This window comes from Micromonospora sp. NPDC002389, assembly GCF_040296095.1.
Lineage (GTDB): Bacteria > Actinomycetota > Actinomycetes > Mycobacteriales > Micromonosporaceae > Micromonospora.
This window is the reverse complement of the sequence record NZ_JBEOWP010000026.1, coordinates 1-48,873: the sequence shown is the minus strand read 5'-3', so window position 1 is coordinate 48,873 and position 48,873 is coordinate 1. Positions and strand designations below refer to the sequence as shown.

Annotated in this window: 44 protein-coding genes, 1 tRNA gene and 2 pseudogenes; 20 read left to right on the top strand and 27 right to left on the bottom strand. The window is 72.2% G+C overall.

Annotated elements, in window-relative coordinates:
* Positions 1 to 90 precede the first annotated feature (90 nt).
* The 4 genes from ABT008_RS29275 to ABT008_RS29260 all read right to left on the bottom strand — a co-directional run bounded on the left by ABT008_RS29275 (position 91) and on the right by ABT008_RS29260 (position 4,142).
* A complete protein-coding gene (locus ABT008_RS29275; protein ID WP_350700362.1) occupies positions 91 to 600 on the bottom strand; it encodes a hypothetical protein in 510 nt (169 codons plus the stop codon).
* 132 nt (positions 601 to 732) lie between these two features.
* Positions 733 to 2,010, bottom strand: coding sequence for an MFS transporter (locus ABT008_RS29270; RefSeq protein ID WP_350700360.1), 1,278 nt, complete (start codon positions 2,008 to 2,010; stop codon positions 733 to 735).
* A 76-nt stretch (positions 2,011 to 2,086) separates the two neighbouring features.
* On the bottom strand, positions 2,087 to 2,536 hold the full coding sequence (locus ABT008_RS29265) for a MarR family winged helix-turn-helix transcriptional regulator (protein WP_350700359.1): 450 nt from the start codon (positions 2,534 to 2,536) through the stop codon (positions 2,087 to 2,089).
* Between the two features lie 130 nt (positions 2,537 to 2,666).
* The gene (locus ABT008_RS29260) at positions 2,667 to 4,142 is read right to left on the bottom strand and encodes an NCS2 family permease (protein WP_350700357.1); all 1,476 of its coding nucleotides are present in this window, start codon (positions 4,140 to 4,142) and stop codon (positions 2,667 to 2,669) included.
* 86 nt (positions 4,143 to 4,228) lie between these two features.
* On the opposite strand from ABT008_RS29260, the gene ABT008_RS29255 reads away from it, so the two are divergent.
* A complete protein-coding gene (locus ABT008_RS29255) occupies positions 4,229 to 4,471 on the top strand; it encodes a DUF2530 domain-containing protein (protein WP_350700356.1) in 243 nt (80 codons plus the stop codon).
* Between the two features lie 32 nt (positions 4,472 to 4,503).
* Here ABT008_RS29255 and ABT008_RS29250 read toward each other — a convergent pair whose 3' ends face one another.
* Complete coding sequence (locus tag ABT008_RS29250; RefSeq protein ID WP_350700355.1) at positions 4,504 to 5,340, bottom strand: DUF3027 domain-containing protein; 837 nt, start codon at positions 5,338 to 5,340, stop codon at positions 4,504 to 4,506.
* Positions 5,341 to 5,427: 87 nt separating this feature from the next.
* On the opposite strand from ABT008_RS29250, the pseudogene ABT008_RS29245 reads away from it, so the two are divergent.
* Positions 5,428 to 6,832, top strand: a pseudogene (locus ABT008_RS29245) (MFS transporter); the annotation flags it as partial.
* Positions 6,833 to 7,085: 253 nt separating this feature from the next.
* Complete coding sequence (locus ABT008_RS29240; RefSeq protein ID WP_350700352.1) at positions 7,086 to 7,736, top strand: futalosine hydrolase; 651 nt, start codon at positions 7,086 to 7,088, stop codon at positions 7,734 to 7,736.
* Here ABT008_RS29240 and ABT008_RS29235 read toward each other — a convergent pair.
* Complete coding sequence (locus tag ABT008_RS29235; RefSeq protein WP_350700350.1) at positions 7,733 to 8,929, bottom strand: GNAT family N-acetyltransferase; 1,197 nt, start codon at positions 8,927 to 8,929, stop codon at positions 7,733 to 7,735. The genes ABT008_RS29240 and ABT008_RS29235 overlap by 4 nt on opposite strands.
* Positions 8,930 to 9,521: 592 nt before the next feature.
* On the opposite strand from ABT008_RS29235, the gene ABT008_RS29230 reads away from it, so the two are divergent.
* Positions 9,522 to 10,370, top strand: coding sequence for a 1,4-dihydroxy-6-naphtoate synthase (locus ABT008_RS29230; RefSeq protein WP_350700348.1), 849 nt, complete (start codon positions 9,522 to 9,524; stop codon positions 10,368 to 10,370).
* Here the strand turns inward: ABT008_RS29230 and ABT008_RS29225 are convergent.
* Positions 10,331 to 10,717: a cold-shock protein gene (locus ABT008_RS29225; protein WP_350700346.1), complete on the bottom strand. Its 387-nt coding sequence runs from the start codon at positions 10,715 to 10,717 to the stop codon at positions 10,331 to 10,333. The genes ABT008_RS29230 and ABT008_RS29225 overlap by 40 nt on opposite strands.
* A gap of 28 nt (positions 10,718 to 10,745) precedes the next feature.
* A complete protein-coding gene (locus tag ABT008_RS29220) occupies positions 10,746 to 11,369 on the bottom strand; it encodes an HAD family hydrolase (protein WP_350700344.1) in 624 nt (207 codons plus the stop codon).
* Positions 11,370 to 11,452: 83 nt separating this feature from the next.
* Between ABT008_RS29220 and ABT008_RS29215 the strand changes: the two genes are divergently transcribed.
* Complete coding sequence (locus ABT008_RS29215; RefSeq protein ID WP_350700342.1) at positions 11,453 to 13,924, top strand: helicase-associated domain-containing protein; 2,472 nt, start codon at positions 11,453 to 11,455, stop codon at positions 13,922 to 13,924.
* Between the two features lie 62 nt (positions 13,925 to 13,986).
* Here ABT008_RS29215 and ABT008_RS29210 read toward each other — a convergent pair whose 3' ends face one another.
* On the bottom strand, positions 13,987 to 14,226 hold the full coding sequence (locus ABT008_RS29210; RefSeq protein WP_350700340.1) for a hypothetical protein: 240 nt from the start codon (positions 14,224 to 14,226) through the stop codon (positions 13,987 to 13,989).
* A 446-nt stretch (positions 14,227 to 14,672) separates the two neighbouring features.
* On the opposite strand from ABT008_RS29210, the gene ABT008_RS29205 reads away from it, so the two are divergent.
* Positions 14,673 to 16,352, top strand: a complete 1,680-nt coding sequence (locus ABT008_RS29205; RefSeq protein WP_350700338.1) for a DNA repair helicase XPB — start codon at positions 14,673 to 14,675, stop codon at positions 16,350 to 16,352.
* A 97-nt stretch (positions 16,353 to 16,449) separates the two neighbouring features.
* Here the strand turns inward: ABT008_RS29205 and ABT008_RS29200 are convergent, their stop codons facing one another.
* The gene (locus ABT008_RS29200) at positions 16,450 to 16,797 is read right to left on the bottom strand and encodes a hypothetical protein (RefSeq protein ID WP_350700336.1); all 348 of its coding nucleotides are present in this window, start codon (positions 16,795 to 16,797) and stop codon (positions 16,450 to 16,452) included.
* Between the two features lie 745 nt (positions 16,798 to 17,542).
* Positions 17,543 to 18,295, bottom strand: a complete 753-nt coding sequence (locus ABT008_RS29195; RefSeq protein ID WP_350700334.1) for a TIGR03089 family protein — start codon at positions 18,293 to 18,295, stop codon at positions 17,543 to 17,545.
* A gap of 49 nt (positions 18,296 to 18,344) precedes the next feature.
* Between ABT008_RS29195 and ABT008_RS29190 the strand changes: the two genes are divergently transcribed.
* Positions 18,345 to 19,253: an aminoglycoside phosphotransferase family protein gene (locus ABT008_RS29190; RefSeq protein ID WP_350700332.1), complete on the top strand. Its 909-nt coding sequence runs from the start codon at positions 18,345 to 18,347 to the stop codon at positions 19,251 to 19,253.
* 52 nt (positions 19,254 to 19,305) lie between these two features.
* Here the strand turns inward: ABT008_RS29190 and ligD (ABT008_RS29185) are convergent, their stop codons facing one another.
* Positions 19,306 to 20,220, bottom strand: coding sequence for a non-homologous end-joining DNA ligase (gene ligD / locus ABT008_RS29185; protein WP_350700331.1), 915 nt, complete (start codon positions 20,218 to 20,220; stop codon positions 19,306 to 19,308).
* The gene (gene ligD / locus ABT008_RS29180; protein WP_350700330.1) at positions 20,210 to 21,151 is read right to left on the bottom strand and encodes a non-homologous end-joining DNA ligase; all 942 of its coding nucleotides are present in this window, start codon (positions 21,149 to 21,151) and stop codon (positions 20,210 to 20,212) included. Before ligD (ABT008_RS29180) ends, ligD (ABT008_RS29185) begins: the two co-directional genes overlap by 11 nt.
* A gap of 86 nt (positions 21,152 to 21,237) precedes the next feature.
* On the opposite strand from ligD (ABT008_RS29180), the gene ku reads away from it, so the two are divergent.
* The 6 genes from ku (at position 21,238) to ABT008_RS29150 (ending at position 26,688) form a co-directional block, all read left to right on the top strand.
* Entirely contained in the window at positions 21,238 to 22,323 is a 1,086-nt protein-coding gene (gene ku / locus ABT008_RS29175) for a non-homologous end joining protein Ku (RefSeq protein WP_350700328.1), read from the top strand.
* Between the two features lie 193 nt (positions 22,324 to 22,516).
* On the top strand, positions 22,517 to 23,164 hold the full coding sequence (locus ABT008_RS29170; protein WP_350700326.1) for an FKBP-type peptidyl-prolyl cis-trans isomerase: 648 nt from the start codon (positions 22,517 to 22,519) through the stop codon (positions 23,162 to 23,164).
* 3 nt (positions 23,165 to 23,167) lie between these two features.
* Positions 23,168 to 24,031, top strand: coding sequence for an SCO6745 family protein (locus tag ABT008_RS29165; RefSeq protein WP_502890518.1), 864 nt, complete (start codon positions 23,168 to 23,170; stop codon positions 24,029 to 24,031).
* A gap of 135 nt (positions 24,032 to 24,166) precedes the next feature.
* Positions 24,167 to 24,820, top strand: coding sequence for an HAD family hydrolase (locus tag ABT008_RS29160; RefSeq protein ID WP_350700324.1), 654 nt, complete (start codon positions 24,167 to 24,169; stop codon positions 24,818 to 24,820).
* Positions 24,821 to 24,945: 125 nt separating this feature from the next.
* Positions 24,946 to 25,956, top strand: coding sequence for an NADPH:quinone reductase (locus tag ABT008_RS29155; protein ID WP_350700322.1), 1,011 nt, complete (start codon positions 24,946 to 24,948; stop codon positions 25,954 to 25,956).
* A gap of 240 nt (positions 25,957 to 26,196) precedes the next feature.
* Positions 26,197 to 26,688 (top strand): NUDIX domain-containing protein, encoded by a 492-nt coding sequence (locus tag ABT008_RS29150; protein WP_350700320.1) that lies wholly within the window; start codon positions 26,197 to 26,199, stop codon positions 26,686 to 26,688.
* A gap of 98 nt (positions 26,689 to 26,786) precedes the next feature.
* On the opposite strand, the gene ABT008_RS29145 is transcribed toward ABT008_RS29150, so the two are convergent.
* Positions 26,787 to 28,463, bottom strand: coding sequence for an MDR family MFS transporter (locus tag ABT008_RS29145; protein WP_350700318.1), 1,677 nt, complete (start codon positions 28,461 to 28,463; stop codon positions 26,787 to 26,789).
* Between the two features lie 129 nt (positions 28,464 to 28,592).
* On the opposite strand from ABT008_RS29145, the pseudogene rfaE2 reads away from it, so the two are divergent.
* Together rfaE2 and ABT008_RS29135 are read left to right on the top strand one after the other, a co-directional pair.
* A pseudogene (gene rfaE2, locus ABT008_RS29140) lies at positions 28,593 to 30,338 on the top strand (D-glycero-beta-D-manno-heptose 1-phosphate adenylyltransferase); the annotation flags it as partial.
* A gap of 281 nt (positions 30,339 to 30,619) precedes the next feature.
* Positions 30,620 to 31,471 carry a glycosyltransferase family 2 protein gene (locus tag ABT008_RS29135; protein WP_350700316.1) on the top strand — a complete coding sequence of 284 codons (852 nt, stop codon included), beginning with the start codon at positions 30,620 to 30,622 and terminating at the stop codon, positions 31,469 to 31,471.
* A 58-nt stretch (positions 31,472 to 31,529) separates the two neighbouring features.
* On the opposite strand, the gene ABT008_RS29130 is transcribed toward ABT008_RS29135, so the two are convergent.
* From ABT008_RS29130 to ABT008_RS29120, 3 genes are read right to left on the bottom strand one after another with little or no spacing between them, the layout of a single operon-like run.
* Entirely contained in the window at positions 31,530 to 32,636 is a 1,107-nt protein-coding gene (locus ABT008_RS29130) for a glycosyltransferase family 9 protein (protein WP_350700314.1), read from the bottom strand.
* Between the two features lie 9 nt (positions 32,637 to 32,645).
* Positions 32,646 to 33,122: an Hsp20/alpha crystallin family protein gene (locus ABT008_RS29125; protein WP_350700370.1), complete on the bottom strand. Its 477-nt coding sequence runs from the start codon at positions 33,120 to 33,122 to the stop codon at positions 32,646 to 32,648.
* Between the two features lie 38 nt (positions 33,123 to 33,160).
* On the bottom strand, positions 33,161 to 33,667 hold the full coding sequence (locus ABT008_RS29120) for a DUF2231 domain-containing protein (RefSeq protein WP_350700369.1): 507 nt from the start codon (positions 33,665 to 33,667) through the stop codon (positions 33,161 to 33,163).
* 166 nt (positions 33,668 to 33,833) lie between these two features.
* Here ABT008_RS29120 and ABT008_RS29115 point away from each other — a divergent pair, with 166 nt between their 5' ends.
* Positions 33,834 to 34,451, top strand: coding sequence for a pyridoxamine 5'-phosphate oxidase family protein (locus tag ABT008_RS29115; protein ID WP_350700312.1), 618 nt, complete (start codon positions 33,834 to 33,836; stop codon positions 34,449 to 34,451).
* Here ABT008_RS29115 and ABT008_RS29110 read toward each other — a convergent pair.
* The gene (locus tag ABT008_RS29110) at positions 34,442 to 34,858 is read right to left on the bottom strand and encodes a VOC family protein (RefSeq protein ID WP_350700310.1); all 417 of its coding nucleotides are present in this window, start codon (positions 34,856 to 34,858) and stop codon (positions 34,442 to 34,444) included. The genes ABT008_RS29115 and ABT008_RS29110 overlap by 10 nt on opposite strands.
* Before the next feature lie 311 nt (positions 34,859 to 35,169).
* Here ABT008_RS29110 and ABT008_RS29105 point away from each other — a divergent pair, with 311 nt between their 5' ends.
* Positions 35,170 to 35,439 carry a hypothetical protein gene (locus ABT008_RS29105; RefSeq protein ID WP_350700308.1) on the top strand — a complete coding sequence of 90 codons (270 nt, stop codon included), beginning with the start codon at positions 35,170 to 35,172 and terminating at the stop codon, positions 35,437 to 35,439.
* A 108-nt stretch (positions 35,440 to 35,547) separates the two neighbouring features.
* Here ABT008_RS29105 and ABT008_RS29100 read toward each other — a convergent pair.
* A tRNA-Thr gene (locus ABT008_RS29100) sits at positions 35,548 to 35,621 on the bottom strand.
* Between the two features lie 125 nt (positions 35,622 to 35,746).
* Here ABT008_RS29100 and ABT008_RS29095 point away from each other — a divergent pair.
* Positions 35,747 to 37,585 (top strand): metallophosphoesterase, encoded by a 1,839-nt coding sequence (locus ABT008_RS29095; protein ID WP_502890517.1) that lies wholly within the window; start codon positions 35,747 to 35,749, stop codon positions 37,583 to 37,585.
* Positions 37,586 to 37,674: 89 nt separating this feature from the next.
* On the opposite strand, the gene ABT008_RS29090 is transcribed toward ABT008_RS29095, so the two are convergent.
* From ABT008_RS29090 to tmk, 7 genes are all read right to left on the bottom strand, one after another.
* Entirely contained in the window at positions 37,675 to 38,178 is a 504-nt protein-coding gene (locus ABT008_RS29090) for an AAA family ATPase (protein WP_350700306.1), read from the bottom strand.
* A 48-nt stretch (positions 38,179 to 38,226) separates the two neighbouring features.
* Positions 38,227 to 39,093, bottom strand: coding sequence for a PSP1 domain-containing protein (locus ABT008_RS29085; RefSeq protein ID WP_350700304.1), 867 nt, complete (start codon positions 39,091 to 39,093; stop codon positions 38,227 to 38,229).
* Positions 39,094 to 39,436: 343 nt separating this feature from the next.
* Positions 39,437 to 40,132, bottom strand: coding sequence for a hypothetical protein (locus ABT008_RS29080; RefSeq protein ID WP_350700303.1), 696 nt, complete (start codon positions 40,130 to 40,132; stop codon positions 39,437 to 39,439).
* Positions 40,132 to 40,437, bottom strand: coding sequence for a type VII secretion target (locus ABT008_RS29075; RefSeq protein WP_350700301.1), 306 nt, complete (start codon positions 40,435 to 40,437; stop codon positions 40,132 to 40,134). The genes ABT008_RS29080 and ABT008_RS29075 overlap by 1 nt, the downstream gene beginning before the upstream one ends.
* A gap of 1 nt (position 40,438) precedes the next feature.
* Positions 40,439 to 40,768, bottom strand: coding sequence for a YbaB/EbfC family nucleoid-associated protein (locus ABT008_RS29070; RefSeq protein ID WP_350700299.1), 330 nt, complete (start codon positions 40,766 to 40,768; stop codon positions 40,439 to 40,441).
* Positions 40,769 to 40,923: 155 nt separating this feature from the next.
* Complete coding sequence (locus tag ABT008_RS29065) at positions 40,924 to 42,186, bottom strand: DNA polymerase III subunit delta' (protein WP_350700297.1); 1,263 nt, start codon at positions 42,184 to 42,186, stop codon at positions 40,924 to 40,926.
* Positions 42,186 to 44,246: a dTMP kinase gene (gene tmk / locus ABT008_RS29060; protein WP_502890519.1), complete on the bottom strand. Its 2,061-nt coding sequence runs from the start codon at positions 44,244 to 44,246 to the stop codon at positions 42,186 to 42,188. The genes ABT008_RS29065 and tmk overlap by 1 nt, the downstream gene beginning before the upstream one ends.
* 400 nt (positions 44,247 to 44,646) lie before the next feature.
* Here tmk and ABT008_RS29055 point away from each other — a divergent pair, with 400 nt between their 5' ends.
* Positions 44,647 to 45,855 carry an amino acid deaminase/aldolase gene (locus ABT008_RS29055; protein WP_350700295.1) on the top strand — a complete coding sequence of 403 codons (1,209 nt, stop codon included), beginning with the start codon at positions 44,647 to 44,649 and terminating at the stop codon, positions 45,853 to 45,855.
* 121 nt (positions 45,856 to 45,976) lie between these two features.
* Here ABT008_RS29055 and ABT008_RS29050 read toward each other — a convergent pair whose 3' ends face one another.
* The gene (locus ABT008_RS29050) at positions 45,977 to 46,624 is read right to left on the bottom strand and encodes a TetR/AcrR family transcriptional regulator (RefSeq protein ID WP_350700363.1); all 648 of its coding nucleotides are present in this window, start codon (positions 46,622 to 46,624) and stop codon (positions 45,977 to 45,979) included.
* Between the two features lie 223 nt (positions 46,625 to 46,847).
* Here ABT008_RS29050 and ABT008_RS29045 point away from each other — a divergent pair, with 223 nt between their 5' ends.
* Positions 46,848 to 48,176: a D-arabinono-1,4-lactone oxidase gene (locus ABT008_RS29045; RefSeq protein ID WP_350700293.1), complete on the top strand. Its 1,329-nt coding sequence runs from the start codon at positions 46,848 to 46,850 to the stop codon at positions 48,174 to 48,176.
* The last annotated feature ends 697 nt before the right edge of the window (positions 48,177 to 48,873 follow it).

Here is a 48,873-nt window from a genome sequence, read left to right as displayed (position 1 = left end):
GGATACCGGTGTTGTATCCAGGCCCGACTCCAACGCCGCCGGTCGTCGTCTGGACCCGGCGCGGCCCGGTGAACGTTTCTGGACACCGCACTAGCGGTGCCGCTCGCGCTGCCCGGGGTGGGTCGCCGGCAGGCGCAGCCCGGCGGCGTCCAGTTCGCCCTCCACCCTGACCCGTTCGATCTGCCGGTCGACGCCGGTCAACTCGGCCAGGTGCTCGGTGACGCCCAGTGCCCGGCAGGCCAACCGCAGGCGGTCGTCGTACGCGTCGAGCACGCTGCTGTGCCACACCACCGCCGCCCCCACGCCACCGACCCGTTCCCGCCGCAGGCACCGCAGGTCGGCCGCGATCTCCTCCAGCGGCCGACGATCGTGCCGGTCGAGGGCGTCGAGATCGGCCCGGACGGCGATCCCGTCGCCCGCCACCGACCGGTGCAGCGCGGCGATCAGCCGCCGCTCCCGACGCCGCGCGCGCCACTGCGAGCACCCGTAGGTGACCCGGCCGACCACGTCGTCGGCACCGACTACCAGGACGATCAGCACCGGCAGGAGGACCACGCCGGCCAGCGACAGGGCGAGCAGCAGCGAGCGCAGGACCTCCACACACCGAAGCTATGCCGATGCGCAGCGTGACGTAACCGATTTTCCGGTATCCGCTCCGGGCACCACGACAGATCCGGGTGCCCCGACAGCTCCGGGCACCACGACCAGGTCGGGGCACCCGGCGCCGTGGTTTCAGACCTCGGTGACGTAGAAGCGCGGCATCGGCAGGATCCGGAACCGCAGCCGGGCACCGTCGCGGCGAAGCTGCCAGGCCAGCGCGAGCAGGGCGGTGGCCAGGGAGATCAGCCCGCCGGCCCAGATGCTGACCCCGGCTCCGAAGGTCTCCGCGATCCAGCCGATCAGCGGCGCACCGACCGGGTTGGTTCCCAGGAACACCAGCACCCACAGGGCCATCACGCGGCCCCGGAAGGCCGCGTCGGTGCCGAGTTGGACCCGCTGGTTGGCCGCCTGGGCGAAATAGACCATGAAGAAGCCGGTCGGCAGCAGCAGCACCACGACCATCCAGTACGTGGGCGCGAGGCCGACGAGCGTCCCGAAGGCGGCACAGGCGATGGCGGCACCCAGCACCAGCCAGACCGAGGGACGGCTGCGCCGCCCGGTGCCGGCCAGCGCACCCACCAGCGCACCCACCGCGAGCGTGGTGCTGAACAGGCCGAACGAGGCCGCCCCGGTCTCGAACACGGTCTTGGCCAACGCCGCGAGGGTGAGCTGGAAGTTGAACAGCGACATCCCGATCACGGACATCACGACCATCGGCAGCACCAGGTCGGCGCGACGGCTGACGTACCGCAACCCGTCCAGCACGGTCGCTGCGGCCCGCTCGTCGCGCGGCGGCAACGGCTCCCGGTGCAGCTCGGCGGTACGCATCTGGATCACCGTGACCAGCGGGCCGATCGAGCTGAGCGCAGTGAACAGGAAGACCGGACCGACGCCGAAGAGAGCGATGGCGACACCGGCGACGGCCGGGCCGACGATCCGGGCCGAGTTGAACACGGCCGCGTTGAGCGAGAGCGCGTTCGGCAGCAACGGGGTGCCGACCAGCTCGGAGACGAACGCCTGGCGTACCGGGGTCTCCACCGCGTTGGCCACGCCCAGCAGGGCGGCGAAGACGAAGACGTGCCAGAGCTGGACCAGACCGGTGAGCACCAGCAGCGCCATCGCCAGCGACAACACCGTCCAGAAGGCGTTGGCGATGAAGAGGAGCATCCGCTTGTCGTACCGGTCGGCCAACCGCCCGGAGATCAGCGTGAGCAGGAGTACCGGGGTGAACTGAAGGGCGACGACCACGCCGAGCGCGGTGGCCGAATCGCCGGAAAGCTCGAGAACCAGCCAGTCCTGGGCGATGAACATCATCCAGACACCGATCAGTTTGACCAGTTGCCCGGAGGCGAAGAGCCGGTAGTTGCGGACCTGTAGGGACTGGAACATCGTGCTGAGCCTCGCCTGCACTCTTGGTGCGCCTCCTCGCGTCGTACGCGTCATCAACGACGGACGTCACGGCACGGCGCACACCCGGTGTGCGGTGTCAGGCTCGGGAAACTCGCTGCAGAATCTCCGCTGCGTGGTGCAGGGTCTCCCGGTCGGCATCGCTCAGCTCGGCCAGCCGGTGGGCCAGCCATTCGTCCCGTACCCGCTCGAACTGGTCGAGCACGGCCCGGCCTCCCTCGGTCGTCGCGAGGATGACCTGCCGTCCGTCGGTCGGGTGGGGCGTGCGCTGCACGAGCCCGCGCTCCTCCAGCTTCGCGACGATCTTGGTCATCGTCGGTGGCTGCACCCGTTCGACGTCGGCGAGTTCCCGCGGCGTGAGCGCGCCCGCCAGCTTGAGGCTGGTGAGCGCGGACAACTGGGTGACCGTCAGGTCACCGACCGGCCGGGCCTGGCGGACCCGCCGGTTGAGCCGGGTGATCGCATCTCGCAGCTGATGGGCCAGCTGCGCCGGTGGCATGCTCTGAGCCGTCACCGTCCGCTCCGTCACGTTAGTTAGCCTAGCTAATTAGACCCGGAGTCGGCAGCGAATATGACCACGCTCACCCGGGTGATCACCGATCCCCGGGCCGGGCTGCGCCCGCGTTGTGCGCGGCACGCACGCCCGACCCGGGCCGGCGTCAGAACAGCGACTCGATCGGGCCGCGCAGGAAGTACACCACGAACAGCGCCGCCACCCCGTACAGCAAGGGGTGGATCTCGCGGGCCTTGCCCTTGGCCAGCTTCATCACCACGTACGCGATGAGGCCGGCACCGATGCCGTTGGAGATGGAGTACGTGAACGGCATCAGCACGATGGTGAGGAACGCCGGGATGGCGATCTCGTGGTCGGACCAGTCGATGGTGCGTACCGCGGTCATCATCAGGAAGCCGACCACCACCAGCGCGACCGACGCCGCCTCGAACGGCACCACCACGACCAGCGGCGCGAGGAACATCGCCAGCAGGAACAGCACACCGGTGACCAGGTTGGCCACGCCGGTGCGGGCGCCCTCCGCCACACCGGCGGCACTCTCGACGAACGACGTGTTGCTGGAGACGCTGGCCGCGCCACCGCTGGCCGCGGCGATCGAGTCGACCAGCAGGATCTCCTTGGTCCGGGGCGGGGTGCCCTGGTCGTCGAGCATGCCGCCCTCCTGACCGACGGCCACCATCGTGCCCATCGTGTCGAAGAAGTCGGTGATCAACAGCGTGAAGATGAACATCAGCACGACCAGCCAGCCGGCCCGTTCCCACGACCCGAGCACGTTGAACTTGCCGAGCAGCGACAGGTCCGGCATGTCGAACGGGTTGCTGGGCAGCGTCGGGACGTTCAGCGACCAGCCCTTCGGGTTCGGCACCCCGTTGACCATGGACGGTCCGATGTTGCCGAGCGCCTCGACCACCATCGCCAGCAGCGTCGAGGCGAAGATGCCGATCAGGATGGCTCCGCGTACCCGGCGCACCACCAGCACCAGGGTCAGCAGCAGACCCACCACGAACACCAGCATCGGCCAACTGACCAGCTTGCCGCCGATGCCCAGCCCGACCGGCACGGTGGTGTTCGCCTCGTCGGGGATGCGCCGGACGAAACCGGAGTCGACCAGCCCGATGATGGTCAGGAAGAGCCCGATGCCGACGCCGATCGCCGTCTTCATCTGGGTCGGCACCGAGCGGAACACCGCGGTACGCAGCCCGGTAAGCACCAACACCGCGATGATCACACCCTCGATCACCACCAGGCCCATCGCGTCGGCCCAGGTCATCTCCGGAGCGATCTCGTACGCCACCAGCGCGTTGACGCCGAGACCGGCCGCCACCGCCAGCGGGAAGCGGCCGACCACGCCCATCAGGATGGTCAGCAGACCGGCGAGCAGGGCGGTGGCCGCCGCGATCGCCGGGATCGGCAGCGTGTTGCCGTCGCCGTCGACGGCACTGCCGAGGATGAGCGGGTTGAGCACCACGATGTACGCCATCGTGAAGAAGGTCGCCAGGCCACCGCGTACCTCACGGCTCATCGTCGAGCCACGGGCCGAGATCTCGAAGTACCGGTCGAAGCCGTTGCGGGGACGACTGGGACCGGGTGGGGTGCCCTCGTCGGGCGGCGCTACTGCCATCAGGAACCTCACAGCGGATCATCGGGTTGTCGCGCGCATCGTCGCAGAACCCGAGGCGGCGGAAAAGCGTCACGTACCCTGACCGGGTGCCGAAGCAGCAGCCCCGCCCCGAGCCGCTCGACCCGCCGATGGTGCCGTTCGCGCTGGCCGGGATGGCGGCCTGGGCGGTCGCCGGGCTGGTGCTGCTGCTGTTCCGCGACCGGCTGATCGACAGCGGTCACGAGAACTGGCTATGGATCTGCCTGGCCGGTTTTCTGTGGGGCTTCCCCGGTCTCGCGGTGATGATGCGTCACGACGCCCACCGACGGCTACGACGCGCCGCCGGCTGAGCGACCCGCCGAGGCGGTCCGACTCCGGTCGGTCAGGAGTGGCCGTACGGCTCCGCCGGCTCGCCGGACTCCACGGACCCGGGCGCACGGCTGACCGACATCGGCTCCACCGCGCTGTCGTCATAGACGGTGGGCATCTCGTCCACCGCCGTCTCGGCGTCGACCAGGGTCTCCGAGTGGGCACCGCACCCGTGGTCGGCGCTGACCACCCGACCGTCGTCCGGGGCGTAGAAGTTGCCGCACACGCCGAAGCACAACCGCAGGTTGCCGGCGAGCGGCAGATAGAAGCCGCAGGTGCCGCAGCGGGCGGCGGCGGGCGCGGCGGTCGAGATGGGCGCCGTCGGACCGTGGTCGCCGTCGTACCAGCGCTGCGCCGCCTCGGCCCGGCCCTCCCGCGACAACACCCGGGGCCGACCGAGCCCCAACTCCCACGCGGTCTCCTCGACCGCCGGGTCGTCGGAGAGCAGGTAGCCGGGCTGGAGCCGCTCGTCGTCCGGCGGCGTCGGCAGCAGGTCACCGGGGCCGAGGTCGCCTGGCTTGAGCCGCTCCTGCCAGGGCAGCCAGCCGGGCGCGAGCAGCGCGTCCGGCCCGGGCAGCAGCACCGTCTCGCAGATCGTCACGGTCCGGCTGCGCGGCACCCGGGTGACGGTGACCGCCCACCGCCAACCGCGGTATCCGGCCTGACGGCACTCGAAGTAGTGGGTGACGAGGCGGTCGCCCTCAGCCACGGCTTGCAGGTGGTCGCCGACGTCGTCGGGATCCACCTCGGTGATGCCGGCGCGGGCCACCTCGACGGCGGCGGCGCAGACCTGGTCGAGACGAGCGGCGCGGGCAGAGGCGGGCCTGGTCACCCAACCATTGTCACCCATGCGCGGGGCCGGCTGCGAGGCACTCCCCAGAGGTGTTCTGCGGCGGTGACGCGCCAAGTGTCGGCTCGATGGTTCAGGATGGGTGCCATGCCGCTGTCCTCCCGCCCCGAGAGGTCCCTCCTCGGGCGGACCGTCGGCACCGGAATCCGGGCCGTCCGGCTGCTGCTGCGCGGCTCGCTGAGCAGCGGACGCTGGGTGACGCGCAGTGCCGCCCGGGCCCGGTCCCGGAGCGCCGGCGGCGAGACCGGCATGGTCCGCATGTTCGACCTGCACGCCGTCTCCTGCGCCGGTGACACGCTGATCGCCATCGGCCTGGCCGGGACGATCTTCTTCAACGTGCCGCTCGGCGAGGCGCGCAGCAAGGTCGCGCTCTATCTGCTGGTGACCATGGTGCCGTTCGCCATGCTCGCCCCGGTGGTCGGCCCGCTGCTCGACCACTTCCGGCACGGCCGGCGGTACGCGTTGGCCACGACCATGCTGGGTCGGGCCTTCCTGGCCTGGCTGATCTCCGACTACATCCACGGATTCGGGCTGTACCCGGCGGCCTTCGGCGTACTCGCGCTCTCCCGGGCGTACGGCGTGGCGCGGTCCGCCGCCGTGCCCAGACTCCTGCCCGAAGGGCTCGGGCTGTCCCAGGTCGGCGCACGCGCCAGCGTCTACGGCACGGTTGCCGGTGCCCTCGTCGCCCCGATCGGGCTGGCCGCGTTCTGGTTCGGGCCGCAGTGGCCGCTCCGGGTCGCCTCGGTCATCTTCCTGGTCGGCATGGTGGTGGCGCTCCGGCTACCGCCGAAGGCCGACTCCGAGCCACCGGAACGGGTCCCCCGCCCGCTGCGCGCGCTGCTGCGTCGTAGTGGTGACCGACCACTCGGCCGGGGCCGACCCGCCGGACGGCTGGTGATCTCCACCCTCGTCGGCGCGGCCACGTTACGCGCGACCTACGGCTTCCTGCTGCTCTTCCTCGCCTTCACCATCAAGGCGGGCGACCTGACCACCGTGGTGTTCGGCCGCGACCTGGGCGACGAGGGAGCGCTCGGCCTGGTCGGCGGAGCCCTGGCCGTCGGCACCTTCCTGGCCACCGCGATCGGTACCCGACTACGCATCCACCGGCCGGCCGCACTCCAGTCCAGCGGCATGATCATCGTGGCTGGGGTGGGCGTACTCGCCGTCCTGAACTTCTCCCTGCCGATGGTGGCCCTGCTCTGCGTGGTCGCGGCCATGATGAGCGGCATCGCCAAGCTGGCCGTGGACGCCTCGATCCAGGAACGCATCCCGGAACGACTGCGGGCGAGTTCCTTCGCGCACTCCGAGACGGCCCTGATGCTCGCCTTCGTGGCCGGCGGCGGGCTGGGCCTCGTACCCTTCGAGGGCCGCATCGGCATCGCGGTCGCCGCCGGTGCCGGCACGCTCGCCGCCATGCGCGGCATGGTGATGGCCCGCCGGCTGAGGGGCGAACGGCTGCGCGGCCGACCGCTGACCGACGACGAGTTGGCCACCGAGGAACGGGCCGCCGACGAACAGGCCGCCACTGAGCAGGCCGCCCGGGACAAGAAGGCGGCCGAGCAGGCCGAAGCCGCCGAGCAGGCGAAGGCCGCCGAGGCCGCCCCCACCTCACCGGCGCCCTACCAGGGCGGTACGGCCGACGAGCGCGACCTGGCACCGCCCGGCTTCCACATCTACCGCCCGTCGTCCGCGGTCACCGGCGGCAGTGACGACGAGACCCGACGCAGCTCACCGGGACCGATCCCGTGACCGGACTGCTCGTGGTCACCGCGGTGCCCGCCGAGGCGGAGGCGATCCAGGCCGGTCTCGCCGACCCCGCCATGGCGGTGGTGCCGGTCGGCGTGGGACCGGCCGTCGCCGGGGCCGCGACCGCCCGCCTGCTCGCCCTCGCCGAAGGCGCCGGCCGACCGTACCGAGGGGTGGTCAGCGCGGGCGTGGCCGGTGGCTTCCCGGGCCGCGTACCGGTCGGCGGCACCGTGCTCGGCACCCGGGCCGTCGCCGCCGACCTGGGCGCCGAGTCACCCGACGGCTTCATCCCCCTCGACGACCTCGGCATGCCGGCGGAACTGCTCGGCGGCGGCACCTCCGTCGCCGTCGACCCCGCCCTGTTGGCCGCCCTGCGCGCCGCGCTACCGGACGCCACCGTCGGGCCGGTGCTGACCGTCAGCACCGTGACCGGCACCGCCGCCAGCACCGAGGCACTGAGCAGACGTCACCCGGACGCCGTGGCCGAGGCCATGGAGGGGTACGGGGTGGCCGTCGCCGCCGTCCACGCCGGCGTGCCCTTCGCGGAGCTGCGTACCATCTCCAACCCGATCGGTCCCCGCGACCGCGGCGCCTGGCGGATGCGCGAGGCGCTCGTCGCTCTCACCGCCGCCGCCACCGCCCTGCGCTAGCCACCGCCCTGGGCCAGCCGCCCGCGCTCGCGCTGATCTCGCCGCTCCGGCCGCTCCCACGCTGATCTCGCCAGCCGTTCCCGCGCTGGTTGCTGCACACCGGGGTGGCGGACTGGCCTCGGTTCCAGCGGTCGCCGGTGTTCCAGACGGAGCGACACGGGTCTGCTCGACTCGACTCGGAAGCCGCAAGCCATCAGGAACCGCACTCCCCCCGACTCCGCAGTGGCGCACACCGCGCGCAGACCCACCCGACGCGTCTCCTCGACGAGCCGACCCACCAGTCGCCGTCCGATGCCCAGCCGCTGCAGCCCGGGAGCGACCAGCACACCGTCCAGCACCAACTCGCGCTGGTCACCCAGGTCCTCGGCGTGCAACAGGTCGAGACTGCGCTCATGGGCACGCAACTCGCCGACCGGATCCCCGTCCGACAGCTCAGCGACCAGGCGCCAGCACGTCTCCGGCACGCCGTCGGTGACGCGACGGATCCGCACCTCGGCAAGCAACCGCTCGCGCAGGCGCCGCTCGTCCCGGTACCGCCGATTCAGGTCGAAGGTCACCTCGGGCACTCGTAACGGCCACCGCTCGGGCGGCAACGAGTACCAGTTCGCCCACCAGGCCCCCGGCCAGTCCTTGAGCGTGCGAACCCGGCGCGCGTCGAGGTGGGCCGGATAGCGACGCCCCGCCGCGTCCCGCCAGGTGTCGCCGAATTCCGCATCGCTCGCCGCCGAACCCCGGTCGTCCCCGCTGGCGCGACCGTTCCCACCGGCGCCCGAAACAGCGCGTCCCCTGCCATCGGCGCAGGCATCCCCAGCGGCGCGGGATCCCCCGATGGCGCAGGCAGCCCCCGCGGCGCCGGCTCCCCCGATGGCGCAGGCAGCCCCCGCGGCGCCGGCTCCCCCATTGGCGCAAGCGGCTTCAGCCACGCGGGCTCGCCCGCTGGCGTGGGCGTCGCCTGCGAGGAAGCCCAGCGTGCCACCCGCCGCGCTGACGAGCCGCTGCACGGTCCGGAACCGCGGGTCGGTGCCCCGCCCCGACTCGATCCGCGCCACTGTCGACTGCGGTACACCGGACAGCGCAGCCAGTTCCCGCTGGCTCAGGTCGGCCCGTCGACGCAACACCCGCAGCATCGCTCCCACGTCGACCAGCCGCTCGCCAGCGGCACCAGCGCTGTCCCCCATGGCCTCGTCCCCCATGGCCTCGTCCCCCAGCGCTGTCCCCCATGGCGTCGTCCCCATGGCCTCGTCCCCCGTAGTGCTGTCCCCCATGGCGTCGTCCCCCGTGCCGTCGCTGCCCCCGCACCATCGATGCTGACCGAACCCGGCGGCCCTCTCAACCCGCCCGGCGAACCTGTGGACAACGCCTGTGGATAACTTTGTGAGCAGGATCCCCGTACCTGGTGGCACCGGGTGCCCTGACCTCGACAGGTCGGGCCGACCTCTACTCCTCCTGGCCGCCTGTCGAGCTGAACCGTCGGTGCTATCGCCCCGGCGAATCCGCACCGGTTCGGGCTCGGACGAGGTCCGATCCGCGGATACAGTCAGCTCGACAGGCGCCTCGGTGGACATGGTGTCGGCACCCGAGCGACGTCCGGCGGTTGACGTCCAAGCAACGCTGTGCCGCCAGGCGCGCAGGCCACAGAACTCCCTCAGCGGGGCCGAGGCCAGGACCGAGGTGGGGCCGAGGTGAAGTGGGGCCGGGGTGGGGTGGGGCGGGGCGGGTGTGGGCTGGGTGACGGTGGTGGCACCGGCGGGTGGCGGGGTGCGGAGGCGGGGTTACGGTGGGGTGGTGGCGCTCTCGCTGGCGATCTCGCCCTGCCCCAACGACACGTTCGTCTTCCACGCGCTGGTGCACGGGCAGGTGCCCGGGGCACCTCCGGTCGAGGTGACGTACGCCGACGTCGACGTCACCAACACGGCCGCCGAGCGCGGCGCGTTCGACCTGGTGAAGGTGAGCTACGCGGCGTTGCCCTGGCTGCTGGCGGACTACCACCTGCTGCCCTGTGGGGGTGCGCTGGGGCGCGGCTGCGGGCCGCTGGTGCTCACCCGGGCGGACCGGGACGGCGGGCCGGAGCGTACCGACCTCAGTGACGCGACGGTGGCGGTGCCGGGCGACCGGACCACCGCGTACCTGCTGTTCCGGCTCTGGGCCGCCGGACGGACGCCGCGCCGCATCGAGGTGGTGCCGTTCCACGAGATCATGCCGGGCGTGGCCGCCGGACGGTACGACGCCGGGCTGGTGATCCACGAGGCCCGGTTCACCTACCCGCGCCACGGGCTGAGCGCCCTGGTCGACCTCGGCGAGTGGTGGGAGTCCGACACCGGACTCCCGATCCCGCTCGGCGCGATCCTGGCCCGGCGCGGCGTGGTCGACCCGCAGCAGGCCGCCGGCTGGATCCGGGACTCCGTCCAGCGGGCCTGGGCCGACCCGGCGGCCAGTCGGGCGTACGTGGTGGCGCACGCGCAGGAGATGGAGCCCGACGTGGTGGACCGGCACATCGGTCTCTACGTCAACGAGTTCACCGCCGACCTGGGGGACGCGGGGTTCGCTGCCGTGGAGGCGCTGCTGGGCCGGGCCGCCGACGCCGGGCTCGTGCCTCAGACCTCCAGCTCGCGGGCGACCGCGTGGACCAACTGAGCGACCTTCTGGGCGGTCTTGCGATCCGGGAATCGGCCCCGGCGCAGGTCCGGCTGGACCTTCGCCTCCAGCACCTTGATCATGTCCTCGACCAGCCCGTGCAGCTCCTCGGCGGGTCGGCGCCGCAGCTCCGCCACGGAGGGCGGGGCATCGAGCAGCTTCACCCCCATGGCCTGCACACCCCGTCGGCTGTCCACCACGCTGAAGTCGATCCGCTGGCCGCCCTTGAGGTCGGTGACACCCGCCGGTAGCGCGGTCTTCGGCAGGAACACGTCGCCACCCTCGTCACTGGTGACGAACCCGTATCCCTTGGCCGCGTCGTACCACTTCACTCGACCCGTAGGCACCTGAGAACCCCTGCTTCGCTTGAGACGTCTACTGCCTCAAGGCTAGCCGGATCATGTCGTCGAGCGCCGCCGGGAATCCGGTGAGATCCGCCAGCACGGTCGCCGCCCCGGCGGCCCTCAGTTCGTCGGCCGAACACGGGCCCGTCGCCACCGCGATCCCGGGCACCTCGGCCGCCTCTGCCGCCACCATGTCGGCCACGTGATCGCCGACGTAGTGGGTCGCGCCGTGCTCCCGCAACGCCGTCGCCTTCCCCTCGGCGAACAGGTCACCGGCCACCTCGTCGACCGTCAGGCCCAGGTGTTCCAGGTGCAGTCGGGCCAGCCGGCCCAGCTTCGAGGTGACCACCAGCACGCGACCGCCCCGCTGCCGTACCGCGTCGAGGGCGGCGACGGCACCGGGCAGCGGCACGGTCGGCGTGATCGCGTACGCGGGATAGAGCTCGCGGAAGGCGTGCACCCCCTCGTCGACCCGCTCCGGCGGGAACCAGTGGGCGATCTCGGTCCGCAGCGGCGGGCCCAGCCGCGACACGGCGACCTCGGCGTCGACGGGTACGCCGGTCCGCTCGGTCAACGCCCGGTAGGTGGCGGCGATGCCGGGACGCGAGTCGACCAGGGTCATGTCGAGGTCGAAACCGACCGTCAGTTGGCGCATGCTGCGAAGCTACCCGGCCACTCAGACCAGCCGGGACGTCCGATGGGCGGGAGCGGCCCCGGCCGGGCTAGCGTGGAACGACGATGAGCACCTCACTCGCCGACCACCTGCGGGCGCTGCCCGACGAGTCGCTCGCCGCGCTGCTCCAGGCGCGGCCCGACCTCGTCGTGCCGGTGCCCGCCGACGTCGCCGCCCTCGCCATCCGGGCCCAGTCCCGGGTCTCGGTGTCACGCGCGCTGGACGGGCTGGACCAGTTCACCCTGCTGATCTTGGATGCCGCCCGGTTGACCCGTGACCCGGCCGACGGCACCACCTCGGTCGACGGGGTCCTCGCGATGGCCACCACCGGCCCGCACCCGCCCGCGCCGTCCGCCGTCCGCGCCGCCGTCGACCGGTTGCGCGCCCTCTTCCTGCTCTACGGCCCCGACCACGAGTTGCGCCTGGTCGGTGGCGTCGACGAGATCTCCCCGTACCCGGCGGGACTCGGCCGGCCCGCCACCGAGCTGGACCCGCGCACGGCCGCACTCTGCGCGGACCCGGCGAAACTGCGCCGCACGCTGCTCTCCGCGCCGCCCTCCGCGCGGGCGATCCTGGACCGGCTGGCGGCCGGGCCACCGGTCGGCAGCGTGCCGGCCGGCGCGTTGCGGGCCCCGGCGGTCGGCACCGACGACGACCTGCCGCCGGACGACACCAACGGCGGGGCGGCGACCGGCTCGCCGGTCCGCTGGCTGATCGACCACCGGCTGCTGGTGCGGGTCGCCGGTGGCAAGGGCGGCACCGCCGGCATGGTCGAGCTGCCCCGGGAGGTCGGGCTGCTGCTGCGCCGCGACACCGGGCCGCTCGGGCCGCTGCGCACCAGCCCACCGGCGGTCGCCAGCACCCCACGCGAGCCGAAGGCCGCCGACTCCGCCGGAGCCGGGCAGACCATGGAGGTGGTACGCCACACCGAGGCGCTGCTGGAACAGTTGGCCGCCGAACCCGCGCCGGTGCTCCGCTCGGGTGGCCTGGGCGTACGCGACCTGCGTCGGCTGGCCCGCGCCACCGGCCTGGACGAGCCGACGGCGGCGCTGCTGCTGGAGGTGGCGTACGCGGCCGGGCTGACCGGTGAGGTGGAGCTGCCCGGCACCGCCGGCCGGTACGGCGCCGACCAGCAGGTGATGCCCACCGCCGGGTACGAGATGTGGCGAGCCGGCTCACTGGCCCAGCGCTGGGAGCAGGTGGCCCGGGCCTGGCTGACCATGACCCGGCAGGTCGGGCTGGTCGGGCAGCGGGACGACCGGGACCGCCCGATCACGGTGCTCTCCGCCGAGGCGGAACGCGCCGGGGCACCCGCTGCGCGCAGGGCGATGCTCGGCGTACTCGCCGACCTGGAACGGGCCAGCGCGCCCACCGCCGACGAGGTGTTGACACTGCTCGACTGGCGGGCACCGCGCCGCAGTCGAGGGCGGGAGGCGGCGCACCGGGAGGTGCTGACCGAGGCGGCCACGCTGGGCGTGACGGGGCTGGGGGCACTCACCTCGTACGGGCGGCTGCTGCTGGCCGAGGCGACCGCGAGCGAGGACCGGGACGCGGACGACCCGCTCGGGCTCCGGGCCGACGCCGAGGACGGTACGGGTACCGCCGTGCGGGCACTTGACGCGCTGCTGCCTGCCCCGGTGGACCACTTCCTGGTGCAGGCCGACCTGACCGTGGTGGTGCCGGGGCCGCCCGAGCCGGCGCTCGCCGCCGAACTGGAGGTGGTCGCCGAACCGGAGTCCGCCGGTGGGGCGAGCGTGCACCGGATCACCACCGCCAGCGTCCGCCGCGGGCTCGACGCCGGGTACTCCGCCGACGACCTGCACGACCTGTTCCGGCGCCGGTCCCGCACCCCGGTGCCGCAGGGCCTGACGTACCTGGTGGACGACGTGGCCCGCAAGCACGGCGGGCTGCGGGTCGGTTCCGCCGGGGCGTACCTGCGCAGCGACGACGAGGCGCTGCTGGCCGAGGTGCTCGCGGACCGGCGGCTGGAGGCGCTGGCGCTACGCCGGCTCGCGCCCACCGTGCTGGTGACCCCCTACCAGGCGGGGCGGATGCTTGCCGTACTCCGGGAGGCGGGCTACGCCCCGGTGGCCGAGGACGCCACCGGCTCGGCGGTGCTGACCCGGCCGAAGGCCCGACGGGCACCCGCCCGGGTCTCGGTCGCCACCCGGGCCCTCGATCCGCTGGCCACCCCGCGTCTGCCCCTGCCACGTCTGCTGGGTGTGGTGGAGCAGATCCGTCGAGGTGACGCGGCGGCGCGGGCGGCCCGGCGGGCACCGGCGGCGGTGCGCGGTGGCACGCCGGACGGCCCCGCCCCGGCGACCGGCCACAGCGAGGCCCTGGCCGTGCTGCAACAGGCGGTACGCGACAAGGCGCTGGTCTGGGTGGGCTACGTCGACGCGCACGGGGCGACGGCGTCCCGGCTGGTCCGGCCCGTCTCGCTGGGCGCCGGCTACCTGCGCGCCGAGGACGAGCGCACCGAGATGCTGCACACCTTCGCCCTGCACCGGATCACCGCAGCGGTGCTGGAGAGGTGACCCGGCGCTGGCTGAGGTGACGTGGCGCTGCCGGGGTGACGCGCTGCTCGGGCGGTGGCCGGTCAGCGCAGGCTGCGCCGGACCGATCCGACGATCGCCACGACCAGCAGCAGCGCGAAGCCGGTGCCGAGCGCCTCGCCGACCGAGTCCACGAAGCCCTGCTGGAGGACGAGCCAGCCGAAGAGGAACCAGCCGAACAGCGCCACCCCGAGGACCGCGTACGCGATCACCGTGGCGGTGGAGACGGGTTCTGCGGACTGCGCCTGCTCGCGGTCGAGGATCATTTCCTGGTCAACGGTCATGCGCCCTCCCCCGTACGGTCCGGCTCTGCCGTCCAGGGTGACACCCCGGAGCGCAACCGACCAGCACCATCACGTGACGATCCGGCTGGTTCATACCCTGGAGCAGGCGACGGGAAAACGGTCGACGGGGTCGCCGGTGCGGCTCGGACACGCGCTCGCCCCCGCTGGCATCCGCGACGACGGGACCCGGCCCCCGCTCGGTGGCCCCTCTCGTCGCGGCGCGAACGCGCGCCGACGCCGACCGGCGTGACGGTCGCCGTGGGCACGCGCGGCCCTCGACGACTCGTCTCCCTCAGTGCAAGACGCACCGAGGTACCCGCTGGGTTGCAGCTGGTCGACGGTTTTCTTGCCACCCGGCCGCGCGTGCAACACTGGATGGTCGCCCGCCCGCAGGTCAGCCACCTGCCGGAGCGGGCCGATCAGCCGTACCGAGGAGGGGGTTCCGCGTGAGCGGTGGACCACTGATCGTGCAGTCCGACAAGACGCTGCTGCTGGAGATCGACCACCCCGACGCCCAGGCCTGCCGAATGGCCATCGCGCCGTTCGCGGAGTTGGAGCGTTCCCCCGAGCACGTGCACACCTACCGGTTGACCCCGCTCGGGCTCTGGAACGCCCGGGCCGCCGGCCACGACGCCGAGGGCGTGGTGGACGCCCTGATCAAGTACTCCCGCTACCCGGTGCCGCACGCCCTGCTGGTGGACGTGGCCGAGACCATGGACCGGTACGGCCGCCTCCAACTCGCCAACGACCCGGCGCACGGCCTGGTCCTGCGTGCCCTCGACCGGATGGTGCTGGTCGAGGTGGCCAAGAGCAAGAAGCTCGCCGGGATGCTCGGCAACAAGCTCGACGACGACACCATCGCGGTGCACCCGTCCGAGCGCGGCCGACTCAAGCAGGCCCTGCTCAAGCTCGGCTGGCCGGCGGAGGACCTGGCCGGGTACGTCGACGGCGAGGCCCACCCGATCGAGCTGTCCCAGAGCGGCGAGGACGGCGGCAAGCCGTGGACGCTGCGGTCGTACCAGCGGGAGGCTGTCGAGGCGTTCTGGGCGGGTGGCTCGGGCGTGGTGGTGCTGCCCTGCGGCGCCGGCAAGACGCTGGTCGGCGCGGCGGCGATGGCCGAGGCGAAGGCGACCACGCTGATCCTGGTCACCAACACGGTCGCCGGTCGGCAGTGGAAGCGGGAGCTGATCGCCCGCACCTCGCTGACCGAGGAGGAGATCGGCGAGTACTCCGGCGAGCGCAAGGAGATCCGGCCGGTCACCATCGCCACGTACCAGGTGCTCACCTCACGGCGCGGCGGCGCCTTCACCCACCTGGACCTGTTCGGGGCCCGCGACTGGGGTCTGGTCGTCTACGACGAGGTGCACCTGCTGCCCGCGCCGATCTTCCGGTTCACCGCCGACCTCCAGGCCCGCCGCCGCCTCGGGCTGACCGCCACCCTGGTCCGCGAGGACGGCCGGGAGGGCGACGTGTTCAGCCTGATCGGCCCGAAGCGGTACGACGCGCCGTGGAAGGACATCGAGTCGCAGGGCTGGATCGCCCCGGCGCACTGCACCGAGGTCAGGGTCACCCTGACCGACGCCGAGCGGATGTCGTACGCGACCGCGGAGGCCGAGGAGCGCTACCGGATGGCGGCCACCGCCCGCACCAAGCTGCCGGTGGTACGCGCCCTGGTCGAGCGGCACCCGGAGGAGCAGACGCTGGTCATCGGCGCGTACATCGACCAGTTGCACCAGCTCGGTGAATACCTGGACGCGCCGATCGTGCAGGGCTCGACCACGAACAAGGAACGCGAGCGGCTCTTCGACGCGTTCCGCTCCGGTGAGATCCGCACGCTGGTGATCTCCAAGGTCGGCAACTTCTCGATCGACCTGCCCGAGGCGGCGGTGGCGATCCAGGTGTCCGGCACCTTCGGCTCCCGCCAGGAGGAGGCGCAACGGTTGGGCCGGGTGCTGCGCCCGAAGGCCGACGGGCGGCAGGCGCACTTCTACACCGTCGTCTCCCGGGACACCATCGACACCGAGTACGCCGCCCACCGGCAGCGCTTCCTCGCCGAGCAGGGGTACGCGTACACCATCATCGACGCCGACGACGTGCTCGGCCCGCCCCTACCGACCGTCGACTGACGAGCACAGCAGATCCTGCGTAGCTTCGTGATTGCGCGAGGCGTAGGCAGAGCGAAGCGCACCGCTCGTGAGCGGGGCGCTTCGCTCTGAGTCAGAACTAGACGTACTCCAACTGCACATCTCGCGGCCGGTAGTCAGCGCCAAGGTCAGCAGATGCCTCCCAAGGGGTGGCACCGCCAATCGCATGGATGGCTGTCCTGACGATCGTTCGCGACTTCTCGAACGCACCAGTCTCGGTCTCGTCGGAGATCAAGAGTTCGACAAGGACCGTGCCCTTGTCCGCGTCAGTTGCAGTCACGGAGTCGCAGAAGTCGTCGTTGCACTGTTCCAGGTCGAGCAGGGACTGCATGAGCCGTTCGCCCTCGGCGTGAAGCTCCTCGGCGTTCAGGCGGCGACCGTCGGCGGCGCGGACATCGAACTGTCGGGCGATGTGAACTCGGATCATTTACCCGTCCCTCCGTCCTGTTCGTCGTCGTCTTTCTCGTTCCAACAGGGAAGCCTCATCGCCCACCTGATGGCGTGGTTGCCGTGATAGGGGCTCGACGGCGTGAGATGCAGTTGTCGCTGGTGCTGGCCACATGGGCATCTCAGTGTGTAGTACGTCGGCGGATCGATGACCGTGTAACCGTGCTGGTAGAACACCTCGAGCACACGCTCCAGATCCTTCTTCGGGTGCTTCTTCCAGTACCCCAATACTGCCTCCTGATGGGGGCATCAGGGTAGCTCTTGTGCAACGATCAACATGCCCTCGGGTGATAAAAGTACGCAAGTTGTAAATTTCGCCGGAAAACGATCATATCCGACTAATCTGCACCATCGCACCCACCCTTGCCTGCCCCTGGGGTGGTGTGGTGGCACCCGGGCGCTCGCTGCAGGCAGGGCGCAGCGTGATCGACCGGCACGGCGCACCGCGAGCCGCAGGGTAGGCGAACGCGGAGCAGTTCGTGACGTAGGGCCTGCTGATCCTTCATCGAGCTGGTCAAACCGCTCCCCCAGCGCCGCCGGTACGCATCGAGCCGGGCGGGGTGACCGTCTCGATCGAAGACCAGCAGGACGTACGCCACTGGGTGTTCTGCGACCGCCTACCCTGCGGCGCGCGGTGTGCCCTGCCGGTCGACCACACCGCGTCCTGCTCGCGGCGCGGGCCTGGGCTGCACCGGTGAACAGCGAGGATTGTTCCGCTGTGCAGGTCAGAGGACTCGGGTGATCTGCTCGGCGGCGACGACCGCGTCCCGGCTCTCCGGGTCGAGGTCGGTGCAGAGCACCACTGAGGCACCGGCGGAGAGCGGAGCGAGCAGCCACTTCAGCGGCTGGTCGTGCTCGGTGACGTCGACCAGCAGCCGGTCACCGACCCGCAGGTCCAACTGCTCGGCGACCACCTTCGCGACCGAGCCCCACTCGGCGTAGCTGGTGCCGTCCGGGCTGGCGGCGTCACCGGCGTGCAGCACGGGACGGTCGGTCGGGGCCGCGCCGTGCCGCAGCACCTCCACGGACCAGTCGAGCCAACCGGCCGGCACCTCGGCCAACGGTTCCGACCCGGTGCCGACGAGATAGCGGTGCAGCCCCTCCGGTACGTCCTCCAGCCAGTCGTCGAGCCGTTCCGGCGTGACCAGCACGGCGTCGTACGGCCGGTCGCCGCCCGGCTCCAGCACCGGCAACCCGGCGGTGGCCCACGGTCGGAACGACACCGTCATCCCCACCGACCAGGCCCCGAGCAACACCGCAGCGGTACGCCAGTGCGGCGGCAGCAGCACCGCCACCCGGCTGCCCGGCGTGAGTCCGCACCCGTCCCGCAGCAGACCGGCGGCGCGTGCCGACCATTCGCCCAGCTCAGCGGCGGTCAGATCGTGCCGGACACCGGTCCGGTGGTCGAGGCAGGTGATCAACGGCCGGTCCCGTTCGGCGAGGCCGGTGACGAAGCGTACGGGAAGAGCAGTCTCCATCCGTCGATAATCCCTTGCCGACGGACGGTGACGAAATGAGGATCGCGGGATGCCTCCGACTCCTTCCGACGGCCGTGCCGGGATCGACGCCGGCTTGGTCCGGCGCCTGATCGCTGCCCAGTTTCCGCACTGGGCCGACCTGCCGGTCACTCCCGTGGAACGCGACGGCCACGACAACCGGACGTACCGGCTGGGCGAGACGATGACCGTGCGCCTGCCGACGGCGGCCGGGTACGTCCCGGCGGTGGCCAAGGAGAACGAGTGGCTGCCTCGGCTGGCACCGGAGTTGCCGGTCGCCGTACCGCCGATCCTGGGTACCGGCGTCCCCGGCGCGGGATATGCCTTCCCCTGGTCGGTACGCGGCTGGCTGCCGGGCGAGACGGCGGACCGGGGCCGCATCGACGATCCGGTGCGGTTCGCCGTAGCGGTGGGCGAGTTCGTGCTGGCCCTGCAGTCCTGCGACGCGGCCGGCGGCCCGGCTGCAGGGGAGCACAGCTTCTTCCGGGGCGCCTCGCCCGGGCACTACGACGAGGAGACCCGGCATCTGCTGAGCGTCCTGGTCGGGCAGGTGGACGTGGCGCGGGCCGCCGCCGTGTGGGAGGCCGCCCTGGCCGCCGAGTGGCGCGGCAGCCCGGTGTGGTTCCACGGGGACATCGCGGTGGGCAACCTGCTGGTGGTGGACGGGAAGCTGACCGCAGTGATCGACTTCGGCACGTCCGGCGTCGGTGACCCGGCCTGCGACCTGGTGATCGCCTGGACGATGTTCTCCGGCAGCAGCCGGCACGCCTTCCGGGAGACGGTCGGGCAGGACGAGGGCACCTGGGCACGGGCCCGGGGCTGGGCGTTGTGGAAGGCGATGCTGCTGTTGGCGCAGCACCTCGACACCGATCCCGCCCTGGCCGCTGACGACCACCGCGTGATCACCGAGGTCCTCGATGATCACGGCCGCCTGGGCTAGTTGTTAGGAAGGGTCCCCTGCTATACCGCAGGCGTTAACAAGGGGCCCTTCCTTACACCGAAGGCAGCGCACGCCCGGGTTCGAGCAACGGCGCAAGAAGATCGCCGTACTCCTCGACCCGGTCCAGCACCTCCGAGGCCGTGTACGGCTTCGACGACGGTCGCCTGCCCGCCGCACCCGCCTCCACCTCGTCCCAGGTCAGCGGCGCGGACACCGAGGGCATCTGCTGCGCCCGCAGCGAGTACGGGGCCACCGTGGTCTTCGCCGCGCTGTTCTGACTCCAGTCGATGAACACCTTGCCGGGCCGGAGGTTCTTGGCCATCTTCGACACGATCAGCTTCGGGTGCTCGCGCTCCAACTCCTGGGCGACCCGCCGGGCGTACCCGGACACGTCGTCGGCGGACTGCGTACCGGCGATCGGGCAGCAGAGCTGCATGCCCTTCTTGCCGGAGGTCTTCGGGTAGCAGTTGACCCCGTCGGCGGCCAGCCGTTCACGCAGCAGCAGCGCCACCCGGCAGCACTGTCGCAGCGTGGCGGGCGGACCCGGGTCCAGGTCGACCACCATCAGGTCCGGATGTGCGCCGACCTTCCACTGCGGTGTGTGCAGTTCCAGGGCGGCGAGGTTGGCCAGCCAGACCAGGGTGGGCAGGTCGTCGGCGACCACGTAGTCGATGGTCTCCCGGCCCTTCGTCGAGCCGGGCGCGGGCAATGTCTCGACGTGCACCCAGGACGGCGTGGCGGCCGGGGCGTTCTTCTCGAAGAAGGAGTTGCCCTCCACGCCGTTCGGGTAGCGGATCCGGGTCAGCGCCCGATCGTGCAGGTGCGGCAGCAACACCGGCGAGATCCGGGTGTAGTAGTCGATCACCTCGCCCTTGGTGAAGCCGACCTTCGGGTAGAGGACCTTGTCCAGGTTCGACAGCTCCAGGGTGCGTCCGGCGACGTCGACCCGGACCCGCTCAGCCGGCATCCTCCACCTCCTCGGCCGACTTGTCCGGTCGCAGCCGCAGGACCCGGGGGAACCGCAGCCGCCCGTCCGGCGTGCGCTGGCCGTACTTGACCTCCACCACCACCTGGGGAGTTACCCAGATCGTGCCCCGGGCATCCTCCCGGGGCACGTCGCCGCCGAACGGCGAGGTGGTGGTGCGCAGCGGCTCCAACTCCCGCAGCAGTTCGCGTTCCAGAGCCGCCCCGATCCCACCGCCGACCCGCCCCCGATAGACCAGCCGTCCACCGGCGCCGGGCACCCCGACCAGCAGGCCGCCGATCCGACGGGCACCGGGTCGCCAGCCGCCGATCACGAAGTCCCCGGTCACCTCCAGCTTGACCTTCACCCAGTCCGGCGACCGCACGCCGGGCCGGTAGGTCGAGTCGGCCCGCTTGGCCATCACCCCTTCCAGGCCGTGCTCACCGGCCGCGTCGTAGGTGGCCGGGCCGTCCGGGAAGACCGGTGGGACCGTCCACCGCGCCGCGCCCAGTCCGAGTTCGTCGAGGGCTTCCCGACGCCGGGCGTACGGCCAGCCGGTGAGGTCCGTACCGCGCAGCCGCAACAAGTCGAAGATCATGTACGTGACCGGGGCGCTCGCCGCCAGCCGGGCCGCCTTGGCCGGGTCCCGTACGTGCATCCGCTCGGCCAGGGCGGTGAACGACGGTCGACCGGCCCGGTCGAAGAGAACCACCTCGCCGTCGAGCAGCGCGTCGTCGACCTGTTCGCCGAGCGGGATCAGTTCCGGGTAGGCGGTGGTGATCTCCACGCCGGAGCGCGCGTACAGGCGCTGCCGCCCGGCGGCGATGTCGGCGAGTGCGCGTACGCCGTCCCACTTGAACTCGTACGCCCACCCGGCGCCGGCAGGCAGTTGCCCGGTCACCGCGAGCATCGGCCTCAGTGGCGCGCCGGGCACGAAAACGACTGTAGTAGCAGGCCGAACACCTCGCGCCCGGTTCCGTCTGATGCGAGCATGGTCGATATCGGGGAAGGGGGTGCAGGATGCGCGCCATCTGGAAGGGGGCCGTGTCGTTCGGCCTCGTCTCGATCGCGGTGAAGCTGTACTCCGCGACCGAGGAGAAGGACATCCGGTTCCACCAGGTGCACCGGGAAGACGGCGGGCGGATCCGGTACAAGCGCACCTGTCAGGTCTGCGGCGAGGAGGTCAGTTACGACGACATCGCCAAGGGCTACGACATCGGCGGCGGGGAGATGGTGATCCTCACCGACTCCGATTTCGCCGAACTGCCGTTGAGCACCTCCCACGCGATCGACGTGCTGGAGTTCGTCCCGGCCGAGCAGGTCGACCCGATCCTCTACAACAAGGCGTACTTCCTGGAGCCGGAGGGCACGGCCACCAAGCCGTACCTGCTGTTGCGGGACGCCCTGACCGACTCCGAGCGAGTGGCGATCGTCAAGGTGGCGCTGCGCCAGCGCGAGCAGTTGGCCACCCTGCGGGTACGCGAGGGCGTGCTGCTGCTGAACACCATGCTCTGGCCCGACGAGATCCGTAAGCCGGCCTTCGGCTTCCTGGACGAGGACCTCAAGGTCCGGCCGCCGGAGCTGGCGATGGCTACCTCGCTCGTCGACTCGATGGCCGGTGACTTCCACCCGGACGAGTTCACCGACGACTACCGGGCGGCGCTGCAGGAGGTCATCGACGCGAAGGTGGAGGGCCGTGAGGTCGTACAGCCGGAGGAGGTCGAGGAGGCGCCGCCCGCCGCCGTCGACCTGATGGCGGCGCTGAAGGCCTCGGTGGAGCGGGCCCGTGCGGCCCGGGGCGAGGGGGGCGGCGCGGCCGCCGGCGGTGGCGCCGGTGCGCCCACCCCGATCACCTCCGCCCGCTCGGCACAGAAGAAGACCGAGGCGAAGAAGGCCCCGGCCAAGAAGGCCGCCGAGAAGAAGGCCACCGGTACGAAGGCCACCGGTACGAAGGCCGGCGGCACGGCGGCCGGCGGCACGGCGGCCGGCGGTGCGAAGAAGGCCCCGGCGAAGAAGGTCGAGCCGGCCAAGAAGACCGCCGAGAAGAAGACGACCAAGGCCGCGAAGGCCCCGGCGAAGAAGACGACTCCCCGCAAGTCCGCCTGACCGGCGATCTCCTCGGCCCGGTCGGGGCGAGCTCCTCGGCCCTGTCGCACCCGTGCCCCCGTGTCCCAGTTGCCGCACAATTCCCACGGGTCACGATCGATGGTCGGAACTGCGTCTGCCACCAGGTACCGTGTGTCGGCGACGGCGTCTGTAGCCGGACGCACCCACACCTCTCAGCAGGGGAGTCGAGGACGTGAGCGAGCAGGAGACCAAGGCACGACGGCGATTGGCCGAACAGTTGGCGGCCCAGAAGGCGGCCGAGGCCAAGCGGCGGCGGCAGGCCTGGGCCGGTGGTCTCGCCGGGATCGCCGTGGTCGCGGTGCTGGTCACCGTCTTCGTGATCGTCGGCCAGCGCGGCGGCGACGACGCTCCCGACGAGTTCGCCAGCTCGCCGTCGGCCCCCGCGGACGCCCCGGCCGACCCGGGCGCGCCGGGTGCCCCGCCCGCCCCGCAACTGCCCGAGGGCGCGGACCCGGCGCTCGGCACCAAGCCGACCGTGAGCGCCGGTGAGGGCGAGCTGACCAAACTCACCGTCACCCCGCTGATCGAGGGGACCGGACCGGCCGTCACTGCGGGGCAGTCGATCACCACGAACTACGTGGGCGTGCTGTTCGCCAACGGCGAGCAGTTCGACTCGTCCTGGGACCGGGGGGAGCCGGCCACCTTCCCGATCGGCGTCGGACAGGTCATCGAGGGCTGGGACAAGGGCCTGGTCGGCGTGAAGGTCGGCAGCCGGGTGCAGCTCGACATCCCGGCCGAGCAGGCGTACGGCACCGATGGCGCGGGGGGACGGCCGGCCGGTCCGCTGCGCTTCGTGGTGGACATCCTCGCCGCCCAGTAGGAGATGACGGTGGCGACGGCGGACGAGCCCGGGCGGACGGCCCGGTTGATGTGGACGCACTACGAGCCGGTGCACGCCGTCACCTACTTCCACCCGCGCGCCCGCGCCGCGTACGAGGCGGCCGGGCTGCGCGGGTACTGGCGGGGGTACTTCGCCGGTCGGGCCGCCCCGCTCGGGCCGACCGGTCCCGCCCCGGTGTTGGCGGCCTTCTTCACCTTCGCCCCGCACATGGTTGCGCGTGCCCTGCCGGCGGTGTGGCAGTTGGCCGACCCCGAGGAGGCGCTGCGGTCCCGGCTGACCGGGGCGGTGCAGGCCCTCGCCGAGCTGGTCTACGAGCTGCCCGAGCAGCACCTGGCCGAGGCCGCCGACTTGTTGTCGGCTGCCGCCGACGAGGTCGGGACCGCCGGTCGGGTGCTCGGCGCAGCCAACGCCGCGCTGCCGCGCGGCGAGTACCCGCTGGCCCGACTCTGGCAGGCCGCCACCACACTGCGCGAACATCGCGGCGACGGGCACGTGGCGGCCCTGGTCGCCGCCGACCTCGATCCGGTGGAGACGCTGGCCTGGCGGGTCGCGGTCGACATGCCGCCCGCCAACCTGCTCGGTCGGGGCTGGTCGGAGCAGGAGTGGGCGCAAGCGCGGGAGCGGCTGGCCGACCGTGGCTGGCTGACCTCGGATGGCCAGCCGACCGAGCGTGGTCGGGCCGGTTTCCGGGCCGTCGAGGAGGCCACCGACTCCGCCGCCGCCCGTCCCTGGCAGGCGCTGGGCGCGACGCGCACAGAACGGCTGCGCGAACTGCTCGACCCGATCGCCCTGGCCGCCCATCGGGTGATCCCGCCGGACAGCCCGATCGGCCTGCCCGCCCGTTAGGGCGCAGCGCACCGACCGACCTACGCCGCCGGGGTGCGCTGCGGCTTGGACGTTAGGAAGGGTCCCTTCCTATACACGAGGCGTTAGCAGGGGACCCTTCCTTTCATACACCCCGGCGTGCGGCAGGATGGTGCTGTGGTGGATGCGGTGGTCTTCGACCTGGACGGCGTGATCGTGGACTCCGAGCCGGTCTGGGAGGAGGTCCGCCGGGCGTACGTGGCGACGCACGGCGGGACCTGGCAGCCGGACACCCAGCGTCGGCTGATGGGGATGAGCACCGGCGAGTGGGCCGAGTACCTCAGCGGTGAGCTGGGCGTACGGCGGACCGCCGAGCAGGTCGCCGCCGAGGTGGTCGAGGAGATGAGCCGACGGTACGCGTCCCGCGTACCGCTGATCGACGGGGCGGACGACGTGGTGCGTCGGGTGGCCGCGCGGTGGCCGCTGGGGCTGGCCAGCTCGTCGCCGACCCGGCTGATCGCGGCGGCACTCAAGGCCACCGCCCTGACCGACGAGTTCGGCAGCACGTTGTCCACCGAGGAGACGGCACGCGGCAAGCCGGCCCCGGACGTGTACCTGACCGTGGCGGAACGCCTCGGCGTCGACGCGGCCCGGTGCGTCGCGGTGGAGGACTCCTCGAACGGCGTCCGGTCGGCCGCCGCCGCCGGGATGATCGTGGTGGCGGTGCCGCACGGGTCGTACCCGCTGGATCCGGACGCGCAGCGGATGGCGGCGACGGTGCTCGACTCCATCGGCGAGCTGACCCCGGAGTTCGTCGACCGGCTCGGCTGAACCGCCACCGTCCGGCCCCGACCGCTCGAAGGTCGTGCTCGAACGGGCCGCCTGACCTCCGGCGGCATGGGTGCCGCCGGGTCGGGTAACGCCAACGGCGCCCATGCCGAGTCGAGGAGGGCGCGATGAGGACGGTCGTGTACGAGCGCACCGGCGACCCCACGGTGCTCCAGGTGGTGGACCGGCCGGTGCCGGAGCCCGGGCGGGGTGAGGTGCTGGTCCGGATCGCCTGCTCCGGGGTGAACCCGACCGACTGGAAGGCCCGCCGCCAGGCAGTGCCGCCGACGGGCGGGCAGACGCCCGGGCAGGACGGCGCCGGGGTGGTCGAGGCGGTCGGCGAGGGCGTCGACCGGGAGATGGTCGGCGAGCGGGTGTGGGTCTGGGAGGCCGCCTGGCAACGGCCGTGGGGCACCGCCGCCGAGTACACGGTGGTGCCGGTTCGGCAGGCGGTACGCCTCGGCGACGCCTCCTTCGAGCTGGGCGCCTGCCTGGGTATCCCGTTCCTGACCGCGCACCGCTGTCTGACCTCCGGCGAGTACCTGCCGGACAGCCTGAGCCCGGGCGCGTTGAGTGATCACACGGTGCTGGTGCAGGGCGGGGCGGGTGCGGTCGGCAACGCGGCCATCCAACTCGCCTCCTGGGCCGACGCCTGCGTGATCGCCACGGTCAGCAGTGCCGAGAAGGCGCAGCTCGCCGCAGCCGCCGGAGCCTCGATAGTGATCAACTATCGGAAGCAGGACGTGGTCGAGGAGGTCCGCAAGGTCGCGCCCGACGGGGTCCACGGCATCGTCGAGGTCGCCCCGGCCCGCAACGCCGCCACCGACGTACGCCTGCTGCGGCCCGGCGGCGTGGTCTGCGTCTACGCCGACGACGGCGGTGGCGAGGTGACCCTGCCGGTCGGGCCGCTGCTGGTGCCGAACGCCCGGTGGCAGTTCGTGATGGTCTACACCGTGCCGAAGGCGGCGAAGGCGCAGGCGGTGGTGGACGTGGCGGCGGCTGCCGCCCAGGGCGGGATCCGGGTGGGCGAGGAGGCGGGTCTGCCGCTGCACCGCTTCTCACTGTCGGCGACCGCCGACGCGCATCGCGCGGTGGAGAACTCGGTCGTCGGGAAGGTCCTGGTCGACACCAGCGAATAGCGCCTGAGCTGGGATTATTTCCCCATCGCCGGGACAGACGCGAACAAGTTTCGCAATACTGACTGTGCGGGTCGCCCCGCAAGGAACGGGTGGCCCCGGCGCGGTGCGAACGCCGGGGCCACCCACCGGGAGTGAGGTCTTCGAGAGCCGCCCACTCCTAACGGCGATGATGCGCCCGGAAACGTTACGGCGTGGCCGGTTCCGGCACATCCACCGCGAGAACCCCCGTACTTTGTCCGGGTGAGCATCTCCTGGGCTGATTCGTACGTCGGGCAGCTACGCGCCCTGGCCGGCGACCGGACACTGATGTTCGTCGGCGCGCGGGCCGTGGTCCGCGACAGCTCCGCACGGATCCTGCTGATCCGACGCTCCGACAACGGGCAGTGGGCGATGCCCGCCGGCGCCATGGAGTTGGGCGAGTCCATCGCCGACTGCGCCGTGCGGGAGGTACGCGAGGAGACCGGACTGCGCGCGCTGCGGGTCAGCGCGTTCGCCCTCTACACCGGACCCGACCGCACCAACACCAACATGTACGGCCACACGTACCAGATCTTCACCACCGCGTTCCGGGTCGAGGAGTGGGACGGGCGGCTGGACCGGGTCACCGAGGAGACCACCGACGCCGGCTTCTTCCACCGCGAGGCACTGCCGCAGCCGCTCTCCACGAGCGTCCTGGAGACCCTCGCCGACCTGGACGTCTTCGAGCAGACCAACCGCCTGATCCTCAAGTGACCCCGCCGCCGTGGTGGTGGTGAGCGAGTCATCGTGGCGGTGTGGCTGTTCCCGCGTCGGCGTGTCGAGCAGCCACACTGCCACGATCAGGGGCCACGTCAGAGCATTGTCTGGGATTTCGCTTCCATGTCGGCGGCGGCCTCGGGCTTCGAGGAGCGGTCCAGGGGCTTGCCGCCGGGGGCCGGGCCCTCGCCGCCGAGGCCGTCAGTGCCGCCGGTGGCGCCCTCCGGGCCGGCGCCGCGTAGCCGCTCGTTCGGCAGGGCCAGGGTGAGCAGCACCGCCACGATCGCGATCAGCCCGGTGGTCAGGAAGACCAGGTGCAGGGACTCGACGAAGGCCACCTGGACGGCCGCGCGTACCGGGGCGGGCAGGGCCAGGATCGTCGCCGGGTCGTCGACCGACACTCCGGCGCCACCGGTCGGGCCCACCGCCCCCCGCTGCTCCGGGGACAGTTGCGCGACCGCCGCAGGCAACCGGTCGGACATCTCGGCGGCCAGCCGGGCGGAGAGCACCGCGCCGAGGATGGCCACCCCGAAGGATCCGCCGAGCGACCGGAAGAACGTCGCGGACGAGGTGCCTGCGCCCAGGTCCCGCAGTGAGACGGAGTTCTGTACGGCGAGGACCAGCGACTGCATGCAGAGTCCCAGCCCCACGCCGATGACGGCCATGAACCCGAACGCCACCCACAGCGAGGTGCCCACCTGCAACCGGGTGAACAGCAGCATCCCGACCAGCAGCACCACCGAGCCGGTCACCGGGAACCACTTGTACCGGCCGATCCGGCTCATCGCCCGGCCGGTCAGCACCGAGGTGATGATGATGCCGGCCATCATCGGCAGCATCAGCAGACCGCTGCGGGTCGGCGAGGCGCCCTTGACGATCTGGAGATAGAGCGGGATGAAGATGATCGACCCGAACATCACCAGACCGAGCACGAACCCGGCACCGTTGGCCAGGGCGAAGGTGGCGCTGCGGAACAGGCGCAGCGGCAGGATCGGCTCGGCCACCCGACGCTCCTGGAGCACGAAGGCGACGGCCAGCACGGCACCGACGACGAAGAGGCCGATGATCGCGGCGGAACCCCACGGATAGGTGTTGCCGCCCCAGCTCAGCGCCAGCAGCAGGCTGCTCACCCCGGCGACCAGCAGCAGCGCGCCGAGCCAGTCGATCGAGTGCTTCCGCCGGGTGAAGGGCACCAGCCGGATCACGCGCGAGCAGACCACGATGGCGAGGATCGCCAGCGGCACGTTCAGATAGAAGATCCAGCGCCAGTTGGTCTCCGCGAAGTAGCCGCCGACCAGTGGCCCGGCCACCGACGCGATACCGAACACCGCGCCGAAGACACCCTGGTAGCGGCCACGCTCCCGAGGCGAGACCACGTCCGAGATGATGGTGAAGGCGAGCGTGATCAGACCGCCCGCGCCCAGACCCTGCACACCTCGGGTGACGATCAGTTGGGTCATGTCCTGGGAGAGGCCGGCCAACAACGAGCCGAGCAGGAACGTCCCGATCGAGAACAGGAACACCGGGCGGCGTCCGTACAGGTCGGCCATCTTGCCGTACAGCGGGGTCGAGGCGGTGGAGGCGAGCAGGTACGCGGTCACCACCCAGGAGTAGTGACTGATGCCGCCCAACTCGCCGACGATGGTGGGCAGGGCGGTCCCGACGATGGTCTGGTCGAGGGCGGCCAGCAGCATGCCGGTCATCAGGCCGAACATCAGCAGCCGGAGCTGCCCCTTGCTCAGCACCGGCTCCGGGTGGCTCTCCGTGGTCATTGCGCCCGTTTTCCCGTACCACCGGAAACATGCCCGGGACGGACGAAGCAGGTGCTCGGGTCAGTGCCGACCCTCGGCGAACCGCCGGTCGGGCAGGTTTGACCCGGAGCGGCAAGGGGATCCGCCGGCATGGCACGAGCAGCAGCGGAACAGCTCCGGCTCGCCGACGTCGTGCAGAGCTGGCTCGGGCGCCCGGTCCTGGTGATCGGCGACGCCATGCTCGACGAATGGCGGTTCGCCGACTCCGACCGGCTGTGTCGGGAGGCCCCGGCCCCGGTCCTCACCCTGCGGCGACGCATCTCGGCGGCGGGCGGCGCGGCCAACACCGCAGTCAACGTCGCCGCCCTTGGCGGTCGGTCGGTGCTGGTGGCACCGGTCGGCGCCGACGTGGCCGGCGACGAGCTGCACGACTGTCTGGACCGGGCGGGCGTCTGGGACCGGACCGTCAGCCAGCAGGGACGTCCCACCCCGGTCAAGCGCCGGATGCTGGCCGGCGATCAGATCCTGCTCCGCGAGGACTCCGGCGACCCGGACGACCCGCTCACCGACGTGGGCGTGGACTGCCTGCTCACCGCCCTCGACTGCGCGACCGAGGAGCTGCGGGCCGCCGCCGGTGGCGCGGCTCCCACGCTGGTGATCTGCGACTACGGCCTGGGCGCGCTGCCGGCACCGGTACGCGCCTGGCTGGTCGCACACCGCAGCCGGTACGCCACCGTCGCGCTGGACGCGCACGACCTCGCCGACTGGCGTGGCCTCGCCCCGACCGTGGTGACGCCGAGCTTCGCCGAGGCGAGCCGACTGCTCGCCCGCGCCGGCACCGCCGGGCTGATCGCCGCCGACACCCCGACCGACCTGCACCTGGAACACCCCGAGGTGGACCCGACCGACGGACCGTCGGAGCTGACCATGGGCACCGCGCCGGGCGGGTTGCGGCGTACCGACGGGCCGACCGGTGAGCCCACGCCCGGTGAGGGCCGGGTCGCGATGACCCGCGACGGGCTCAGCGTGACCGGCACCGGAGTGACCGTGAACGCCGACGCCGGAGCCGGTGTCGACCGGGCCGTCCTGGCCGAGTCCCGGCTCGCGGAGTTGCGGGCGCACACCGGCGCGGACGTGGTCGCGGTGACCCTGGACACCGACGGTGCGGTGGTGGGCGGTGCCGAGGGACGACCCGCCCGCAGCCACAGCACACCCGTACCGGCCAGCCACGCGGTCGGCGCCGGTGACGCGTACCTGGCGACCATGACGCTCGCGCTGGCCGCCGGTGCGCCGCTGCCGACCGCCGCGCAGCTCGCCCAACTCGCCGCGACCAGCACCGTCGCCGGTACCGGCACCTGTGTGTGCCGCCGCGACGACCTGCTGGCCGCACTGGGCCGCCCGACGCCCGGCGGCTCGGCGCTGGTCGGCGCCGAGGGCCTGACCGGGATCATCGCGGAACATCGGCGGAACGGTCGCTCGATCGTGTTCACCAACGGCTGCTTCGACGTGCTGCACCGGGGCCACGTGCGGTACCTGGAACAGGCGAGCGCCCTCGGCGACCTGCTGGTGGTGGCGGTCAACTCGGACGACAGCGTCCGCCGGCTCAAGGGCGCCGACCGGCCGGTCAACCCGGTGGAGGACCGTACCGCCCTGCTCGCCGCGCTCTCCTGTGTCGACCACGTGGTCGTCTTCGAGGAGGACTCGCCGGCCGGTCTGATCGAGGCCGTCCGCCCCGACGTGTACGTCAAGGGCGGCGACTACCCGCCCGACCTAGTGCCCGAGGCGCCGCTGGTGCAGCGGCTGGGCGGGCAGGTCCGCACGCTCGGGTACGTGCCGGACCGCTCCACCTCCGCGATCATCGACCGGATCCGCGCCCACGGCCAGAGCGCCGCAGTCGGCTCGGTCGACACAGTCGGCTCGGTCGACACGGCCGACGCAGTCGGCACGGGTGGCACGGGTGGCACGGTCGACACGGCCCGCTCGGGCGGGACGGTCGGATCGGGCGACACGGCCCGCTCGGGCGGGACGGTCGGATCGGGCGGCTCGGTGGACGAGGTGGGTGCGGGCCGGGCGGTCGCTGCGGGTGGCGCGGTCGCCGCCGGTCAGGAGGTCGCCGCCGGTCCGGGCGGTGTGGCCGTACCCGGTGCTGGCGTCCCACCGACCACCGGCAAGGCGCCGTGAACCGACCGCTCGACACCGGCGACCACGCGGACTTCCGCGCCGACCGTCTGCTCGACGTCCTGGTCCCGACCCGGGACCGGCCCGCCGAACTCGCCGTCACCCTCTCCGGGCTCGCCGCTCAGGAGGGGGTGCCGGGGTTCGGGGTGGTGGTCAGCGACCAGTCCGACGGCGACCCCGGGTACGCCCACCCGGCGGCGGCCACCATGGTCCGCGCCCTGCGGTATCGCGGGCATCCGGTGCTGCTGACCCGTCGGCTTCCCCGGCGTGGGCTGGCCGAACACCGGGCCGCCCTGCTCGCCGCGTCCGCCGCCCGGTACGTGCTCTTCCTCGACGACGACGTCTGGCTGGAACCGGGCACGCTGTCCCGGCTGGTCACCGCGATCCAGGAACTGGGCTGCGGATTCGTCGGCAACGGTGTGCACGGACTGTCGTACCTGGACGACGTACGCCCGCAGACGCACCGGCACTACCGGGAGTGGAGCGGCGCGCCGGTGCCCGAACGCATCCGTCCGGGCACCCCCGAGTGGGACCGGGCGCAGATCCACTCGGCGGCGAACCTGCTGCACGTCACCGAGGCACTGGAGGTGCCGACGGGGAGCTGGCGGGCGTACCAGGTCTCCTGGATCGGCGGCTGCGTCCTGTACGACCGCGCCAAGCTGGTCGAGTGCGGCGGTTTCGAGTTCTGGCGGCGCGTGCAGGAGCGCCACCAGGGCGAGGACGTCGCCGCCCAGATCACCGTGATGGCGCGGTACGGCGGTGCCGGAGTCCTGCCCAGCGGGGCCTACCACCTGGAGTCACCGACCACCGTCACCGAACGCGACGTCGAGGCATGGGAGGTGCTGATGTAAGGAAGGGACCCTTCCTATACACGAGGCGTTAGTAGGGGTCCCCTCCCTACATCCGGGCTCAGCGGAACAGCAGTTCGCGGGCGGCTTCGAGGACTTCGACGACCGGTACGTCGGTGACGAAGGAGTCCCGGTGCTGGCAGTCGCCGTCGCCGGGGCGGTGCGGATAGATGCCGGGCGTGCAGTCCACCCCGCAGACCGGGCAGTGCACCGTCCACGAGGTGATCGGCCGGTGTCGCCCGCGCAGCCCGGTGGCGGTGGTGATCAGGTTGCCGACCCAGAAGATGCCGACCGTGGCGGTGCCGACCGCACCGGCGAGATGCAGCGGGCCGGTGTCGTTGGAGATCACCAACTCGCAGTCGGCGTAGCAGCCGGCGAGCCCGCCCAGGCTGAGCGTGCCCACCTGGGGACGGACCGGAACTCCGGCCGCCACCACCACCTGGTCCACCACGTCCTGCTCGGCCGGGGTGCCGGTGACCAGCACCTCGTACCCGTCGGCGTGCAGCATCCGGGCCACCCGGGCGAACCGGTCGGCGGGCCAGCGGCGTCGGGTGTCGGTGGCCCCGGGGTGCAGGGCCACCCGGGGGCGCGCCGGTTCGCCGAGCACGGTGCGAGCCTCGGCGCGGTCCGTCTCGGTCACCGCCAGCGTCGGGGTGATCGTGGTCGCCGGGGCGCCCACCAGCGCCACCGCTTCCAGGTAGCGGATCACCTCCGGCTGGTAGTAGACGTACCGCAGCCACCGGTCCAGCGGTGGGGCGTCCTCGGCGCGCAGTCCGGCAGTCACCCGGGCACCGAGCGCGGCGACCAGCGGGTTCGAGTTCGCCCCGCCGCCGTGCAGTTGCAGCGCCAGGTCGAAGCGCTGCTCGCGGGCGGCGGCCAGGAAGTCGACCATGCTCGACTCGGGTTCGCCGGGGCCCGCCGCCCGGATGCCCGGCGCCGGTGGCACCACCTCCACCCGGTCCACCGGGCCCGGCCGGTCGGTCCACAGCTCCGCGTGCCACGGCGCGCCGAGCAGCACGATCTCCGCCCCCGGGTACGCGGTCCGCAACGCGTCCAGCGCCGGCAACACGAAGATGAAGTCACCGAGAGCGTTGGCCCGCAACACGGCGATCCGGGCCACGTCGGGCACCAGCCCGGTGGCCGGGGCGAGCAGATCCGGGGCGGCCACGGCAGGGGGTTACCGGTCGTACTCGCCGGGGGCGACATCCGGCTGGTGGAGTTCCCGGTCCGCCGCCGGGTCGACACCCCGGGCGGCACCCGTGGCGGTCGGGTACGGGCCGGTGCGACCGACGGTGATGGTGCGGGGCGCGGGCCGGGTCGCCCGGGGCAGCCGTACCCGCAGCAGGCCGTGGTCCATCACCGCGTCGATGCCCTCCGGGTCCACCCGCGACGGCAGCGGTATGCGGTACTCGAAGCCCCGCGTCTCGAATCCGCCGGGGATGCCGTGATCGGCGTTGACCTCGGCCTCCGTCCGGGCCCGTACGCACAGTTCGCGGTCGTCCAACTCGACCGCCACCTCTTCGGGCGCGACGCCGGGCAGCCGGACCAGCACCTCCCAGCCGTCGGGGATCTCGCCCAACTCGACCTCGGGCGGCCCCGGGCGGCCACCGAGCAGTCGACTCAGCTCGGCGCGCAGCGACTGCAACTCGCCCATCGGATCCCAGCCCTGCTGACCGCCGCGCCAACCGCGGGTCACCGCAGACCACCTGTCGGCTGGCCGGCCGGTGCCGAACGGAGCGAACTCGGCGCGTCGAGGTGGGCGTCCCGGTCGACACCGACGCCGAGCCGGTCGACGAGTTCACCGCCCAGCCAGGCGCTGACGCCGAGGATGCCCAGCGCCACCACCTCGATCGCGATCAGTGCGCCACCGGCGGCCCGCGAGTCGGCGTTGAGGCGTACCACCCAGACGGCGGCGAAGAGCAGGATCACCGCGAGGTTCGCCACGGCGTGGGTGATGCCCACCCGCTTCGCGCGGGTTCCGGCGGGGATGGCCAGCAGGTCGAACGCCCCGGCCACTGCGGCCAGCAGGCCGCCGACCAACCCGACGGTGATGTTCCAGTACGCCACCTCGCCGAGGAAGCGTGGTCCGCCGAGCGTGTCGATCAGGTCGAACAACACGGCGGTGACCAGCAGGGCCACCGGGAACATCACCAGCATCGGATGCACCGGGTGGCCCAGTATCTTGAGTCGACTCTCCATGCTCCGGGCCTCCACTGCTCGGGTCGTTGCGCCGTCGACGGCTCGTGTCACGGCCACACCCCCGCCCATCAGGGGACAGCTCATCACAGTAGGCGCGCCTACACTGACCGTGGCGGTTTCTCGCCTGGATGCCGCCACCGGGTTCAACTTCACGGGGAGGCACACAGTGACGGCAGAGATCACCTCGCTGGCGGAGTTGCGGGAGCTGCTCGGCACCCCGACACCTCGCGCCGCCGACAAGGAACGCACCACCCTGCACGAGCGCGACCGGCAGTGGCTCGCCGCGTCGCCGTTCTGCCTGGTGGCCACGGCCGCGGCGGACGGCGCCTGCGACGTCTCGCCCAAGGGCGACCCAGCCGGCTTCACCCTCGTGCTGGACGACCGGACCATCGCCATCCCGGAGCGCCCCGGCAACAAGCGGGCCGACGGCTACCGCAACATCCTGGAGAACCCGCACGTCGGGCTGATCTTCCTGATCCCCGGGCGTGGCGACACGCTGCGGATCAACGGGCGGGCCCGCCTGCTGCGCGACGCGCCCTGGTTCGACCAGATGGTGGTCAAGGGGCACCGTCCGGTGCTCGCCGTGGTGGTGGAGATCGAGCAGATCTTCTTCCACTGCGCGAAGGCGTTCCTCCGCTCCGGGCTGTGGCAGCCGGAGAGCTGGCCGGCGGACCCGCTGCCCAGCACTGCTCGCCTGATCAAGGAGGTGCAGAACCCGGTGGAGACCCTGGCCGACCTGGAGCGCCACTACGGCCCGGAGTACGCCCGCAAGCTCTACGCCTGACCGGCCCCACCGGCGGCGTCGACCATCCACAGGTGGCCGTCCGGGTCCGCGAAGGTGCCCGTGTAACCCCAGGGCTGCGGCCCCGGCTCGGTGACCACCTCCGCACCGGCGTCACGCGCGCGGGAGACCAGGCTGCCGACCTCGGCCGGACCGGCCACGGTCAACCCGAGTACGCACTCGCTGTGCCGGCGGTCGGCCACTTCCCGGCCGCCGAGCACCCAGCCGAAGCCACCGGTCGGCACCAGCATCAGGCGCAACCCGGCGTTGACCTCGAACTGCAACGGCTCGGGCAGGCCGTCCTCGGCCGGCTCACCGATCGTGGGCAGACCGAGGACGTCCCGGTAGAAGTCGTGCGAGACCTGCCGGTCGGCGATCGGCAGGCTGACAACGACTGGTGCGTACGGCACGGCAGGACCTCCGACTGTCTTCGCGAGCATGGTGCCGTCGAGTATGGGCGCCACCTGTGACACGGGGCGGGAGCTGCCGCCGGGGAGTCGGACCCGTGCCCCGCCCCGGCTCCTCGACGTCCACCACAGCAGCGCGCTCGTGCGGTTTTGGACCCCACGAGCCTTCCCGCCGTCCCCTCAGTGCCAGATCCCGCACGCTCGTGCGGATTCTTGACTCCCCTCGTTGTTGCGCTTCGTTGTGCCCTCTTCGGTGGTCCGGGATGTACCGATCGGTGGTACCGCGTGAGTCGGTGCGTGGTCACGATGGCCGGATGCATCCTCACGACCCGTACCAGCAGCAGCCGCACCAGCAGCCGCACTATCCGCCGCACCAGTACCCGCCTCAGCCGCCGCCGATGGTGTATGTCCAGCAGCAGCCGAGCAAGGCCGCTGGTCTCGGGGGGTGGGCGATCGTCTTGTGGATCGCGTTGCCGGCGATGCTGATCGCGCTGTGCTGTGCGGGGTGCCTGCTGACCGGGTCCTTCTCGGCGTTCATGGAGGGTTTCAACGAGGGCTTCAACGAGGGCGTGTCGAATCCGTAGTGCTGTGGTGGCGACTCCCGGGCTCGAACCGGTGACCTCTGCGTGAAGGCATAGGAAAGGGCCTCTGGCTCCCGGGATTCCTCCCGAGGCCAGAGGCCCTTCCAATCGAGCCGCCTGACGGAATCGAACCGTCGACCTACGCATTACGAGTGCGTCGCTCTAGCCGACTGAGCTAAGGCGGCAACGATCGCCAAGTGTACGGCACGCACCAAGCCGGGGCGGAGCGGGATTCCCCGGACTCGGCGAACCGGACAACGGGCACGTTCGGGGTCGGCACGCCCCACCGTGCGGCGCTACGCTCCGGCGGGTGACCGACGACCACATCCCCCGAGACGAACCGGTCGACCCTCCGCCCGGTGACGGTACGCGTCCCGAAGCCCACACCGAGCCTGCGACCGAGCCGGAGCCGGCCAGCGGTCGGGCGGCGCCGCTGGGGCCGTACGCCGAGGAGGCGTCCGGGGGGCGGGCGGCGCGACGGCCGCGCAGCACCGATCCGCTGGAGCTGGGCTTCACGCCGCGTAAGCCGGTGCCGTGGCTTGCGCCGTTCCTGCTGATCAGCACCGGTCTGCGGACGTTGTTGGCGGTGCTGTTCGGGGCGTACCTGGACAAGCGGGAACTCCAGAAGGCGCTGGACGCGGAGGTCGCCCGTGAGGTCGGGCCGGACGGCGGGCTCTGGCTCGACTACGTGGCCGACCTGGGCGACGGGTTCAACGCCACGTACTCGGTGGCGTACCTGCTCGCGCAGCGGGAGCTGGAGGTGGACGGGCACCGGCTGCCCCGGGCGCAGACCCTGGTGATGGGCGGTGACCAGGTCTACCCGTCGGCCGCGTACGAGGCGTACGAGGACCGGTGCAAGGGGCCGTACCAGGCGGCGCTGCCGACCACGCCGCCGGAGCAGCCGACGATCTTCGCGGTGCCCGGCAACCACGACTGGTACGACGGGCTGACCGCGTTCCTGCGGTTGTTCGTCCGCACCCGGGACCGCCACTTCGGCGGCTGGCGGACCGGCCAGTCCCGCTCGTACTTCGCCGCCGAGCTGCCCGCCGACTGGTGGCTGCTCGGACTCGACGACCAGTCCGGCTCGTACGTCGACGATCCGCAGCTCACCTACTTCGACGCGGTGGCGGAGAAGCTGGGCCCGCAGAGCAAGGTGATCCTGGCGGTGCCGGCTCCGGCCTGGGTGAAGGCCGTCGACCAGCCCACCGCGTACGACTCGATCGACTATTTCATCCGGACCATCGTCGCGCCCACCGGCGCCCGGGTACGCCTGCTGATCTCCGGCGACCTGCACCACTACGCCCGCTACACCGGGCCGGACGGCCGACAACTGGTCACCTCGGGCAGTGGCGGGGCCTACCTGTACCCGACGCACAAACTGCCCGAGAAGATCGAGGTGCCGCCCCGGGACACCCTGGCCCGACGGTCCAGCCCCTCTCGCGCGTACGAGCTGGCCGCCCGCTACCCCGACGCGGCCCGCTCCCGCCGGTACGGCTGGGGGATCTTCGGCCGGTTGCCGCTGCGCAATCCCGGCTTCTCCACTCTGCTGGGCATCCTGCACACCCTGCTGATGCTCTCCATGGCCGGGGTGACCGACTTCCGTGCGGAGGCCTCCGAGCAGCGGCTGTTCAGCGTGCCGCTGGTGGCGATGGTGCTGGTGACCGTGCTCGCGGCGGCCATGTTCGCCAAGCCGCCCAGTTCCAGCGGCAAACGGCACGCCCGGCACTGGCTGCTGGGTGTCGGGCACGGGCTGGCCCACGTCGGGTTGGGAGCCGCCGGCACCTGGGCGTGGCTGTCGCTGCCCTTCCACGACTGGCCCTGGCCGCTGCCCGCAGTGGCCGCCGCCACGGTCTACCTGCCGGTGATCGGTTTGGTGGCCAGTCAACTGGTGGCCGGGTACCTGCTGGTCGCGAGCGCGTTCGGGGTGAACGTCAACGAACTCTTCGCTGGGCAGGGCATCGAGGACGCCAAGGGCTTCGTGCGGATGCGCATCGACCCGGACGGCACGCTCACCCTCTATCCGATCGCGGTCGACCGGGTAGGCCGCCGGTGGCGCGTCAATCCCGACGACTCCCCCGAAGCCTCCTGGCTCGCCCCGGCCCGTCCGCTGCGTCCCCGCCTGGCCGAACCTCCCGTCGTCCTGCGCTGACCGCACCGACGAGGGCGGTGGGCGCGTCCGCCGCCCTCGTCGGTGGTCCAGGAGGAGGTCGGTACGGAGGGCTCGGCGGAGCGCTGTGCTCAGGTTCTCGGAGAAACCGTCACATGCCGGAGGATGTCGTCGACGACGCTGCTCAACGGCGCGGTGGCGTCGATCAGGACGCCGCTGCTGGGGATGTCCTCCCTCGTCCGGTGCAACCGTTCGATGAGCGCGCGTTCCGCCGGTCGTCCGCCCCACTCCTCGGTCGGCCGCGCGTCGAGCCGCCGCCGCAGGGTCTCCAGGTCGACGTCGAGGACGAAGACGCCGTCGAAGAGGTCGATGAACTTGGAGAAGTTCCGGGACCCGCCGCAGAAGAAGGTCAGCGGCTCGTCGTCCCGGGCGACCAGGGCCCGTACGTCCTCGATCCGCCAGATGTGGTGCTCGTGCCCGAAACCGTCCACCGGCTCACCGGTCTCCGGGTCGCCCTGGTACGCCAGCTCCCGGTCACCGTTGACGGCATGATGACCGCGTCGTTGCAGCTCCTTGCAGACCGAGGTCTTCCCGGTGCCGGAGACACCCTCGACCAGATAGTTCCGCACACCCATCGCGGCAGGATAGCGAGCGGGGCACGGCAGGCGCCGTCCCCGCACGGGTCACCGCCGGGGCGCCACACCCTCCGGGCCGGACTGGTCGCGGCTGTCGTAGGCGCGGCGTGAACCGCACACGTCGGCGCGGGAGCACAGGGAGCGCGAGCCGTCGGCGTCCAGGCGTACGGTGACGGCGTCGCGGGGCACGCTGTGGCCCACCACCCGGCCCTCACCCTTGGGGGTGGAGACGCGACTGCCGACCTCGGGCGCGGACTCCTGGAATTTCGCGTACAGGGGATGTTCGTACTTGAGACAACACATCAGCCGGCCGCAGGCACCGGAGATGCGCAGCGGGTTGAGCGGCAGATCCTGGTCCTTGGCCATCCGGATGGTGACCGGCTCGAAGTCGTTCAGGAAGGTGGCGCAGCACAGGTCACGCCCGCAGGAGCCGATGCCGCCCTGCACCCGGGCCGAGTCGCGGGCCGACAACTGGCGCAGCTCCACCCGGCAGTGCAGGGTCGCCCCGAGGTCGCGGACCAGGGAACGGAAGTCCACCCGGTGCGGCGCGGTGAAGTAGATGGTGCTGCGCTCGCCGCCGCCGTCGGCGCTGCCGAGCACGTGGTCGATCGCCACCACCTTCATCGGCAGGCCGTGCTCCCGGATCAGCCGCTTCGCCGCGACCTTCGCCTCCGCCTTGCGACGCCGCAGCGTCTCGTCCCGGCGCAGGTCCTCCTCCTGCGCCAGCCCGGCCAGTCGGGGGAAGCCCTCGGTGTCGTCGCTGACCCACTGCGCGGCCCAGACGCACTCCGCCACCTCGGGCCCGTCGTCGGTGGGCACCAGCACCTTGTCGCCGACCTGCGGTCGGAAGTCACCCGGGTCGAGGTAGTAGAGACGCCCGTACCGCTGGAAGCTGACCGCGCAGAGCATGCCCATGCTCCTCACCCTACGACGCGCCGCCGGTTTTCCGTCGGGCCGAGGTGAGGGGTGACCGCACCGCGTAATCATCCATGACTGTCGACTCGACCGATCCCGTGCCACCTACCGGTACGACGATGGCGGACCGGACGGCTGAATCCTCCGTCACGGGCGGGACAAACGAGGCGCGACAGCGTTGAGTGTGGGGACAGACCTGCGGGGGGTGCAGGGAAGTCACGGCGCCGCCGCGAGGGCCTCACCGGGCACCCGCGTGCGGCGCCGTGCTGCGTGCCGGCGCACCCGCCCACCCGCCGAGCCCGACCGACGGCCGTGAACCGGGATAGTCCGGCCGCCCGGGCTGCTACCAGCCGACGCGGGTTGTCGACCCGCCCGGGGCGGTGCCGGGGCGGAACCGGGGCGACGCCGCGCGCATCGGGGACTCGGCCAGGCTCGGGGCCCACTGCCGCAGCAGCGTCTCCGCCCCGTCGTACGCGACGCAGAGCACGGCCAGCACCCGGGCCGCGATCTCGGCGGCGGCAGGCGTGCCCGGCGACGAGGGCCCGGAATGCGGCGACTCGCGGGTGATCGTGGTGGCCGCGACCACCGAGACCGCCTCGGCCGAGCCGATCACCTCGGCCAGGGTGCGGGCGACGGCGAGCCGGCTGCCCTCCACCCAGTCGGCGAGGGCGTCGGCGTACCCGGCGGTGGCTTCCAGCCGCCCCACCAGGCTCTCCGGGCCGTCGTCGAGGTGGCGCAGCAGCATCGTCCGGGACTGCCCGTACGCGGCGGCGGCCGGCCCGGACCAGAGCAGCGGATCGGTCAGCGTGGCGCAGGCGTGGTCGTACCCGTGCACGTGCCGGCGCACCGTGTGCCCGGCACCGGCCAACGGTGCCGCCCGCAGGTCGAGGAAGCTGCGCAGGGCGTCGCCGGGCAGCACCTGCATCCGGCGCAGCAGCGGCCAGACCCGGTGGCCCTCCGGAACCCCGGCGGCGAGCAGGGTGTCGACCCGGCGCAGCAGGTCCATCCCGGGCTCGGCGAGCCGGTCCAGGGCGTCCATCACCTCTCCCCGGCCAACCGGCGGGAGGCGGCGGAGTCGGTGTCGGAATACCGGTCGGCGGCCTGGCGAAGCGCGGTCGCCGTCGCGGACAACTGCGCGGCGGCGGCGTGCGCCTCGCGGGCCCGGTCGCCGGTGGCGTTGACCCACTGCCGGTGCAGCGCCCGCCCGATCTCACCGGGCCGCCCGGGCGCGTCCGCGCCGAACGAGACCTGCGCGGGGTCGGCGGCGGTGACCGAGCGGGACAGCGCGGTCAGCGTGGCGCTCGCCTCGTCGAGGCGTGCGGCCAGGGCACGAAGGGTGTCCATCTCACGCCCCCGTCAGTGGCCGGTAGGCGGTGAACGTCTCGTTGTGCAGCTTCTCCCGGGCCCACTGGGCGGCGTCCGCCGCAGCGGTCACCGCGGCCCGCACCGAACCCGCGACGTCGCGCGGCTGGCGGGTGTGCAGCGGGCCGAGGAAACGCACGTCGGTGATCCGGCCACCGGCGGTCACCACCACCTCGACCAGTCCGTCCGGCGACCGGACGGTGACCTCGACCGTCGCCACGGCCTGGTCGAACTCGGCCTGGAGGGACTCGATCCGGCGGTAGCGTCGGACCGCCTCCTCGATCCACGCCTCGTCGATCTCGCCCCGCGGCATCAGCGGACTCCTCCCCAGCCGTCCTCACTGTGCGTACCGCCGCCGTCACCACGGCACACCGGACCGTACCGCACCAGAATTGGGCGTGTCGATGCCTGCGCGGATCCCGGAGCTGACCGCCCCGTCAGGACTCGGCATCCGGTGGTGCGCGGGGGTCAGCCCTTCCAGAGGGCGAGCATCATCGACTCGACCGCGATCCGGGGCTTGACGTTCGACTCGATCGCGGACCGGCAGGCGAGCACCGCCTCCAGGCGCCGCAGCGCCCCCTCCGCCTGCCACTTGCGGGCACCGGCGTCGGCCAGGTCGGCGGTGTCGGTGTGCACCGGCGCCACCGGCGCCGCCCAGGCGACGGCGAGTGCGTCCCGATAGAAGGCGGCCAGGTCGACCAGGGCCCGGTCCAGCGCGTCCCGCTGGGCCCGGGTCGCCCGGGACTTCTGGCGTCGTTCCAGCTCCTTCAACTGGCCGGCGGACCCTCGGGCGGCGCCCGCCGCGCCCCGGCCGGTGCCGCCCGCGCCGAGCGCGGTCTCCAGCGCGGCGCGCTCGGCCGCGTCCAGCTCGGCCACGGACGCCTCGGCCTCCGCCTCGGCCGCCTCGATCAGCGCGGACGCCGCGTCGAACGCGGCACCCACCCCGGTCAGCCGACGCGGCACCGCGAGCACCGCGTCCCGCCGCGACCGGGCCTGCGGATCGCCGGCCAGCCGCCGGGCCCGCCCCACGTGCCCCTGGGTGGCCGCCGCCGCCCACCGGGCCACGTCGGGCGCGATGCCGTCGCGGCGTACCAGCACCTCGGCGACCGCCTCGGCGGACGGCTGTCGCAGCGGTACGACCCGGCAGCGCGACCGGATGGTCACCGAGATGTCGTCCGGGTGGGTGGACGGCGCACAGAGCAGGAAGACCGTCCGGGGCGGCGGTTCCTCCACGGCCTTGAGCAGCGCGTTGCCGGCCGCCTCGGTCAGCCGGTCGGCGTCCTCGATGATCACCACCTGCCAGCGCCCGCCGGACGGGGTGCTGGCCGCCCGGAGCACCAGCGCCCGCATGTCGTTGACGCCGATGGAGAGTCCCTCGGGTACCACCAGCCGCACGTCGGCGTGGGTGCCGGCGAGCGTGGTGTGGCACCCCGGGCAGGTGCCGCAGCCGGTGCCGTGGACGCACTGCAACGCGGCGGCGAGGGCGCGTGCCGCCACCGACCGCCCCGATCCCGGCGGCCCGGTGAAGATCCACGCATGGGTCATCCCCGCGCCCGGGTCGATCCCCGGGGGCGTACCGTCGCCCTCGTCCGGGCCGTCCGGGGACACCGTCGGCCCGGTGGTGTCCGGGCCGTCGGCGGCACGCAGCACCGCGGCGGCGGCCGACGCCGCGCGGCGCAGCGTCTCCACCGCCTCGTCCTGCCCGACCAGGTCGGCGAAGGCGTCCGGCATCAAGTTCGCTCCGTCGTCACCAGCTCCGATGGGGATAACTCGGGCTGGACCGAGGTGTCCGGACCGTTCGCCGGGTCCGGGTGGTCGATGCCGCCGGGGGCACCGAGCAGCTCCTCCACCCGGCGGGCCACCCGCTCGGCGATCTCCTCGGCCGGACGGGAGCCGTCGAGCACCAGGTACCGCTTGGGGTCGGCGGCGGCCAGGTCGAGGAAGGCGTACCGGACCCGCTCGTGGAAGGTGACCGACTCGGCCTCCAGCCGGTCGGCGGCCTGGCTCCGCGCGGCCACCCGGGACAGCCCGGTCCGCGGGTCGACGTCGAGCAGCACCACCAGGTCGGGCTTGAGCCCACCGGTGGCCCAGGAGGAGAGCCAGGAGACCTCGTCGACCGGCAGGGTACGACCGGCGCCCTGGTATGCCAGGGACGAGTCGACGTACCGGTCACTGATCACCACCGCGCCCCGGACCAGGGCGGGACGGACCACGGTGGCCACGTGGTGGGCCCGGTCGGCGGCGTAGAGCAGGGCCTCGGCGCGCGGTGAGGGCGCCTCGTCGCCGGTGGTGTCCAGCACCATCGACCGGATCCGGGAGCCGACGGCGGTCGCGCCCGGTTCCCGGGTCACCACCACGTCCCGCCCGTCGCCGCGCAGCCGCTCGGCGAGCTGGGCGAGCTGGGTCGACTTGCCCGCGCCCTCGCCGCCCTCGAAGACCACGAAGAGCCCGGCCGAGACGAACGGCTCGGCCGGCATCAGCGGGCGACCCCGGATCGACCCCCACAGGTCGGCCAGGACCGGTACGCCCTTCTTGTCGTCCATCTGCCCGAACGCGCTGATCCCGGCGAAGATCCCGGCGGCACCGGCGACGAGCAGCAGCAGCCGCGTCGAGGAGACCGAGATGCCCAGGTCGGCGATCTCGAACGTACGGGAGCCGCCGACTCCGGCGAGCAGGCTGCCCAGCGCGATGGCCAGGATCAGCACCAGCCGGGTACCGATCTGCACCACCGCGAAGACCCGGCCGCGTACCTCGTCGGCGACCTCGCCGCCGAGCAGCGTGGTGCCGGAGAGGAAGGCCATGCCGGCCCCGGCGCCGACCAGGATCGCGCCGACCAGCGCCATGGACAGGTGGAAGGCGAAGGCAAGCGTCATCACCGAGGCGCTGGCCAGCACGATGCTCATGCCGAACCAGCGCCGCCGGGACATGTCCCGGACGATCATCGGACCGAGCCCGATGCCGAGGGCGAGGCCCACGAAGATCGCGCCGAACAGCAGGTAGAACGCGGCGTCACCGGCGCCGAGCGAGGCGGCGAAGAACCGGGCGGTGCCGATCACGATGCCGCCGCCGGCGAAGGCGCCGAGGATGCCCAGGACCAGCCCGCGTACCAACGGGGTCTGCCCGATGAACCGCCAGCCCTCGGCGAACTGGCGCAGCATGCTCTGCTCGGTGCGGTCCTGCTCGTCGGTCTGGCCCTGGCTGATCTCCTTGATGCCGAACGCCACCACCAGGGCGGTGGCGAGCCGGGAGAACGCGTTGAACCAGAGCGCGAGTTGGGCCGGTTCGGCCCAGGAGGGCATCTCGCCGCCGGTGGCCGCCCGGATGACGCCGTCGAGCGAGGAGAGCACGATCGCGGCGAAGACCGGGGTGAGGCCGTACGTGGTGATCAGGGTGAGCTGGTTGGCGGTCTCCAGCCGGGCCCGAGGGATGAGGTTCGGGACCGCGGCCTCCTTGGCCGGGATCCAGAGCAGGGTGACCGTCTCGATCAGGAACGTGGCGATCGCCGCCCAGCTCACCACCCGCGCGCCGCTGGCACCGGTGAGTGCGTACAGCGGGATGGAGGCGAACAGCACGAACCGCAGCACGTCGCAGATGACCATGGTCCAGCGGCGGTCGAACCGGTCGGCGAGCACCCCGGCGAACGGGCCGAGGACCAGCGCGGGCAGCAGCCGGATGGCGATCACGCCACCGAACGCGGCTCCCTTGGCAGTGTTGCCCTCCACCTGCGCGGCGGCGAAGACACTGGTGGCGAGCAGGCCGAGCCAGTCGCCGAAGGAGGCGGCACCGAGCACGATCCAGAGCCGACGGAACGGGCGGATGCGCAGCACCGAGCGGATCGCGCCGTAGCCGGACAGGTCGGCCTGGGCGGCGGGTGGACTCTTCGGGTCGGCGGTCTGGCCGGCGGCACCGCCGCCGGGTAAGCCGGTCGTGTCCCGGCCGGATGTCCCGGCGGGCTGGTCCGTGGACGGCGACACGCCGGACGACTCGCCGTTGAACTGGCTTTCGATGGCCGTACCTCCACGTGCCGGCCCATCGCTGGGCACCCCCGGTGGAACACTCTAGTCCCGACGGGGACCTCTCCCCGTCGCGCATCACCTGCTCGCCGAGCCTAGGACGCGGTTGCCAACCCGATCCCGGCCGGTCAGATGCGAGGGTGTTTCGCATTCACCGTTTCACAGTTAGCGTGCACACGTGGCCACCGACAGCGATAACCTGCGCCACCGGCTGGACCGGGCGACCGCGCACCTCGACCCCCCGTACGCGGTGGTGGATCTCACGGCCTACGACCACAACGCCGCCGCGTTGACCTCGCGGGTCGCCGGCAAGCCGCTGCGGATCGCCAGCAAGTCGCTGCGCTGCCGGGACCTGATCGCCCGCGCGCTCGCCCGCCCGGGCTGGCGGTCGGTGATGGCGTTCACGCTGCCCGAGGCGATCTGGCTGGTCCGGACCGGGGTCACCGCCGACGTGCTGGTGGCGTACCCGACCGCCGACCGGGGGGCACTCGCCGAGCTGGCCGCCGATCCGGCGCTGGCGGCGGCGATCACGCTGATGGTCGACGACGCCGACCAGCTCGACTTCTATGACACGGTGACTGCCCCGGGCCACCGCCCGGAGCTGCGCGTCTGCCTCGACCTGGACGCCTCGTGGCGACTGCTGGGCGGCCGGGTGCACGTCGGGGTCCGCCGCTCGCCGGTGCACACCGCCCGGGCGGCCGGACGGCTCGCCGCCACCGTCGCCCGACGAACGGGATTCCGGCTGGTCGGCCTGATGTCGTACGAGGCACAGATCGCCGGCCTGGGCGACGCCCCGCCGGGGCAGGCGGTGCTCGGCGCCGCGATCCGGGTGGCCCAGCGCGGGTCGTACCGCGAGTTGCTGGCCCGCCGGGGTGCGGCGGTGGCCGCGGTACGCGAACACGCCGACCTGGAGTTCGTCAACGGCGGCGGGACCGGCAGCGTGGCCGCCACCAGCGCCGATCCCGCGGTCACCGAGGTCACCGCGGGATCGGGCCTGTACGGGCCGACGCTGTTCGACGCGTACCGCACCTGGCGGCCCACCCCGGCGGCGTTCTTCGCCTGCGCGGTGGTCCGCCGACCGGCACCCGACCTGGCCACCGTGCTCGGCGGCGGCTGGATCGCCTCCGGTTCCGCCGCCGACAGCCGACTGCCCCGCCCGTGGCTGCCGACCGGCCTCAAGCTGCTCGGCGCCGAGGGTGCCGGTGAGGTGCAGACGCCGCTGACCGGCGCGCCGGCCGCCACCCTGCGCGTCGGGGACCGGGTCTGGTTCCGCCACGCCAAGTCCGGCGAGCTGTGCGAACGGGTGAACGAGCTGCACCTGGTCGACGGCGACCACGTGGTGGGCACCGTACCGACCTATCGGGGCGAGGGACACGCCTTCCTCTGAGCAGGCCGCACCGGGACCACGGCGAGGTTCTCCGCCGGAGTCGTGGCGAGGTGTGCTCGGAGCTGCCGATCCGGCGGGCCGGGCGGGTTCCCCGCGGGCTACGTCGCCGGGTCGGGTGAGGTCAGGCGCGCTGCTTGGCCGACGACTCGGCGGACTCGGCGATCTGGTCGTCGCCCGGCTTGGCGGGCTGCCCGACCGGCCGGCGGCCGGTGTCGCCCCGCGCCTCCATCTGACGGTGCAGGTACTCCCGGATCAGCGCCTTGGCCTCGATCAGCACCCGGTCGTCACCGTCCGCCGTGCGGCGGAACGCCAGCTTGATCAGGGAGTCCGCCGCCTCCACCGCGATCTCCAGGTGGAAACGCAGGTCAGGAACGTCGGCGAGCCCGAACCGCTCGGTGAGCACCCGGGCCAACTGGTCGGCGATCACCCCGTTGTTGTCGCGCTGCTCGTCGAGCAGATGCAGGTCGACCACGTCGCCGAAGTGCAAGGTACGGAAGCCGGGAACGGTGCGGTGCATCGTGATGTACTCGTCGATGCCCGCGTCGACCCCGTCCCACCAGTGTGTCAGGTCGTCCGAGGCGAAGCGTTCGTCGAGCCGCTGGAGGTAGGACTCCATCGTGCGCAGCGTGAGCGCCTGCACGATCGCCCGCTTGTCCGGAAAGAACTGGTAGACCGATCCGATCGCCACCTCGGCCCGCTCGGCGAGCAAGGTGGTGGTCAGCCCTTCGTACCCCACCTCGTCGACGAGCTCGGCGCAGGCGTCCAGCATCCGCTGGACGCGCGCGACGCTACGGCCCTGCACTGGTACGCGACGCAATGGGCCGGTCGTGGCGGCTGAAGTTGACACTCGCCACCCCCCTTCGACGGATGAACATATCTGCACGTCACGAGTTCGTGACTACCGGTATAACGAGCGGATGTCGATTGCGGTATTTACCAGGAAGAACGTTCCTGATATGAACTCGGTTCATATTCATCTTGAGGAGCGCGCCATGGTCGGCACCGGACGCACCCCCACCGCCTGGTCCAACTGGGGCGGCAACCAGCACAGCGTGGCGACCGCCGTCCTGCGCCCGACATCCGTCGCCGAGGTGGCCGAGCAGGTGCGCGCCGCCACCGCCGCCGGTGAACGGATCCGGCCGGTCGGCAGTGGACACTCCTTCACCCCCGTCGCGGTCGCCGACGGCCGGCGGATGGACCTGAGCCGACTAGCCGTCGACGTACGCGTGAACACCGATCGACGCCAGGTCACCGTACCGGCCGGGATGACGCTGCGGGAACTGAACTCACTGCTCGCCACGCACCACCTGGCGCTGCCGAACCTCGGCGACGTCGACGCGCAGACCGTGGCCGGCGCGATCTCCACCGGCACCCACGGCACCGGCGCCGGATACGGCGGACTGGCCACCTTCGTCGAGGCGCTGACCCTGGTCACCGGCACCGGCGAGATCCTGCACTGCTCCACCGAGCAACACCCCGACGTGTTCGACGCGGCCCGGATCTCGCTCGGCGCCCTCGGCGTCCTGGTCGAGGTAACCCTGCGCTGCGTGGACGCCTTCGTGCTGCGGGCCCACGAACGACCCGAACACCTGGACACTGTGCTCACCGGACTACCCGACCTGATCGAGCAGCACGACCACGTCGAGTTCTTCTGGTTCCCGTACACCACCCGGGTGCAGCTCAAGACCAACGACCGGACCACCGCCGACGACCGACCGTTGCCCCGCTGGCGCAGTTGGCTGGACGACGACTTCATGGCCAACAGCGTCTTCGCCGCCGCCTGCCGGCTCGGCCGCACCGTACCGGCCCTGGCCCCGCCGATCAGCGCCGTCAGCGCGCGGGTGCTCAGCGAGCGGGCCTACACCGGCCGCTCCGACACGGTCTTCTGCACCCCGCGCCGGGTCCGCTTCACCGAGATGGAGTACGCACTCCCGCGCGACGCCCTTCCCGAGGCACTCGACGCGCTACGCCGGATCATCGACAAACTGCCGTTCAAGGTGCTGTTCCCGATCGAGGTCCGCTTCACCGCCGCCGACGACATCTGGCTGTCGCACTCGTACGGCCGCGAGTCGGCGTACATCGCGGTGCACCAATACGTCGGGACGCCGTACGAGCCGTACTTCCGCGCCTTCGAGCAGGTGGCGACCGCCCTGACCGGACGCCCACACTGGGGCAAGCTGCACTGGCGCGACGCCGCCTCGCTGGCCGACGCCTATCCGCGCTGGTCGGAGTTCCAGCAGGTCCGCGCCCGACTCGACCCACACCGAACCTTCACCACCCCATACCTGGACACCCTGCTGGGCCGCCACCCCACGACCTGAACGACCCACCGATCCTGGCAGGGTGAGCGATCCTGACGCTTCACAATGCTGAAGAGGTGCGATCGTCACGGGACGTGACTTGGTGGATTGCGATCTCGCCGAAACCGATCTTGGTACGAAAGCACCCTTCCGGGGGCTGCCCTTTCGGGGGGCTGCCCTTCCGGGGGTGCTTTCGTGCCAAGATCGGGACCGTGCGTGCCGCCCGGGGACCGTGCGTGCCGCCCGGGGGGCGTCCGACGGTGTGCACCGGGTCCGCACACCCCTCGCGGCTCATCATGATCCGCACAACTTCACGGATACTGCTGCCTCAGGCGCCCTCGGAGACAGCAGTATCGCTGAAGTTGCGCGGATCTTGCCCCGTCCACGCGCAAGCGCACCGCCCACACGCTGACGCCCGCGTTGATCAAGGAGTTTTGGTCTCGGAGGAGCAGGTCTGAAGGCGCAAACTCCTTGGTCAACTCCGCCAGACCGGCCCATCGGGGGTGCGTCGCCCCGCACGGGACGGTCTGTGGGGAGTGCCGCGCTGACCGGGGGCGGGCCGTGGGGTGAGCGTCGGGTCTTCTGCCCGTGTCGCAGCTTCGTCCGGCCCAGCCGAGCCCAGCCCGGGTGTCGGCTCCGCCTGAAAACTGACCCCGTGGTTCCGGTTGAATTTTGACCCCTTCCGGAAGCATCGGGAGGTGCTGAGCGTGGAGGACTG

Excerpts from the sequence above, each read along its gene's own strand:
- ABT008_RS29260 (WP_350700357.1), bottom strand. The coding sequence starts at position 4,142 with ATGGCAGTAGCGCCGCCCGACGAGGGCACCCCACCCGGTCCCAGTCGT.
- ABT008_RS29250 (WP_350700355.1), bottom strand. The coding sequence starts at position 5,340 with ATGGGTGACAATGGTTGGGTGACCAGGCCCGCCTCTGCCCGCGCCGCT.
- ABT008_RS29235 (WP_350700350.1), bottom strand. The coding sequence starts at position 8,929 with ATGGGGGACGAGGCCATGGGGGACAGCGCTGGTGCCGCTGGCGAGCGG.
- ABT008_RS29220 (WP_350700344.1), bottom strand. The coding sequence starts at position 11,369 with ATGCGCCAACTGACGGTCGGTTTCGACCTCGACATGACCCTGGTCGAC.
- ABT008_RS29215 (WP_350700342.1), top strand. The coding sequence starts at position 11,453 with ATGAGCACCTCACTCGCCGACCACCTGCGGGCGCTGCCCGACGAGTCG.
- ABT008_RS29210 (WP_350700340.1), bottom strand. The coding sequence starts at position 14,226 with ATGACCGTTGACCAGGAAATGATCCTCGACCGCGAGCAGGCGCAGTCC.
- ABT008_RS29200 (WP_350700336.1), bottom strand. The coding sequence starts at position 16,797 with ATGATCCGAGTTCACATCGCCCGACAGTTCGATGTCCGCGCCGCCGAC.
- ABT008_RS29195 (WP_350700334.1), bottom strand. The coding sequence starts at position 18,295 with ATGGAGACTGCTCTTCCCGTACGCTTCGTCACCGGCCTCGCCGAACGG.
- ABT008_RS29190 (WP_350700332.1), top strand. The coding sequence starts at position 18,345 with ATGCCTCCGACTCCTTCCGACGGCCGTGCCGGGATCGACGCCGGCTTG.
- ligD (WP_350700331.1), bottom strand. The coding sequence starts at position 20,220 with ATGCCGGCTGAGCGGGTCCGGGTCGACGTCGCCGGACGCACCCTGGAG.
- ku (WP_350700328.1), top strand. The coding sequence starts at position 21,238 with ATGCGCGCCATCTGGAAGGGGGCCGTGTCGTTCGGCCTCGTCTCGATC.
- ABT008_RS29165 (WP_502890518.1), top strand. The coding sequence starts at position 23,168 with ATGACGGTGGCGACGGCGGACGAGCCCGGGCGGACGGCCCGGTTGATG.
- ABT008_RS29155 (WP_350700322.1), top strand. The coding sequence starts at position 24,946 with ATGAGGACGGTCGTGTACGAGCGCACCGGCGACCCCACGGTGCTCCAG.
- ABT008_RS29145 (WP_350700318.1), bottom strand. The coding sequence starts at position 28,463 with ATGACCACGGAGAGCCACCCGGAGCCGGTGCTGAGCAAGGGGCAGCTC.
- ABT008_RS29125 (WP_350700370.1), bottom strand. The coding sequence starts at position 33,122 with ATGGGCGAGTTGCAGTCGCTGCGCGCCGAGCTGAGTCGACTGCTCGGT.
- ABT008_RS29120 (WP_350700369.1), bottom strand. The coding sequence starts at position 33,667 with ATGGAGAGTCGACTCAAGATACTGGGCCACCCGGTGCATCCGATGCTG.
- ABT008_RS29105 (WP_350700308.1), top strand. The coding sequence starts at position 35,170 with ATGCATCCTCACGACCCGTACCAGCAGCAGCCGCACCAGCAGCCGCAC.
- ABT008_RS29090 (WP_350700306.1), bottom strand. The coding sequence starts at position 38,178 with ATGGGTGTGCGGAACTATCTGGTCGAGGGTGTCTCCGGCACCGGGAAG.
- ABT008_RS29085 (WP_350700304.1), bottom strand. The coding sequence starts at position 39,093 with ATGGGCATGCTCTGCGCGGTCAGCTTCCAGCGGTACGGGCGTCTCTAC.
- ABT008_RS29080 (WP_350700303.1), bottom strand. The coding sequence starts at position 40,132 with ATGGACGCCCTGGACCGGCTCGCCGAGCCCGGGATGGACCTGCTGCGC.
- ABT008_RS29075 (WP_350700301.1), bottom strand. The coding sequence starts at position 40,437 with ATGGACACCCTTCGTGCCCTGGCCGCACGCCTCGACGAGGCGAGCGCC.
- ABT008_RS29070 (WP_350700299.1), bottom strand. The coding sequence starts at position 40,768 with ATGCCGCGGGGCGAGATCGACGAGGCGTGGATCGAGGAGGCGGTCCGA.
- ABT008_RS29065 (WP_350700297.1), bottom strand. The coding sequence starts at position 42,186 with ATGCCGGACGCCTTCGCCGACCTGGTCGGGCAGGACGAGGCGGTGGAG.
- ABT008_RS29050 (WP_350700363.1), bottom strand. The coding sequence starts at position 46,624 with ATGCTGGACGCCTGCGCCGAGCTCGTCGACGAGGTGGGGTACGAAGGG.
- ABT008_RS29045 (WP_350700293.1), top strand. The coding sequence starts at position 46,848 with ATGGTCGGCACCGGACGCACCCCCACCGCCTGGTCCAACTGGGGCGGC.